The organism is Arthrobacter sp. C152 (genome assembly GCF_054890965.1).
The window spans coordinates 1-55640 of sequence record NZ_JBTZSU010000029.1; the positions used below are offsets into that span (position 1 = coordinate 1).

The following is a 55640-nucleotide window of genomic DNA, read 5'->3' on the forward strand; positions in this document are numbered from 1 at the left end:
CCGAGGAGAAGCCGAGCAGGTGCTGGGCGACGGCAAGGCAGAGCAGTTCGGCGTCGCTCAGCACTGGTTTCCGGCCCGGCCGGCGGTCCCTGGACACGCCAAGGTCCGGCAGGACATGGGCATCCAAGTAGACGTACAGTGTGGTCAGGAGAGTGTTTAGTTGAGAGTTCACAGACCCGGCTTAACACTCTCCGCCTTACTTTAAAAGCACCCGCGCCCGCGCAAGGCAATAGGACTTACTCATCTGTGAGTGGACACCGCGGATGCTCCCGCGATGTCCACCCCGGACGGCGAGCGTCGCTCGTGGAGGACCTCGGACCTGGGCTACATCATGGGGCGACCTGGAGCTGCGTGTTGCCCACGAACGGCGGGATGAATCCCGGAAGAGTCATATACGTCCCGACAGTGCCGGTGTAGTGCCCATAGGTGTCGGGTACTGTGATGGTCGTCTCGAAGCCTCCCAGTCCGTTCAGCGTAACCCCGGTAATGGTGAGGGTCCCCCCGCTGTCGGTCCAGGTCACGTCGCCGGAGTCGACCGCGGCGCCTTCTCCGGCGTGGCCGCAATCCGATCCTTTGTAATCACCTGTGCCGCCCTGGTCAAGCTCGATCCATAGCCACACTCCGCCGCCGTTATGACCGCTAACGTTGGCCGACAGTTCGACCTGGTACACCGCCGTGTGCCCGTAGGCGGAGGCGGGTGCGGCCAAACCAAGACCGCCTGCCACAAGACCCACCGATGCCGAGAGAGCCAAGGCCGCCTTGCGTCCTGCTGATACCGTTCCTGAAGTTTTCACATCCTGCTCCGATTGACAGTCTTCATACCGTCGGAAGGCCCAGAATCACTTCCGTTGTGCGAGGACTCCCACCATGGTCCCCAACAGCGTGTCACCCGATGATTGTAGGGATCCCGTTTGGCCCAGAAAGGGTCATAAGGCACTATTCGGCCGCGGATTCGTGCATGGCGCCCCCGGCGATGGCCTTGAATTAGGGGCTAACAAGGGTATCGACAACCCTTATGAGGGTTATTTTCGCGGGTGTACCTTGGGCCGCAAGGGTCAGGGACTATGAATTGAATCGAAGGCATCCATGTCCGCCAACCTGAGCACCAACGGCTTTAGCCGACGTTTCCGAAGGTGCCTTGTGGCCGCGCTCCTAGGCATCGGGTTGCTCGGCCTCCCTGCAGCTTCCGGACATGCGCTTCGCATCGACGGCGGGGTGGCCGTCCGCGTTTCGCGGAACGGTCCGGCAGCCCAGCCGAACAGTTGGGGCCAGTTACCCCTTGAATCCCGCGAACTCTGGAAGTTCCGCCTTATCAGGAACCGCTGAGAAACCAGTACACCTGGAGGCTGTGGCATCCAACCATCCAATAAGGGGCTTCCAGGCCTACACGAGTCCAACCACAAGTCCGCGACTAGCGGACGCACACAACAAAGGAGGAAATCATGGCAGTCGCGATAATCATGGAGTTCGACGGGACAACCCTTGAACAATATGACGAGATCAATAGGAAGATGGGGCTTTCCCCGGCCGGCCCAGGGCCCGCCGGTTCAATTTCCCATTGGGCGACGGCTACCGACAAGGGCCTACTGGTCACGGACGTCTGGGAAAGCCGCGAGCAGTTCGATGCCTTCGCCGAGGAGAAAATCGGACCGCTCAGCATGGAGTTGGGCTTCGCGGAACCACCGATTGTGACCTCCCACGACGTGCACAACTACTTCACAGCCAACCCTGTTGGCCGGACCCCTTAAGTCCTTCATGTCGGCTGGAAGACTACTTGGGAGCTGCCGCTCCTACGGCGAATTAGGGATTGCTGACAGGAAAGCGTGAGAGCAAAAGCGTGCTGAAGAAGCCCGGCTCGTCACCGGAGGGAGGCCGGCGGCCGGGAGGACCCTTCAGCATGATCCCTAATGCATCGACGCTGCGAAATACAGGCGCTGGCGGTCTTATGGTCTCACCGTCCCCACCACATCCCCGGCGGTACCGCCGGCAGACGATAGGAAAAACCATGAAAAAGACCATGCTCGCGCTCATCGCGGTCCTTATCCTGATATTCGGAACACCCGTTGAAGCCACTGCGGCGACCACCAGTAACTCAAGGGACTACAGCGCCCTCGCGGCCGAGTGGTGGACCTGGGCGCTGACGCAGCCCGTCCCGACCAACCCCCTCCTTGATACCACCGGAGCTCAATGCGGAAACCAGCAAAGCGGAAACATCTGGTTCCTTGGCGGGCTTTTCAATGCGGACGGAACCGTGACGCGCAGTTGCACTATCCCGTCGCACACCAGTGTCTTCTTCCCGCTAGCCAACTACGTCGATGTGGAATATGCCGTGGACAACGTGCCGGCTAAAACGGTCCGTTCCTTCTCCGACTTCGTGCAGTCCGGGGCCAGCAACCTGGCGGTAGTGCTCGACGGAAAGTCGATGGCCAGCACCATCCAGTTCGAGCACTCCAACCTTTTCAGCTTCGCCATGCCAGACAACAACGTCTTCGGCGCCCCGGCCGGTTTCATGAATCCCTGCGCCGACTCCGGATACTACGCCCTGCTGAACAACCTGCCCTCCGGCTCCCATACCCTGGTGTTCAGCGGGACGCTGACGCAGCCCGGCAGGACACCCTCCACCATCACAGCGACGTACCATTTGAGCGTCACCAGCTAGCGCAGACGACTCGGACTGGCTTCATGCATCCGGGGTAGCCAGCCGTCTGGCTACCCCGGACCTGGCGCCCGCACGCTCGCTTCCCCGAGCCCGTGTGAAGCCTAGGGGCAATGACTACGGGAATACCAATGAACACGAGTCCGGCTCTTTGCGCCCTTGGTGTCCTGTCTGCGGCGGTAGGCACCGCCAGTCGATGACCCAGACCAGGCGAATAGCCCCCAACGCGGAGTGGGTCCTGATGTACCGCAAGGGCATCACCGCACCGAAGATCGCCGCAGGTGCGGGTGTCGCAGAGTCGGTGGTCCGCTACCACCTGGCGATTGCAGCCAAGCGTGACCCCGGTCTGCGCACGGAGCATCAGGCCGCGCTGCCTGCACGGCGGACGCGGGTTACGGACGCCGGCCAGCGTTGGTGCCTGCAGCTTCGTCTCCGCCGGGTGCTTCTTCCGGCGGCGCCACTTCTCCTGCCGCGCCGTCCTGGGTGTTTCCGTTCGACCGGCCTGCTGCTCCGGCCGCTGACGGAAACCAGGCGCTGGCCGTCAACACCACCAACGGCTCGGTGGCGTACAGCGTGGCATTCGCGCTGGTGTGGGCCGATGACGGGGAGCCCGTGACAACCACCAACGAGGCCCACGCCTTCGCCAACTGCATGGGCTGCGCCGCGGTTGTCGTGGGGTTCCAGGTGGTCCTGGTGATGGGCCAGAACTGCCTCGCCTACGCCGTGGCGAGCCAGCTGGTCCTTACCCTCGACGGACCGCTGGAGGGGGACCGCAAGCAGCAGCTCGAGGCCCTGTGGGCGCGGATCGCGGAGTATGGGCGGAACATCCAGGACGTGCCGCTCTCAGACATCCAAGCGACGCTTACAGGGTACAAGGAGCAGATCACGGCCATAATCAAGGGCACATCGGTTTCGCCGGGTTCCAGTGCGACGGCTCCTGCCACGTCTTCCGCGACGGCCGGGCCTGGCACTGGTCCTTCCCCGGAGCCGACTTCGACATTCGTGGAACGCGGTCTGTCCGCACCGGCCGCCGCACCCGGCGAAACCTTCGCGCCTGCCCCGGCAGCGACTGAAGCAGCCACCGCACCGGCGGGCCAGTACGGGGAAGGCGGCCAGCCGACGTCGTCCGTTGACTATGCGACGCCTGCTCCCACATCCAGCGCCGGCTGAAACTGGCCTTCGTGCAGCACGCAGGACGCAGAACGCCCCTGGCAACCGTGCCAGGGGCGTTCTGCGCGGGTGACGCCTACTCTTGCTAATCGGCGAGTTCCGCTTCGGGGCCTCGACCGGCGCCTTAGCCAGATCATCGATGCCCGTGTCGAGGTATTCCTTGTCGAACTTCGCATTGATTCCAGCCATACTGTCCTCCTGGTGCTCGGGTGGGGGACTTTCACTGGGGACTTGACTCCTCCGCGGCGTGCGGGGCGAACGTCTGCGCCGCGGACGCAGGCAGCGTCCGGGCAGTGGGCTGGCATCCATGGGGTGGCGGCAACAGGCCGGAAGTCGTGGCCCGAACCGCCGATGAGTCAGTTCCGGAAGCTTCGCGCCGCCCTCGGACACTGCCGCCGTGTTTGGAATGAATAGGGGCGAGCGGCCACTTATGTTCGTTTAGGCTGGCGCTGTGCCCGAATCATTCGCCGACATGCTGTCGTACGCCCTGACTACGCTTTTTGGTGCAGCCGCAGGGATCCTTGCCGAGAAATTCCTAAACGTTTCCGGGCGGTTGATACTTCCGCTGTGGCACGGAACCGTTGGGAAGCTATATCGTCGCCGTAGAAACCAGCGGGAAGCCAAGCTGATTGGTTTCTCTGAAACTTTCTCTGTCGGCGCCGCCAAGCATCAGATCTACGTCCGGCAGTTCTCTCCCAGAGGGTTCGCGCCCGGTCATCTGAAGGCGAGCAGGGTTCCCGACCAGCCGGCTGCGTACCTCATGAGGAACCTTCGGGAGCCGCTCCGGCCCGCCCTGCCTGATGATCTCGAGACGGCGATCGAGGCCAAACGGTTGGAACTGCAAAGCGCGCCTGAGGCCTGGAATGCCGAGAAATTTGCCCTTCGACGGATACGGGTCTCCCGGACCGGCAACCATGAGGAACCGACGATCGACCTCGGATATGCGGTCACCGATTACGCAGCCTTTCAGGTGGTTGCAGGTGCATGGGAACGCCACTACAAGAATCTCGACGGCGTAATCCAGGACCTGCGCGCGGATGACCTGTGGGATGTCCTTCCGGGGTTGTCCAATTCATTCGGTGTAAACCTCACCCTTGAGACCGCGGACGATCACCTGCTCCTGGCACGCCGAAGCGACAAGGCCAACAGTGCAAGGAACCTGCGCCACGTGGCCGTCAATGAAGGAATGTCCCTGGAAGATATTGACCCAAGAACTGATCTGCCGGATCCGTATCTGACTGCCGTTCGTGGTATCGAGGAGGAATTGGGCATCGACTTGGCGGAAGAACCGGGAGCCAGGGGCAGGATTACCTTCCACAGCCTTGTTTGCGATGTCACGCGATATGAATGGGCATTGTTGGGGCACGTTGACCTTCGCCAGACGAAATGGACTAATGCGGCTATCCAGGGAGCAAGGAAGTTGGGCGCTGCACCTGATGATTGGGAATCGAACAAGTTAGCGTTCGTCCCTTTCGACGCAAAATCCATCGAGGCAGTCCTGGAGGACGACTCGGATTGGGTTGGGCACGGGTATATAAACGTCCTGCTGTCGGCAATTTTCCGGCTCAGGAGTAACAGGGCCGCATTCATTAACAGGGCGCGGGAGACCCTCATGCGAAGTTGACGGCACCCGCAGCGCATCGTACAGCAACGCTGGCGCCGAGCGCTAGGACCGTGCTTGTGCCGGCCTCATGTCCAAAAATCGTCCGCCTTGGCCGTGTCGTCGAAGTATTCCCGGCCCTCCACGACTTTGCCGTCGCGGATCACGAAGGCGATAGCGGTTTCGGCGTCCATGGTTTTGCCGTTGCTTTGGGCATGGCTTTGCTGGAGCCCGATGGTGTGGTTTTCGCCGCCGACGATATCCTGTACCGTCGCCCGGAATGAGCCTTGGGAGCGTGTGCCAAGCTCACCGAAATAGGCCAGGACAGCGTCCCGGCCCTGCTTCTTTCCGGACAATACGCCGCTGCCGGCCGCATACCAGACGGCGTCCTCGGCGAAGATGTCGGAAAGTGTCCCTACATCTCCTGCGTTGAAGGCCTCATACCCACGGCGCACCAGTTCCGCGTCTTCCTGAGCACCCATCTCACGTCCACCAACCTCTCCATTGATTCTTAGTGATGCGTGGCAAATTAAGGCTAGGCCGCCCGTGGGTCACTGTCGACGCAAAATTAAGCAAGGAACCCTTCCCGGCCGGCGGTTACCAGGGCCACCCCTACCCCTCGGCTCTGGCGGCTTCCAGGATGGCTGCCGCCTGGGCCGCCAGGCCCGCCGCCGCGGTGCTGAGTCCTTGGGCTTCAGCCCTGGCCAGTTCGAGGAGGCCTGCCGCGATCAGGGTTTGGATGGCCATGCATCTGGATTCCAGGTCCACTGCGCCGGTCATGGCAGAGGCGGTTTTCAGGCTGAGGAGGGCGTCCATTGCGGCTTCATCGTCCTCGTCCCTGAGCGCGGCCAGGAGGCGTTGCGCCCGGCCGGGGAGCATGTCGAAGTAGTCGGTGAGGAACCGGTAGGCGATCGCCGTGCTGGCCACGTGGAGGGCGAGGGTCCGGATCGGCTGCGGGTTGAACAACGCCTGCGGTTCAGGCATTGCCGGCCTTGGCGGCAGACGCCTTGGTGGGGGATTTACGCCAGATACTTCTGAGCATCCCGATGACCAGGATGGCCGGGGCTCCGTACATGAGGGTATTGAGCACCACGGGCTGCCGGAGGGCGCGGATGGCTTCTCCGGCGTAGGGGACGGTGAGGACGTGCCTGTCCACGGTGGGGGTGCTGATGGTTGCCAGCCAGGGGTCAACGCCGTTGTTGGCATCGCCCTTGGTCTGGACGACATAGGTCCCGTCCGGCTTTGCCGTCACCTCGGCCACGCGGTGCGTTTCGACGCGCTGGTCCTCGACGGGGATGTGGTACGTGATGATGTCTCCAACTTTGATGTCGGCCACCGGCACGGGCCGGGTCACGACGATATCGCCCGGGTTGATCAGCGGGGACATTGAACCGGTCAGCATCGTGGAGGTCTGGTAGCCGAGGACGCGGGGGCCGACGGCGAGGGCCAGGAACGCCGCGACCGCCAGGAGCAGCAAGGTGGTTGCCATGGCGGAAGCGGCGCGGCGCAGGACCCTGACGGTGGTGCCGGCGCCGGAACGGGGACCCGCACCGCCTGCCTCCGCTGCCGTTGCAGGGGGCAGGTGGGGGCTGTCGATGGCGGTGCTCATGGGTGGGTCCTCGTTCCGGCGCCAGGTCTTGAAGGTGCTACTTGGAGACAGCGGTGCGCTGGGTAGCGGTGAACGTGAATCCGACGGTGCTTGTCAGTCCCTGGAAGGTGTTGTCGGCCGAAGCGGGCAGGGCCGTGGTGACCTTGAGGTTGTCGGTCTTCGTGGAGGTCAGTGCGGTCAGGTTCGCCAGGGTCTTGGCGGTGCCGGTGATGATGGGTCCGCTGGCGAGCACGGTGGACTGGGTCCCTGTGCAGGCGTAGGCGCCGGCGGTTCCGGTCCACGGGACGCTGCAGTTTTCGATGGTCAGCTGCAGGCCGTTGGTGGCGTCGGTGGTCAGCAGGGACCCGGTGGCGCCGGCGTCCGTTGCGAGGGTGACGTTGTTCAGGTCGGAGTTGCCGGTGTTCGAGAGCTTGACGAGCTTTTCGGTCTTGTCCCCGGGCAGCATGCCGGTAATGGGGACGTTGAGGGTGTTGTCGACTCCGGCGGCGGGCAGTGCAATGGTGACGGTACCGTCGGTGACAGCCTGGCTGGCGGTGGTGGTGGAGGTGAAGGCACCGAAGGTGCCCAGGCCGGCGACGCCGGCGGCCGTTCCGACCAGTGCCACTGAAGCGACGATCTTGCCGGCGGTGGTGTTCAAGCTGATGCCCATGATGAGTCCTCTGCGTCGGGGCCTTCCCCCCATAGGGCCGGCCGCGGTTGTTCCAGACCCGATCGGCCTGTCTGGAACAACTCTGGCGTTGAAAAATCAAGGAATTTCCCTGCCGGCAATCAAGAGTCCGTCAATGTTTCTGCAGGTCAGGCACCGGTTGCTGCCACCGGTTTTTCCGGAGGCGAATTTCGGCCAACATGATGCTCCCTTGACCGCTTCTTGAGGTCGGAACGAAATTGTTGGAACGGGCACAGCAATCGGCGCGCGGAAAACCGCGCCCCGCTCTACCGAAGGGACCGGCGTTGCAATCATTCAGGCGCGGAGGGCGCCGGGGGCAGATCCTGCTCGCCGGGGCCCTGGCCGCATGCCTGCTCGCCGGAGCCCCTGCCGCGAACGCCGTGTTCACCAGGATCCTCAACGCCGGGACCACCACCATGGGGACCTACAAGCTTGCCAGCCCCACCGGAAACACCGTCAGCGTCACCTGCACGCCCAACGGCGGGGGCAGCGGCAAGTTCCGGCTGACGATCACTGTGACCAACCATGGCACGGTAGCCAAGGCCAACAACTACGTCCTGAACGTCAAGGATTCAGCCGGGCTCGCGGCCGCTCCCGTCACGCTTTCCCCGGGCGGGACGTACACGGCGCCCAGCCCCGGAGCCAAATGGACCTACAGCATCGACGCGCAATACATCGTGCCGGGGACCAGCTACGCCTGGAGCAGCACCCCCAACCCAGTTACCGTCTGCTGAAAGCGCTGCAGGAGACCATTCTGCGACACGCGGAACCCTCCTAACCGCTAGCTGCCCGTCCCTTGGCCAGGGTTTCCGCCCACCATGCCAGCCCTTCCGCGAGGGCCTGCAGCTTCGGCTCAATCGGCCCGAACACGCTGAAGTCGGCAGGATCCTTCGACTGCATGGCGGGGCGGATGATCTCCGGAAGAATGTGCACGGCCTGGCGAATTGGAGCCATCTCCAGTTCCACGGCCACCATTCGCAGCTGCTCTATCACCCGGGCCCCGCCCACGCCGCCCCAGCCGACGAAGGCCACCGGTTTGCGCCGCCACTCCACGAAAGTGTGGTCGATGGCGTTCTTCAGCACCGCCGGGTAGCCGTGGTTGTACTCGCCGGTCAGGATGACGAAGCCATCGGCTTCATCCAGCTTCCGGCCCAGCCGCGCCACGTCCTCATTCGGGTAGTTGCGTTTCGTCACGGACGGCGGCTTCTGGTCGAAGAACGGCAGCGGATAATCGCGCAGGTCCACCAGCTCCACCTCGAACCCGTGGTCCTGCAGCCGCGCGAGCACCCACGGGACCACACGTTCGTTGAACCGCCCGGTCCTGGTGGTTCCCATGATGACCTGGATCCTGGACATGGACTCCTCCTGCAGCTGAACCGCTAAATCCCTGATGGAAAAACGCACCCACCGCCGCCGTTATTTCACCCGCTCCGGCGGCCCGCCGCCGTCGTCCGCGCCGCCGGAACGCGGGACCGGCGGAGCCACGCTGTGCCATCATCAATACCCATAGGGCCAGCGGAGCCGTGGGATGCCCGATGGTCGAAGCACGGAGGAGGGGCGCCCCATGTGCCGGTTGTTCGGGCTCCATGCCGGGTCCCGGCCGGTCCGCGCCACGTTCTGGCTCCTGGACGCCCCGGACAGCCTGTCCGAGCAGAGCAGGAAGGAACCCGACGGCGCGGGGATCGGCACCTTCGATGCCGACGGCGGCGCCCGGGTGGGCAAGCGGCCGCTCGCCGCCTGGGAGGACCGCGCCTTCGCCCGCGAGGCGCGGCAGCTGGCCAGCACCACCTTTTTGGCCCACGTCCGCTACGCGAGCACCGGTGCCCGCACCATGGCGAACACCCACCCCTTCGAGCAGGACGGCCGGTTGTTCGCCCACAACGGCGCCTTCCACGGACTGGCCCGGCTCGAGGAACGCCTCCAGGACCTCGGCGTGGCACAGCTGGTGCACGGCCAGACCGACAGCGAACGCCTCTTCGCCCTCATCACGGCAGAGAGCCGCCGGGCCGGCGGTGACGTGACCGAAGGCATCGCACGGGCCGTCGGCTGGGCCGCCGCGGAGCTGCCCGTCCTGGCCCTGAACATCATCGTGACGACGGCCACCGACCTCTGGGCGCTCCGTTACCCGGCCGTCCACGAGCTGTACGTCCTGGAACGGGACCCCTCGGCCGAGCCCGCCCCGGCAGCGCCGCTGGACGCCAGAAGCCGCCGGATCCACTCCCGAAGCACCGAACTCTCCGACGTCCCATCGGTCCTGTTCGCCACCGAACGAATGAACCAGAACCCAGGATGGCGGCCCATGGCGCCGGGGGAACTGGTCCATGTCGGGCCGGATCTGGTGGTGACCTCCACCTTTCCCTTCCCGGACCAACCCGCCCATCAGCTCACGCTCGCCGACCTCGCACCGTCCGCTGCGGCGTCGCAAACGTCCTGACGGTCGGCGTTCATTTCAGGCGCCTGTATACGCGAGGAAGGCCCCCGCCCCGGCGTTCCGGGACAGGGGCCTGTGGATGGCTAGGGTCAGCCGGCTGCCGGTGCCGAGGCCCCCGGTTCCAGGGTGTACTGCTTGGGCAGCTTCAGCGACCGCTCCGCCATGACCTCACGCAGCAGGTTGGGGTAGTCGGTGATGAGCCCGTCAACGCCGTCGTCCATGAGCTTGCGCATGGTGGGCTTGTCGTCCACCGTCCAGGGGATGACCTGCATGCCCTTGGCGTGGGCGCGGGCCACCATGTCCGCGGTGACGTAGGGGACGTAGCCGGGGTCGGTGACCTTTCCGTTCTGGGGCGTGCCGTGGACGGGGGAGACAGCGTCGAAGCCCAGGGAGGCGGCGGCGTCCACCAGGTCTCCGCCGAAGTCGTCCGAGTCAATGCCGCCCAGCCACGGTGAGGCGCCGGGCATGCCAGCCTGCAGGAAGTCCTTGTTGGTCAGGGCCACCGTGCGGATGCCAGGCTGGCGCTCCTTGACCAGGCGCAGGGAACCCCAGTCGAAGCTCTCGATGGACACCCGCTCGGCCATGTGCGCGGCATTGATCTCGCGCAGCGCCACGTCCACGAACTGTTCGCGCGGGGCCGTCTGCTCGGGGGCCCCGGCCTCCACCTTGGTCTCGATGTTGAACTTCACCTGGCTGGCCCGGTACCGGTTGGCCAGGTCGAAGACCTCGGCGAGCGTGGGCATCTTGGCGCCCGGCGACGCCTGCTGGCCCGGGAACTGCGGCAGGGTCTGGGAACCGCAGTCCAGGCTGCGCACCTGCGCGAACGTCAGGTCCTTGATGTACTTGCCCACGTACGGGAACTGGGGGTCCCCCGGCGTCACGGGGGCGGTGTCCTGGCACTTCTGGCCGCTGATCTTGCGGTCATGGGTGATGACCTCGCGGCCGTCCCTGGTGATCTGCAGGTCCAGCTCCAGGGTGGAGACGCCTGTCTCGATGCCCTTGGCGAAGGAGGCCAGGGTGGATTCGACCGTCAGGCCGATGCCGCCGCGGTGGGCCTGCAGGTCAAAGTGGTTGTCGGTGCCGTTGGGGTTGGTGTCCGCCGCCTGGGCCGGGAGGGATGTTCCCAGGGCCAGGCCGGTGCACATGGCGGCTGCGGTCAGCAGCTTTGCGTACTTCATCAGAAAAACTCCAAGTTGGGGAGGGGATCGGCCCCGTTGGCGGGACCTGGCGTCACTGTTCCCACCCACGGGAAATGCCCGGCGACCCCCAGGCAAACAGGCCATGACCAACAGGCGAACGGAAATTCACGCGCTGACCAGCCCAAACACGTTGCGGGGGGAGTGGTCCCATGCAGGCACCGAGTGTTCACCACCGCGCCAACAGCGGTTAATTACCGCCAAGTAACTTCGGAACCTCCGGCCAAAACCCACCCCCCGAGAGGCTCCCCCCAATGAGCACGTCCCCCACCCGAGGCATCCTCACGGCCGCCGCCGCCCTCATCCTGGCGGCGTCGGCAATCGGCGGCACCGCCGTCGCCCAGGCAGCAGGCAACAACGGCAACGGCGCTGCCCCCGGCACCGGCGCCCACGCCACAACGGACACGGCCCTGGCGGACGCCTTCACCGCCGTCGACCGGAACACGGCCTGGAAGCAGACGTCCAAGCTGAAGCTGAACTTCCCCACCTACCACACCGAGGGCATCGCCTACAGCGAAGACCACATCTTCCTGTCCGCCGTCCAGATCATCGAACCGACCACCAAATTCCCCACCCCGCAGGACGGCTTCGACCGGACCCCCGGCAAGGGCATCGGCCACCTGTTCGTCATGGACAAGGCCGGCAACCTCCAGAAGGACATCACCCTGGGGGAGGGCGACATGTACCACCCCGGCGGCATCGACTTCGACGGCACCAGCGTCTGGGTCCCCGTGGCCCAGTACCGGCCAAACAGCAGCGCCATCATCTACCGCATCGACGCCGCCACCCTCGACGTGCACAAGCAGTTCGAGGTGCCGGACCACTTCGGCGGCATCGTCATGGACAAGCAGACCGGCCGCCTGGTGGGCAACACCTGGGGCTCCCGCCGCTTCGCCGAATGGGACCTCAAGGGCAAGCAGCTTGCCACCTGGGAGAACCCCAACTACTTCATCGACTACCAGGACTGCCAGTACGTGCCCGGCTCCAGGATGCTCTGCGGCGGCATCACCAACCTCCCGCAGACCCCGGCCGCCCGCGGCACCGGTGCCACCTACGAGCTCGGTGGCATGGCCATGATCGACCTGAAATCCCGCAGCGTGATCCGCGACGTGCCGTTCCAGCAGTGGTCCACCGCCGGCCACGTGGCCACCCGCAACCCCTTCAAAATGACTGCCGACGCCGGCCACCTCACCATGACGGTCGCCCCGGACAACGGCGAAGAAGGCAACGGCACCGAAATCCTCACCTACGAAGCCGACGTCACCCCGGCGCAGTAACTCCCCATCAGGAAACGGAAAGAACCATGACAGAAGCACGACGACGGCCCTCCCGTAAGCGGGTCGCTGCGGCCACCAGCGCCACGGCTTTGGCGGCCTCCGCCCTGACGGCCGGACTCTTCGGCCTGGGCACCGGGCCCGCCAGCGCCGGGGAAACCACCGGCAGCACCGCGACGCCGATCAAGCACGTGGTGGTGATTTTCCAGGAGAACGTCTCCTTCGACCACTACTTCGCCACCTACCCCCAGGCAGCCAACACCGCCGGCGAGACGCAGCAGGGCGCCGGCACCAAGGCCGCCTCCTTCACGCCGTCGGAAGACACCCCGAAGGACATCAACACCCTGGCCAGCGCGGGCCTGCTCGCCCCCAACAACCCCAACTCGGTCCAGCCGGCCCGGCTCTCACCCATGCAGGCCGTCACCTGCGACCAGGACCACGGGTACAACGCCGAACAGAAGGCCTACAACGGCGGGCTCATGGACAAGTTCGTCCAGTACACCAGCCGCGACGCGTGCGGCACCAACCAGTACGGCCGCCCGGGGCTGACCATGGACTACTACGACGGCAACACCGTCACCGGCATCTGGAACTACGCCCAGAACTACGCCATGAGCGACAACCACTTCAGCACCGTGTTCGGCCCCTCCACCCCGGGCGCGCTGAACCTGGTCTCGGGGCAAACCCACGGCGCCAAGGAGTACACCGCCGCCGGGGAGCCGGTGGCCACGCCCGCCACGGGAAGCAGCGCCGTCCGCCAGCCGGACGCCAAGGGCGTGGGCACCGTCATCAACGACCCCGACCCCGTCTACGACGACTGCTCCAACAACAGCCACGCCAAGACGAACAACCTTGCCGGCATGACCGGCAGCAACATCGGCGACCTGCTCAACGGCAAGGGCGTCTCCTGGGGCTGGTTCCAGGGCGGTTTCACGCCGACCACCCCGGCAACGGCGACCAGCCCGGCGTCGTGCCTTTCAACGCACACCAACGCCGCCGGCGCCAGCGTGACCGACTATTCCCCGCACCACCAGCCGTTCCAGTACTACGCCTCCACCGCCAACCCGCACCACCTGGCGCCGGCGTCCGACGCGGAGATCGGGCACAACGGGCAGGCCAACCACCAGTACGACCTCACCGATTTCAACAAGGTGGTGGACTCTGACAACATGCCGGCCGTGTCCTTCCTCAAGGCGGGCATGTACCAGGATGGCCACGCCGCCTACTCGGACCCCGTGGACGAGCAGAACTTCATCGCCAATACCGTCAACCGGATCCAGCAGTCCCGCAACTGGGACGACACCGCCGTCGTGCTCGCCTACGACGACTCCGACGGCTGGTACGACCACGTCGCGGCGAAGGTGAAGAACTCCTCCAACACCGCCGATGACGCCGCCTGGTGCCAGGACGCCGCAGCCAGCGGCATCCCGATGGCCGGCGGCTACGCCGACCGCTGCGGCCCCGGCCCCCGCCAGCCCCTGGTGGTCATTTCCCCCTACGCGAAGAAGAACTTTGTGGACCACACCGAAACGGACCAGGCCTCCATCCTTCGCTTCATTGAGGAGAACTGGCAGACCGGCCAGATCGGTGACGCCTCCGCGGATGCCACCGCCGGATCCATGAATGCCATGTTCAACTTCCACCACCAGCGCAACGACACTGTCCTGCTCGACGAGCAGACCGGAGCGATCGCCTCGATCGCGCATTCCAGGTAGTCAGCGGCCGTTGGCTCCGGCCGTCAAGGCGTCGCCTCCACCGTAAATAAAGCGTCAAGATTTCGGCGGAAAGATCAGATTCGGGACTGATCCGCTGTGCTTCTGCCGTATCTTGAGTGAAGTGCCGCCGCCTCATTTTCCCCCAAGATGAGGCGGCGGCACTTTCGTTCGGCGCACTTCACTGCTGGCAGAGGCGGTCCAAAGTCTCGTTGAGCGTGGATTCCAGCTGGCCGACGATCAGGTCCCGCGTGTTCGCAGCCGAGGGGTCTTCGCTCTCCGGCGGGATCACCGGCGGCACCACGGTCATGGAGGCCACGTAGGTGCCGTCCTCGGAGGCCACCGCCACGGTCATGTAGGTCCAGAACTGGCCGCGCCCCTCGAAGCGCATGCCGCCCCTGCAGCCACCGGTCCACGTCCAGAGCCCGAGCCCGTACGGGGCCAGGCTTGGCTTGGTCTTCATCTCCGCCATGCTTGCCGCCGAGAGGAGCCTGCCCTGGAACAGGGCGGCGAAGAACGTGTTCACGTCGGCCACGGTAGAGGTGACACCCGCATGCGCCGAGTCCGCCGTGTCCGAGTTGTCTGTCACGTCCAGCCGATCTCCCTGAAGGGCGATGTAGCCGTGCAGGAGGCGGGGCTCGTGGAGGTCCAGCCGGCCGGTGGTGGTGTCCTTGAGCCCCAGCGGGTCAATGATCTCCTCCTTCAGCACCTGGCGGAACGGCTTGTGGCGCAGCGCCTCGACCAGGAGGCCCAACGCGACATACCCCGTGTTCGAGTAGCTGAACGTGCCCACGGAGACGGGTTCCCACGGCTTGGTCCCCGCCATTCGAAGCGCAGTTTCCGGCGTGACCTGCAGATGTCCTACGGCGGCCCGGACGTCCACATCCTTGTACAGCACGTCCGTGAATTCGGGCGCGCCGGAAATGTGGCCCAGAAGCTGCCTGGCGGTGACCGGCCCGGGCGGGTGGAGCAGCGCCGTGAACCCGGGGATGAGGTTGTTCACGGGATCGTCGAGGCCGATGAGGCCGTCGTCGACCAGCTTCAGGACGGTGACCGCAGTCATTGTCTTGGTGACGCTCGCGACCTCCACGAGGTCGCTGGGCTGGGCCGGTGACTTGGTATCGAGGTCGCGGACGCCGTACGCCTTGGACCACGCGCCGCCCGGCCAGCGCACTTGCACGACGGCGGACACGGCACCCCGGTCCATGAACAGCTCCGCCTGGTGGTCCAGTGAGTCAAGCTCGGCCGGGGCGGTCGGCGACGGCGTCTCGTCCGGGCCGGTGTAGGTGCAGCCGGACAGGGCGAGGACCGCAGCAAGCACCGCAGCACGGGCCCGGGCGGCGTATGTGGAGCTCATGGGAAACCACCCCCATAAGATGCAGCTTTAGCGTTCCGCTTCCTGGATAGAGCGACGGAGCGGCGCTCTGAGGTTCATTAAGCTCCTCGCCCGAATGCGACCGCAACGGCGAATATTTTGGCTGCCGGAAGCTACGACTCCGGGGTTGCTGCAGCCTTCTTTTCGAGCCCTTCGGCCATCTTCTGGACCCGGGCGCCGTAGCCGCCGTTCAGGGCGGTGTCCTTGATCTTGTTCGCCTGGGCATCCAGGTCCGCCGGGGCGGCGTTCTTGAGTGCCGTCAGGTCCGCCTGGAGATTGGCGGGGAGCTTGGCGAACAGCTTCGGGTGGCCGATCAGCTGGTCGGCAACCTTCTGCAGCCCGGCCCCCGGGTTGTCCGAACTGAACGCTTTGCGCAGTTCCTGGCGCAGGCCGGCAAGACCGGTGGCGGTCTTCTCCGCAGCTTCCGCGCGCTTCTGGATCTCGGCGCCATAACCGCCGGACAGGGCGGTGGTCTTGATCTTGTAGGCGTCCTTCACCCGGTCGGCCGGGGCGGCATCCTTGAGGGTGGTCACGTCCGCCTGGAGGGCGGCGGGGAGCTTCGCGAACAGCTGCGGGTGGTTGACCAGGGCCGTGGCTGCTTCCGCGGCACGGTCTCCGGCAGCCTGCGGGCTGTCGGCATTCAGGCGAAGGAACGCCTGCAGGCCACCGAAGCGGTGCCCTGCCTTCGCGCCGTCCGTGGCAGCGGGGGAGGGGGCCATCGTGGAAGCGGGTGTTGAACCGGGTGATGCGGACGCCACATTGACGCCGACGACGGCCATGGCGCCGGCCGCAACGATAGCGGCCGCACCTACTCCGATGCGGGTCTTCATCGACGGGATTGTTGGCTTCACCACGGTGTGTCCTTCCAAATACGCGCATCCGTCCGGCCGTGCCCATGCGGGACGGCACGGGATGACTATAGGAGCGAAGGCTGGGGAAATGCTGAATGTCTTCGCGGCCGCGTAGACAGGTGCCGGACACCGCCTGATCCGGGTACGCTGTGCCTCTAAAGAGCCTGTCGGCCTGAAGGAGTCGTGGCGTGTTCGACGGTACAACCGCAGGAGCCAGCGTCGGGGCACTGGTGGCAGTCGGCGTCGCCCTCTACATCGTGCTGGTGGTGCGCCGCCGCAAGTGACGGCCCGCCCTGTCGGTCAGGCTGGCCTGGTCAGCCCGCTCCCTGTGTTTCGAGGCGCTGAAGGCCCTTGCGCAAGGAGCTGGCCACGGGCGCACCGCGAGTCACGACAATAACGAACGCTGCAATGCGGCCCCCCAGGCTGGTGGGGGTCCGGTTCCAGGTGATGTGGAGCCGCGACCCGTTGTCCCTCGGCGTGATCCGTGCGGCCACATAACTGCCCGGGGCGCAGAAGTTGCTCTCGCGCACCGTCCAGGTCACGGTGTCGGGGGCTGACCAGTCATAGTGTTCCTTCGCCCAGACGGTGCCGCCGGGAGCCTTGCTGCCCTCCCTGATGTCCGCATAGGTGCCTCCCACCTCGTACACCTCATACATGGGCGGGTAGATGCCGGGCCAGATCTCTGGCCGGCGCGGGCTGAAGTCCAGCAGCGCGTCCCGGATCTTGTCCGCGGGGACACGGGAATCCATGTCAAACTCCACCTTGGGCATGTCCGCTCCTTCCGTGATGCTTCCAGTGTGGCGGTTTCCCGGAACCGCGCAATGTCAGGCGCTGGAGTCCACCTGGTCGGCTTCGGGCCTGGGCTGCTTCTTGACCGTTTCCAGCAGGAAGACCCCCGCGACGGCGGTTGCCCCGGACAGGAGGAACAGCACGATGGCCAGCGGCGGCGCCGTGTCCGCCTCGCCAAGGATGGTGATGCCGATGGCGACGGCGACGAGCGGATCGATGACGGTCAGGCCTGCGACCACGAGTTCGGGTGTTCCCCGGGCATGGGCGTTCTGGACCAGGAAGCTTCCCCCGAGGGCGGCGATGAGCAGCCCCGCCAGGCACGTCAGGGACAGCCACTCGAAGTCGCCCTGGAACAGGCGGCCGATAACCGTCTTGGCCAGGGCGGCGACGAACCCGAACAGGATGCCCGCACCGGCGGTAAACACCACGGCGCCCGAGCGGTGCCGCCACAAGGCAAAAATCACGCCAATGCCGGCCAACACCACGGCAAGCACCACCAGGATGGTGACCAGGTGCCGGTCGCTGATCTCCACGTCCTGCGCTGACAGTGCTGCCACAGCCACGAACACGCCCACGCCGCCCACGCAGAGGGCGACGGCGGTCAGGGCCCGGCGCCCGGGGGACCGGCGGGTCATCCGGGCGGTGGCCAGGGTGGTTACCACCAGCGCCACCGCGCCGATAGGCTGCACCACGATCAGCGGCGAGAACCGCAGGCTGGTGAGCTGGAGCAGGATCGCGGCGCCCAGCATCGCCGTCCCGCCCAGCCACAGGGGTTTCCGGACCAGCGCCTGCAGGCGTCCGCCGCCCATGCTGCCCGCCGCACGCCCGGAGGCCGCCGGCTGGCCTTCCACCGCCCGGTGCTGGAACAGCGTGCCCAGGGCGAGCAGGACCGCGCCGCCGGCGGCGATGGGAATCCCCAGCCAGTGATAGGACGTCAGTGCGGACACGGCCGCCGCCTGGATCATGATCAGACCTTACCCATCCCGGCCGGTGGCCAAGCCGGTGCTACCGCCCTTGTCCAGGCGATGCGCCGCTACCGGTCGGATTCCGCCGGGCGGAGCCTGCGCCTGACCAACAGTGCCAGCACAACCAATGCCGCCACCAGCACCGCTGCCGCGGCGGCGGCGATGACCACGCCTGCCTCGATGCCCGCGCCGGTGCCTGCCGCCGTCGGGCGTTCCGCCGGTGCCGCCGCACCGGGGGTCGACGCCGCGTCCGCGGTGAAGGTGAAGGTTCCTTCGATGGGGTGGCCGTCGGAGGAAACAACGCGCCACACCACCGTGTACTTGCCGTCCGGCGCTTCCGCCTTGACGGCCTGGGTCACATGGTTGTCCACGATCACGACGGGACCGTCGGCCTGGTCCGTTCCCGTGGCGTCCTCGACGCGGACGACTGAACCGATGGCGATCGGGGTGTGGTCGAAGGTCAGGCCAATTTTGTCCGGAACGCTGTGGACCGTGGAGCCGCTGGCCGGTTCGCTGGCCTCCAGGACGTCGTGGGCCTGGGCCGCGGCGGCGGGAACCATCAGGAACGCCGCCGTGGCCAGGGTGAGCAGGAACCGCGGGAGCCAGGCCCCGCGGCCGTTGGGTTGTGTCTTCATGGACCGGTCCTCTCGGATGATGCTGGGGTCCGGGCCGCGGCGGGGTGAAGGCCCCGCCGCGGGCCCCGGATCGCGATGCTACTTGGCGGCCGTGCGGGTGCGGCGGCCGGCGAGGACAAGCCCCAGGGCGGTTCCGCCGAGGACCAGGCCGGCGGCGCCCAGGACGACGCCCCACACCGATGCACCATCGCTGCTGGTTTCCGACGTCTGGGCCACGGCCGCCGCAGCCGGTGCCGCCGATGCCGTGGCGGCGGCAGCTTCGTCGTCGGCCGTGGTGGTGAAGGACGGCGCCGGGTGCTTGGGCTCGGGCTGGCCCTCGGTGCTTTCCTCGTCCCAGTTCACCACGGTCCCGTCGGAGTACGATTGGGCCGCCTTCAACGTGACCTTGGTGCCTTCGGCGGGGAGCCGGCCGACGGACAGCGAGAACGACTGGTATTGGTTCTGGCCGAGCTGGTGGGCCTCGTCGGCTGTCCACACGACGCTGCTCGGCGCCTTGGTGACCGTCGCGCCGGACACGGTGACCGGCGCGGGCAGGTCACTGGTGATGACCTGGGCGCTCCAGCCCTCCACCGGCTTCACCGAAACCGATGTGAAGGGAGTGTCCGTGGGAAGTTTGACCTCGAGCTTGCTGGTCTTCGCGGTGGGCGATTCGTTGGGGACGTTGAACGTCAGGTGCGAGTAGCCGTTGGCGCCGGTGTCGTCCGGGTTTACGGTGACGTGCGCGGAGGCGGCTGCGGCGCCCACGACGGTCAGCGCCGAAGCGGCCGTGACGGCGGTGAGGGTTTTGAGGGTACGGCGAAGCGTGGTTTTCATGACAGGCCTTCCAAAAACGGGGTGCGCCAAGGGGCCGCTGGAGCGGCGGCGCGAAAAGGGGAAACGCAGCTGGGTAACCCGGTGATATTGATGTCGCCCCTGGCAGGGGGCCGGGCCGGATCAGCCGGTGGGTCAGGTGCCGCTCAGTGGGCGGCGCGGACCACCGGCGGCCCACGGCGGGCCGGCAGCCTGAGGTTTCGCCAGCGGGAAGGTACGACGACGGCGGCCGGCGCCGGAAGGAGCGGCCAGTCTGGAATCAGCACCGCAGTCAGGATCCGGACCAGGGGCCGCAGCCACGCAGCCAGGGCCCACACGGCTGCTTCGCCGCGGGCCAGGACCACCGCCGTGGCGACGGTGGCTGCCGCGTGCAGGATCAGCATCAGGGTTCCCGGGGTGGCGGCGTGCTCCGGCGCCAGGGATTCCACCGGGAGGTGCGCCAACCCGCTGCCGTGCAGGTGGCCGGCCGGGGCGGAACCGGGTCCCGTGGACAGCGAAAGGGCATTGAAGGCCTGGTGGAGGACCAGTTGGCTGGCCACCAGCAGCACGGCCGTGACCGGCGTTGTGAGCTTGAACTTGGCCAGGATCATCACCGGCGCCAGTACCAGTGCGGTGATGCCGGCGAGGACTGCCGGTTGCGGCAGCGAACCACCGGCGATGATGTGGGCGCCGGCGGCCAGGGCGATCATCGCGGTGGTGAAGGCGGCGGCGCGGGGGAAGCGGAACGGGGCAGTCATGCCATTCGCCGCCCTTTCATCCCGATGGTGCCGGTATCCACTGTAAGGAGTCCAGGGGCGGGGGCGGTAATCGCGCTACCGCGTATCGACATCCTCGAATACCAGGAACGTCTGCGTATCCAGCACCCCCGGCATGGTCTGCAGCTGGTCGAAGATGACCCGGCGAAGGTCGATGTTGTCCACGGCGCGGACCAGCAGGATCACGTCGAAGTCGCCGCCCACCAGCGCGATGTGGTGCACCTCCGGGATGGCGCCCAGCTGGTCACGCAGCTCGCGCCACGAGTCCTGCTTCAGCTTCAGCGTCACGTAGGCGGAGGACTTCAGGCCAGCCTTGATGGGATCCACCAGGGCCGTGAACCTGGTCAGCACGCCGTCGCCGGTGAGCCTGGCGATCCGGGTGTAGGCGTGCGCCCGGGAGATGTGCACGTTCTCCGCCACCTGCGTCACGGACATCCGGCCGTCCCGGGTGAGCTCGCGGATGATGGCCCGGTCGATCTCGTCCAGCGGAACTTCCGCCGCCGCATCCTTGCCCGCCATTTCCTCCACGGCTCCCGTCCGGTCATCCATGCCACAGTGACAATTCGTCTCCCATAGTAGGCCGATTCCGGCACCTTTCCACGGTTACTGCCGGGAGCCCATACAAAGGCGCACTCTGGCCGTCCTTTGGGAGAACTCCATGCAACGCCCGGGCAATCTCGCAAATTCAATGCGCAAATTCCCCCCGCGCTGTACGGTGGGGACCGGGGGGTGTGAATCACCGCGGGCGCTGGGTCCGCGGGATGCTGCTGATTCTATGGGGGGACCATGGATGCTTTGGGTGCGGCTGTAGTTGTCGAAGACGACCAGGACGTGCGGAACCTGCTGGAAGGCATGCTAAGCCGGATCGGATTCGATGTGCACACCGCCGTGGACGGCGCCTCAGGGCTTCGGGCAGTCAAGGCCATCCGGCCCGCCCTGGTGACCCTGGATGTGGGCCTGCCGGACATGGACGGCATCGAAGTCCTGCGCCGCATGCGCGATTGCAGTGATGCGTACATCGTGATGCTCACCGGGCGGACCGGCGGGCCTGACGTGCTCAACGCCCTGCATGCCGGAGCCGATGAATACATCACGAAGCCGTTCCGTCCCCGGGAAGTACGCGAGCGGATCGAGGCGATGATGGCCACGCCCCGGAGCCTCGGCACTGCAACCAGCTGAAATCCGGTCAGGGGCTCAGGCCTGTGCGCAGTAGCGCAGCCGCAGTTGCTCGACGGTCACTTGTCCGCACCGCCGGATCTCGCCCAGGAGTGCGCCGGCTCCGCGCAGCGATCCGTCCGTGATCTGTTTCTCCAACGCAGCGGTCAGGCCGGCCAGGCGCAGGCCCCCGAGCATCCGCGAGGTGACCCGCAGGCTGATGGCGGCATCAAGGGCCTCGGCGTTGCCCTCGTGGCAGGCCAGGGCCCTGACCAGGCGCTCGCAGCGGTAGTCCCACATTCCGATGTAGTCCCTGGCGAAACCCTGGACCAGCGGACCCTCCAGTTGGTCCTCCAGTTCGCGCAGGACTGCCAGGTCCAGCAAAGGCAGGTGAGGAACCTGGCTGTCGGGATCGGCAGGCGGTTCGCTGTAGGGAGGAGGCATGGTTCAACGGTAGGCCAGCTCCCGTCCCGAGTGGCCTGACTTGGGCGGATCCTGTCGCAATCCACGGCTTTCCCTGTGGTTCGTGTGGGATTCCAAGGGCTGTCCCGTCCGCCGACGGGGCCGCAGCATTTTGTCCACGGCCCCGCTCGGTAATGCACGTCACAGTGACGATTTGTCTTCCAGGGTAGCCAGATCGGAGCAGCTTCTCCACGATTCCCGCAGAAGCTGGATACGAAACCAGCCTCAGGACAATACTGGGAGGGAATAGTGGCTACCGAAGGACGGACCAATGACGATCTCCGCAGACCACACCGCGCCGGATACCGCCGGCCCCGCGGCGCCTGACAATGCGCTCACGGAGGCTGTGAAGAAGTTTGGCATCACGGTGGAGGACTACATGCTCCCCGCCCGGCACCAGATCCAGATGGTGGATCCGGACGGCCGGCTCATTCCGCACGGTGAGCAGGGCACCCAGCCCGGCCACGAATACCCTGTGCCCGGCGATGACGAACTGCTGGCGGCGTACGAACAGCTCGTCGTCGGCCGCCGCGTCAACGACCAGAACTCCGCCTTGGTCCGGCAGGGCCGCATGGCCGTCTATCCTTCCAGCCACGGCCAGGAAGCCTGCCAGGTGGCTGCCGCCCTGTGCCTGTCCGAGGGTGACTGGATGTTTCCCACCTACCGCGACGCCGTCGCCGTCATGACCCGCGGCGTGGACCCCGTGGAGGCTATGACCATTTTCCGCGGCGACTGGCACGGCGGCTACGACCCCCTCAAATACAGGGTGGGCATCCAGTGCACGCCGCTGACCACCCAGCTGCTGCACGCCGTCGGCGTCGCCCACGCCGCCAAGCTCCGCGGCGAGGACACCGTGGTGCTGGCCATGTGCGGCGACGGCGCCACCAGCGAAGGCGACTTCCACGAGGCCCTCAACTTCGCCGCCGTCTTCCACCTGCCCGTCATCTTCTTCGTCCAGAACAACAAGTACGCCATCTCGGTGCCGCTGGCGCACCAGTCCGTGGCGCCGTCGCTCGCGCACAAGGCCGTGGGGTACGGCATGGCGGGCGAACGCGTGGACGGCAACGACGTCGTCGCCCTCCTCGCCGTCCTGGACCGCGCCGTTGCGCTTTGCCGGGGCGGCTCGGGCCCGCTGCTGGTGGAAGCCAACACCTACCGCATGCAGGCCCACACCAACGCCGACGACGACACCCGCTACCGGGAAAGCGCCGAGGTTGCCAAGTGGCGGGCCAAGGACCCCGTCAACAGGATGCGGACGTACCTCACCGGGCGCGGGCTGTTGGACGACGACGGCGAGGCACGGATCCGTTCGAGGGCGGAGGCGGTTGCCACGCAGCTGCGTGACGGCCTGGGCGAGGACGTTCCGGTGGATCCGCAGGAGCTCTTCCGCCACGTCTTTGCGGCGCAGACGCCTCAGCTAAAGGAACAGTCCGCCATGCTCGCCGACGAGCTGGCCCGCGACGCCGCATCATCTGAATCCGCTGCACAGGAGGCCGGCAAGTGAGCCCCACCATCACCACCTCGTCCGAGGCCAACGGCAACGTCTCCGCCGCCACCGCCCGGGCCGCCGCCTCCGCGGCCGCGTCCGCCGAGGCGTCCGGGCCGCAGCCGGTCACCATGGCCAAGGCCCTGAACACCGCCCTGGCCGACGCCATGTCCGCCGATTCCTCCGTGCTGGTGTTCGGCGAGGACGTGGGCACCCTGGGCGGGGTTTTCCGCATCACCGACGGCCTCACCGCCACCTTCGGTGAGCAGCGCTGCTTCGACACCCCGCTGGCCGAGTCCGGCATCGTGGGCATGGCCGTGGGCATGGCCATCAACGGGATGCGCCCGGTCATCGAAATGCAGTTCGACGCGTTCGCCTACCCCGCGTTCGAACAGATCGTCAGCCACGTGGCCAAGATGCACAACCGCACCCGCGGGGCCGTGAAGCTGCCCCTGGTGATCCGCATCCCGTACGGCGGCGGCATCGGGGGAGTGGAGCACCACTGCGACTCCTCCGAGTCCTACTACGCCCACACCGCCGGCCTGAAGGTCTACACCCCGGCCACCGTGGCGGACGGCTACCGGATGCTCCGCGAGGCCATCGACTCGGACGACCCCGTGGTCTTCATGGAGCCCAAGAAGATGTACTGGACCAAGGACACCGTGGACCTTGCGGAGCTGCGGCGCCTTCACTCGGAAGGCACGACGGCGGGGCTTGGTTCTGAGGGGCGTGCCGCCGTCGCGCGTCCCGGCACCGACGCGACGCTGGTTGCGTACGGCCCGTCCGTGCCCACGGCGTTGGCTGCCGCCGAGGCGGCGGCGCTGGAGGGGCGCTCGCTGGAGGTCATCGACGTGCGGACTCTTGTCCCGTTCGACGATGAGACCGTTGCTGCTTCGGTGCGGAAGACCGGCCGGGCGGTGGTGATCGCCGAGGCGCACGGGTTCGCGTCCGTGTCCTCCGAGATCGTGGCCCGGGTGCAGGAGCGCTGCTTCCACTACCTGGCCGCCCCGATCCGCCGCGTCACCGGGTTCGACGTCCCGTACCCGGCCCCGAAACTCGAGAAGTATTACCTGCCCGGCGTGGACCGCATCCTCGACGCCGTCGACGACCTGCAGTGGGAGGACTGATTCCATGAGTGAACCGCGAGTGTTTTTGCTGCCCGACCTGGGCGAGGGGCTGACCGAGGCCGAGTTGGTGTCCTGGCATGTTGCCGTGGGTGACACGATTGCTGTTGACCAGCCGATCGCCGAGGTGGAGACCGCCAAGTCCTCCGTGGAGGTTCCGTCCCCGTACGCCGGAATCGTGGCTGAGCTGCACGGGAAGCCGGGGGAGACCATCGACGTGGGGAAGCCGCTGATCTCTGTCATGCCTGTTGGTGCTTCCGGTTCCGGTGTCGCCGCGGATGATGCCGCCCCCGCCCCTTCGCCGGACAGCATTCGTCCTGCGGACGATGCGGAAACCTACCGCGAGGAGGAGAAGGCCGGATCTGGAAATGTGTTGATCGGTTATGGCACTTCAGGCGGGCATGGCCAGGCGCGGCGTACCCGTGCTCCCAAAGCTTCGGTGTCGGTGCTGGAGCCGCAGGAAACCAAACTTGGTGAGACCAAGGAGGACGAGCTCGCGCTCCTCCGCACCCGCGTGCCGGGCAAGCTCGGCGCCGTGATCTCGCCCCTGGTCCGCCGGATGGCCAAGGAACACGGCGTGGACCTCGGCGGGCTCTCCGGTTCGGGCGAGAGCGGACTGATCATGCGGCGGGACGTGGAGGCTGCGATCCACGCGCCGGTCGCTGAGCCCGTCGAGACCAAGCCTGTCGTAACCAAACCTGTCGAAACCCCGGGATCTCGACAGGCTCCATCACCGGAAACCACGGACGCCCGCACGGGCCTCGGCATCGCAACCCGCACCCCGGTCCGCGGGGTCCGGAAGGCCGTGGCCGCGAACATGGCCCGCAGCCGGTCCGAGATCCCGGAGGCCACGGTGTGGGTGGACGTCGATGCCACCGCGCTGCTTGAACTCCGCGAGGGAATGAAGGCCAACGGCGCCGAGGTTCCGGGCTTGCTGGCGTTCATCGCGCGATTTGTCACAGCCGGGCTAAAAAAGTATCCGGAGCTGAACACCCGGATCGAGACGGCGGAGGACGGTTCCCAGGAGATCGTCGGGTTCGACGGCATCAACCTGGGGATCGCCGCGCAGACCGACCGGGGCCTGGTGGTGCCGTCGGTCCGCGGCGCTGACAAATTCAGCGCACGCGAGCTGGACGCCGAGATCCGCCGGCTCACCCAGGTGGCCCGGGACGGCAAGGCGACCCCGGCTGAGCTGGGCAGCGGGACGTTCACGCTGAACAACTATGGCGTGTTCGGCGTCGACGGTTCCGCGGCGATCATCAACCACCCGGAGGTGGGCATCCTTGGCGTGGGCCGGATCATCGACAAGCCCTGGGTGGTCAACGGCGAGCTGGCCGTCCGCAAGGTCACCGAGCTGACCCTGACGTTCGACCACCGGGTGTGCGACGGCGGCACAGCGGCCGGCTTCCTCCGCTTCGTGGCCGACGCGATCGAAAACCCCACGTCCCTCCTGGCGGACCTCTAGCCCCGCCGTTTTCGACGCGCTAAATCATTCATGAGGCGCATAAACGTTGGCGCACCCGATATACGGGCAGCGCCAGCGTTTATGCGTGTCGAAACATCTGCGGGTGTCCGCCGCAGCCTGCCTTCCCTGCTATTGCGGCGTTCCTGCGGACCGGCCCGCCGTTCCCGAATCCGTAGCCAGCCAGGCGTCCATCTGGGCTGACTGATGTGCTTCAAACGCCTTGTCCGCGTTTGCCTTGGTGCTGGCGAGTGCGGGTATGTCCAGGCTGGCGTGGCATCCCCGGCACCGAATCTCGTGCGTCCATACCCAGCTGTAGGCGGGGTGGCTTGCCTGTACTAGTTGCATCGCTGTGGTGATTGCTTCAGTGGTGGCTGCAAAGTGCGCTGCGTCCTCGTTGCTCAGGCCGCTGCCGATTTCGATGTCGATGCTCATCGTGCTTCTTCCGTTGTATCCCGGATGGTGCACCTGACAGTAGCCGGTGTGGTGCGGGGAAGGAATGAAGCCCGGGTTACGGTTGTGCAACCCTTCTCTCACCTCTCGACGGGGACCGGAGTATGGCGACCGGCAAGAAGTTGCCGGTCCAGCATTATGGAACGGGAAAATCGTTCTATTGTCGCTTTTTCGGCAATATCTTGCCGATTCTCGGCGAATACGGCATCCTTGGATACGAAGATGCCTGTTTCGGCAACATATTTCCGGTTCGGAGGGAACCATGGGTGACATCGCGGATGTTGGGTCCAGCATCCGGCGCGCCAGGAAAGATGCCGGCATCACCCAGGAGACCCTCGCCGAACTGATCGGCACGTCGGTGCGCACCGTCAGGGCCATCGAATCAGGCGCCGGCAACCCCTCCCTGCAGGCCGTCGCGGCTGCCGCCAACGCCCTCGGACTTCATCTGAGGGCAGTCGATGACTGAGGACCTGCCCAGCCTGAAACGGGTCCGCAGCGCCGACGTGTACAAGGCCGGCCGCCTCGCGGGGCACCTGAACCGGACGGGCGCGGGGACCGTGACCTTCTCCTACACGTCCGGCTACCTGGATGACCCGTCCGGTCCCGTCGCCACCACGCTGCCGCTCACGCCGGACGCGGTGGAAGCTCCCAGCGGGGCCCTGCCGGCGTTCTTTTCCGGCCTCCTGCCCGAAGGCCATCGGCTGAACGTTCTCAGGGATGCCGTGAAAACCTCCCTGGGCGATGAACTGAGCCTGCTGTTGGCGGTCGGCGCGGATGTGCCCGGCGACGTGCAGGTTGTCCCGGCGGGCCGGGTCCCCGAGGAGCCGGGGCCATTGGCCGACACCTCCAGGCCTGGTGAGCTGGATTTCGCCGCACTGGCCGATGCCGTGGACCCGCATGGCCTCCCGGGCGTCCAGGCCAAGGCCAGCGCGTCCATGCTGACAACGCCCGTGGCACTGGCCGGCCGGCGCTACATCCTCAAGCTCGACCCGCCCCGGAAACCCCACCTGGTGGTGAATGAAGCCGCCCACCTGACAGCCGCGCACATCCTGAAAATTCCGGTGGCCAAACACAACATCGTCAGTGACCGGAACGGACGGCAGGGCCTCCTGGTGGAACGCTTCGACCGCGGCCACGGCGCCGGACCGGCCAGGTACGCGCAGGAGGATGCAGCCCAGGTGATGAACCTCCCGCCGGCCTCCAAATACGCCGTATCTTCCGAGGACGCCGTGCTGGCCCTTGCCGGGCTCTGCAAGGCCAGGGCTGTCGCCGTGCGGAACCTCTACCTGCAGTTCGTTTTCGCCTGGCTGACGGGCAACGGCGATCTGCACGCCAAGAACGCCTCCATCCTTGAAAGCCGGCCCGGCACCTGGACCATCGCGCCCGTGTACGACATCCCGTGCACACTCCTGTACGGCGACGACACGATGGCCATGACTCTTGCCGGGAAGGACAAAAACCTCAAAGCACGGCACTGGCAGGATTTCGCGGACAGCGTCGGACTGCCGCAACGCGCTGCGGGCTCGGCCAACAAAACCGCGCTGGCGGCCGCGGCCCGGATCGATCTGGAGGCACTGCCATTTGCCGGGCCGCCCCTGAACAGGACATTGCGGGAGCTGCGGTTCCGCAGGACTGAACTGGACGGCTGAGCCTGCTTCACACCTTCCGGGCCTTTCGCAATCCAAGCCGCGTGCCGCCGTCGTACGCGCTTCTTCCCGGGCAGTAACGCCGCAGTAACGGCGCGTGTGAGCAAATGCGAAATGCCCACCAGGCATGAGGAGCAGCAGTGAATCCGGACGGGGTTCCTCGACGGCGGCCGGGCGCGCAGCGCAGCCGTGGGTCCTCCGCGGCGGCGGCCCGGTTCGGCGCCGTGCGGCGGAAGGGCCCAGCGGCAGGCGCCACGGGTGCAGACCTCAGCCACACGATCGTGCAGTGGTTCGCCATCATCGCGCCCCTGAGCACGGTCGCCACCGCGCTCGCGTTCTGGTTCGGCTGGACCATGACGGCGACCCGCACCGCCTATTTCGGGATTGACCAAAGCATCCTCGAATACTCCACCGTCGACTATCTGCTGCGCAGCGCCGACGCGATAATCGTGCCTGCCATCTCCATCCTGCTCATCAGCCTTGTCTGCATTGGCATCCACGCGCTTACCGCCAGCATCATCGGCCGGCCCGGCTTCAACCCGTACCTCCGCTTCGGTGCGGCAACCATCCTCTGCGCGGGCATCCTCATCACCGCCCTCGGCGTGTGGGTCATGTTCGAGGAACCGCCCTTCGCCACCCCGTTCCTCTTCGAACCGGCGGCCCTGGGCACCGGCGTTGCGGTCAGCGCCTACGCCTTCTGGGTGCTCCGCAGGCTGGCCACGTCCGGCGGTGACAGGTTCAGGCGCCCGCCCATGTGGGAAAAGCTCGGCTACGTGTGCGCGGTGCTGCTGGTGGTCCTGGCACTGTTCTGGGCCTGTTCCCTGTACGCGGGGGCGTTGGGTACCGGCAGGTCCCGGGAATATGCCCGCGAGCTGGCGAAACGCCCCTCCGTGGTGGTGTACAGCGTCCAGTCACTGGCCCTCGCCAGCCCGGTCCGCGAGGACAGGATTACCGATCCGGACGCGAAATACCACTTCAAATACACGGGGCTGAAATTCGTCACCCGGAGTGCCGACAAGTTCTTTCTCCTGCCCGAAGGCTGGCGGCGCGATACCGGCGTGGCGATCATTCTGGACGACAATCCGGAATTCAGGGTCGAATTCCTTCCGGGAGGCTGAAAATGGGAAATTCAGCAACAGAAAAATGCATTGCCTGCCTGCTTGGACTGGCTCTCCTGTCATCCTGCGCAGGGACCCCCGGCGGCACCGGAGGCAGTGCCCGGACCAAGGACGCCGAACCGGTGGTCGAGAACCGGGTGCGGATCGGCGAGGAGAACTGGATCGTCCAGCCCGGACAGGCAGGGCCCCTCGCGGAAGCCGGCACGGTCGAGTCGATCGAAATCACCAACGGCACCGATTCCGAGGTGACGGTGCCCGACGCCGGCCTCAACAACACCGCCTTCCGCGTCATCTTCAACGGCTGCACCGGCATCCTGAAACCCGGCGAAACCTGCGTTGTCCGCGGGGAATGGGCCACCACCAAGGTGCGGGACGCAACCCTGGAAGTGTCCGTCGCCGCCCCGGACGCTACAAAGTCATCAGCAAAAAGGGGCATTTCAGTCCCGCTGGGGATGGCTGCCGGCGTCGCCCCCGCAGCGACCCTGCCACCCACCACACGTTCGACGACGGAGCCCCCGTCGTCGAGGCCACCCTCGCCCACGCCGTCGGGGACTTCAGGGACGGCAACACGGCCCCGTCCGACGTCGTCCGCGCCCAAACTCCCGACCGGACCTTCCGTTGGCGCACCCCTAAAGTCCCTGATCCCGACGCTGAAGTAAACCCCAACCCCCTATGACACTTTTTTACTGCTATAGGAGAGCGTGCTCTCTCCTATGAAAAAGGGGAAATAGATTATTGACAGCGCCGTTCGTACTGTGGATCCTCATTCATACCTCCTCCATCTTTTTGACAAACCGGAAATCAGGTTTCGATGGGCACGGTCGATAATGGGGATCTGAAACTGGAGTTACTTCGGTCCTGGCGGCTCCGCCGGGACGATGTGACCCTCCACGTTGCGACACGGCAGCAGCGGCTCATTGCATCCCTGGCCCTCCGTGGACCAAGCCTGCGTGCCCATCTCAGCGGCCTGTTGTGGCCGGAGTACCCGGACGCCAGGGCCCTGGAAAGCCTGCGGGTCAGCGTCCACCTCATTTCCCGCGAGGTGCCCGGGCTGATCGTCAACGGCGGGGCAACGCTGTCGCTTGACGAGCGGGTTGAGGTGGACGTGCAGCGGATCCGGTCCCAGATCCAGGCCTTGCGGGATGGCCGGCATACCGGAAGCGCCGCCTCCCTGCTGCGCGAGCTGCGGGACGCGGAACTCCTCCCGGGCTGGTACGAGGACTGGGTGGTTTTCGCCCAGAACCGCCTGACGCAGGACCGCCTCCAGGCCCTCGCCCTGGTGGCACGGAAGTCCCTTGCCGCCGGTGACCCCGAAACAGCAACGGAGGCTGCACGCGCCACCCTGGAAATCGAGCCTTTGTTCGAGGGCGCCGTTTCGTTCCTCATCGAAGGCGAACTCCAGCGGGGAAATCCGGGGGCGGCGCTTCGAGCCTACGAGCGGTACCGGGAGCAGCTGGAGACGGACATGGGCCTGCAGCCCTCCGCCTCCCTCACGGGCCTCGTGGCCGACCTGCGGGACCGGCAGGCGGCGGCAGAACACCCCGTGGCAGACCGCCTCGCGAGCGCCTTCCTGGGCGTCCGCCCGGCATTCGGCCCCCTGTAGGCAGTAACGCGGCCGTAACGGCACCCGTGCTGCACTCTCCCCATGGGAAATGCCCTTCACGACGGCCGCCTGCCGGTAATCTACGTCCGCGGGTTCGCGGGCACCGGCTCCGCCGTCAACAGCGCCGTTGACGATCCCTTCTACGGCTTCAGCCAGGGCTCAGTCCATGTCCGTGCCGACGGCAGCGGGCGGGCACGATTCCACCAGTTCGAGTCCCCGATGCTGCGCCTGGTGGCAGACCACCAGTACGAGGTGCCGGTCCACGGGGACCAGCTGGCATTCCTCAACAGCGTGGATGCCAACTCCGTGAATCCGGCATCGATCTGGATCCACCGCTTCTACGACGAGGCGGCGGACACCTTCGACGCGGACCCCGAAAACTTCTCGTTCGAGGAAGCGGCACGGGACCTGTTCAGCATGATCAAACTCGTGCTGGAAAAGACCGGGGCACCTAAGGTCTTCCTGGTGGCCCACTCCATGGGCGGGCTCATCTGCCGCTCGCTGCTGCAGCGGGTCATCCCGGAAAGCCTGGCCGGCGACGGCGGAATCGACCCCGCAGCGGGGGCCAGATACGTTGCCCGGGTCTTCACGTATGCCACCCCCCACGGCGGCATCAAATTCGCCGTCGGCTTCGGCCTGCTCGAGAGGCTCCGGGACGCCACCCGGATCCAGGGGGCCGACATCTTCGGACCCGACCGGATGTACGAATACCTCACGCCGCCGGCGCTCAGGCAGACCCTGACCCGCGAAAACTTCCGGGCCACCGAGATGCCCGATGACGGGTTCCCCCTGGAGGACCTGTTCTGCCTTGTGGGCTCCAACCCCGAGGACTACGACGTCGCCCTGGGCCTTTCCTCCAAGGCGGTGGGTGCCCGCAGCGACGGACTGGTCCAGATCGAAAACGCCGCGGTCAAAGGCACCGTGGTGGCGGTGGTGCATCGCAGCCACAGCGGACGCTACGGCATAGTCAACTCCGAAGAGGGCTACCAGAACCTCCAGCGGTTCCTGTTCGGCGACCTCAAGGTCGAGGTGGAACTGGTGGGTTTCATGGTGGGCAAGTCCTTTCCCCCGGAGGTGGAGTTCCAGCTGGACGTGGGCCTGGCCATCCGGGGGCTGCCGGTCCTGGTCCACGAACAATCCGCCGCCCACTACTGCCCGGTCCAGATCGAGCACTGGAAGGATGGGGACCCCATCGACTCGCCGGTCCCGCTGTTGACCACGTTCCTTTCCTCCAAGGCACCGCGGCCGCTGCTGAACGGGAAGGTGGTTCCGCGGCTGCGCCAGGCCCTCAAGCTCAGGCTGATGTCCATCACGGAGAAGGACGGACACTTCTTCTTCGCGGACCACCTCGAACAGACCGAGGACTGGCAGGACACCCTGCTGGTGGAAATTGAACCGCCGTCAGCGGACCGGCCCCTGCCCAAGGCCTGGGCCGCGTGGAACAGCACGATCCCGGACGCCCTGCGCGACTGGAGCGCCGGCGACGGGGACCTGCTGAAGGACTCCGACCCGACGCCGAACCGCTGGCAGGGATTCATACCCGTTCCCGAGGTGTCCAGGCACCTTCTCGGCACCAGCGCAGGCCTGCGCCTCACTGTCACGCCCAGGCCGCTGGCCCTCTGAAACCACGAACCACTCTTCACCCCGCAAAGGAGACCTGAAATGATCGACCCGAATTCCTTCCCCACATCCGAGAGTTCGTCCGGGACCGTTCCGGCGGCGGACTATTCGGGGGCCGAGACCACCGGCCGTTTCATCGTGGTCTTTGCCCGTGACGCGGCCAACCCGTCCTCGGTGCTGGAATCGGCAGGCCTGTCCAACGTGGCGGACTCGCGGGACTTCCGGGACCGAGCAGTGGATGTCTCGGAAAGCAGCGGTGCGGGCGCCACGTACTTCAGCTCGCTGGGCATCGCCGTGGTTTCGGCGGCGCCGGAGCAGATCGGCGCGCTGCAGACCACCGAAGGTGTGGAGAATGCGGTGCTGTCCGTATCGCCGGAATTGATCCACCACGTCCTTGCGGCGGGTCCCACCGAGTACGTCAGGGGCTACCGCGATGCGGTCCTGGACCTGGACACCCGCCTGAACGGCAACGGCCAGGGCGCGGGGGCAGCGGCACCGCCAACCGTGCCGATCTTCCAGGACACCGCCCAGTTCACGTGGGGCCTCCAGGCTGTCCAGGCACAGTCGTCCCAATACTCCGGGCTCGGGGTGAAGGTGGCAGTCCTGGATACCGGTTTCGACGCAACCCACCCGGACTTCGCCGGGCGCACCATCACCACCCGCTCCTTCGTCCAGGGGGAGGGCCCCGAGGACGGGCACGGGCACGGCACGCACTGCATCGGCACCTCCTGCGGCTCCAAGTCCCCGTCCACCGGGCCCCGCTACGGCGTGGCGTACGAGGCCGAGATCTTCGCCGGAAAGGTGCTGGGGAACTCCGGTTCCGGCAGCGACGCCGGCATCCTGGCCGGCATTGACTGGGCGCTGACCAGCGGCTGCCACATCATCTCCATGTCCCTCGGCGCCGACGTGCCGCAGATCCACCCGCCGTACGTGGCGGCAGGCAAGCGGGCACTGGACGCCGGCACGCTGATCATCGCCGCCGCCGGAAACAACGCGCGCCGCCTCCAGGGGAACTTCGGATTCGTGGGCACACCCGCCAACAGCCCGTTCATCATGGCGGTGGGCGCCCTGGACCACCAGCTGGACGTTGCCTTCTTCTCGGCGCGCAGCCTGCCGGTCCGCGGCGGGCAGGTGGACATTGCCGGCCCCGGCTGGCAGGTCTACTCGTCCTGGCCCATGCCCACCCGGTACCGGAGCATCAGCGGCACCAGCATGGCCACCCCGCACGCCGCCGGCGTTGCCGCCCTTTGGGCGCAGGCCACGGGCTTCCGCGGACGGGAACTCTGGTCATCGCTGGTCCAGGAATGCGACCGGCTCATTGCGCCGTCGCTGGATGTTGGCTCCGGCCTGGTCATCTCCCCGGTGTAGGACCGGGCCCCGGTGTGGGACCGGTCCTGCCAGGAACCGCCTGCTACGCGATGAGGGATACCCTGAGGAATGGTCAACATCAATGTAACGGTGCACCAGGAGTACCTGTCTGCCATCGCCGACGTCGCGGACGCCCTGCGCGCCCGCGGCATGCAGGTGGAACAGGTCCTGGAGATGGGCTTCATCACCGGCTCCGCCCCGGATGACAGCGTGCAGGCCCTGAAGTCCGTGAGCGGAGTGCAGTCCGTGGACGAGGAACTGGGCTACCAGCTCCCGCCCCCGGACGAAGACATCCAGTAGGCACTCACCACTGGATGTCCGACGTATCGTCCAGCGGCCGCCGGTCGCCAACCGCTTCGGGGACGGCGAAGGTGTCCGCCTGCCGCAGCGCATCAGCGAACTGCAGGATGGTCCGTTGCTCGATTTCGCTCACGGCAACCTGGAACACGCGGAATTCGTCGAGCTCAAGCGCTTCGAGCTGGTCCAGGTTCTGGGTCAGCAGGAAGCCCCTGGCCTTGAGCTGCCCGTGCTCCACGAACGCGATGATTTTCCAGTACTCGCGCGGCAGGGCGGTGTTCCGGTAGACGTGGTCATCGTCCTGCAGCACCGGGCCGCCGAACACGCTGACTTTCAGGTCGTCCACGTCCACGTCCTCGAACACCGCATCCTCAAGCCGGCCCCAGACCCCGTTCTTGCTGCTCTGGTTGAAGTCCTCCAACTGCGGGGTGATGTTGGTGAAGCAGAACGAGTCCTTGTTCGCCCGGCCGGCCTCGTCGGCCGCTCCCCACACCAGGTCGGCCCGGCGTGCCAGGTGGCCGCGGTCCACCCGGTTGCCCCGGTAGAGCTCGTCCCCGACCTGGACGCCGACGGGGAGCCGGGGGTCCTTGATGAAGCTAATTCCGGTCCGGCTGAGTTTCTGGAGGCTGCCGCCGTCGATATTCCACGCCACCCAGCGGGCAAACCGCCGCGACGTGCTGAGGCAGAGCGAGAAATGGGTGTACGGGATGATGTCCGAGCCGGCGAAGCGCACCCCGTCGGTGTTCACGGCGGCGCCGAGCGTGGGCAGGGCGACGGGCTGGCCGAGGAAGTCAGTCAGGAACCCCTCGGCAACAACCTCGGCCTCAGGAGCCGCCGGCGGCCGCAAAGTGATTTCCAGCTTTTCGAACACGGACTGCGGCAGGCAGGCCAGGGCGTGCTCGTCCGCGCTATCCCCTGACTCCCCGCCGAAGTGCAGCCCCGCCAGGACGGTGGTGAGCTCGCCCGAGGGGGTCTTGAAAATCCAGGCCGACCCCGAGTCCCCGCCGCGGCTGATTTCCCCGTCCGCCGACGGGTTGGCCGGGTCCGGGCCGATTTCGAAGCCGCCGATGGTGTGCATCCCCGCCGAACCGTAAAAGAGCTTGGCGATCACGTCCACCCGCCGCACTATCCCGTGGGTCACGCCCGTGGTGCGGCCGCTCTTGACCACCTTGTCGCCGATCTCAGGTTCACCGATCTGGTCCGGTGTCACGTCCAGGGACTGGATGGCCGTGGTGAAGCCACGGTCGGTGATGCTCGCCACGGCGCAGTCTCCCGCGACGCCCAGGTGGGAGCGGACCAGCCGGCCCAGGCCGTTGGCGTTGACCCGGTTGTCGTCGTGCGGGCCCGGCTGGACCACCACGTCACCGAGGGCGCCGGTATCGCCGTGCAGCACGTGCCAGTTGCTGAGGACCAGTGGTGTTCCGTCATGCCGGTCGTACACGATGCAAGCGATGGTGCCGGCGCTGGAGTGGATGTTGCCCACGCTGACCCCCGGCCTGATGGGGTCGAGCCGGACCTTGGTGGGTGGCGGTTCCACCTCTGCCACGGACCGGAATGAAGGGCGGTAATCCCGTTCGATCACGTCGGTGGGCACCGGAATCCCGTCCACCATGATGGCGTCCGGGATGGGTTTGGTGTTGAGGGATTCCAGGGCTTCCGGAGCCACCTTCTCGCCCACGGTGAACTGGAGCGAGATCTCGCCGGTCGGCTTCCCGTCCACCACCTTGTGGCCCACACCGATCGAGGTGATGTTCGGGTCCTCGAGGTAGTCGGCGCCCTTGGTCCTGATGAACTGCCGCAGCGAGGCCAGCATCTGTTCGTTGTCCGACGTTGCTTCGGGGATGGGGCTGTCGGTGGTGTTCATGCCAAGTCCATTTCCTGGGTGTGGTGCTTATACTGCCTGGCCGCCGCGGGCGGTCCCTGGTGCTTCGAAGGTGGCGTACGACGGCGGCCCAGCCCCGCCGTCGTACGCGTCAGTTCCCTGCCACGCGCCTCAGGCGCCGGCAGGCATGCCCCGGACCGGCATCGCTTCCGATGCGCGTTCCTTGCCCGGGCCGCCGGAATCTCCCGCCGACTCCCTCGCCGGAGGTTCCTCCATCGACCCGGCAGGCATTTCCGCTCCTGCGGGCTGCTGGTGGCCGTTGGTTGTCAGGCTCTCGGCCATGGTGCCGGCGGGCATCTCCACTGTCTGCGGGACGACGGCTGCGGCGGCCGCCTCCCCGCCCGCCTCTTCGACGGTCTCTGCTGCGGCGGCGGCAGCCTCGGTAGCCTCTCCTGTCAGGAAGGGACTGTTTTGCCACCGGTGCCAGAGGGCGTTGTCCGTGCCGCGGACGAAGGCCTCCAGGCGGCCGTCCGCGTTGCTCCCCACCGTGATGTTCGACGTGAGGATGCCGCCCAGGGAGGCCCAGCCGGCCCAGCCGCTGTTCGGGGCGGTCTGCCAGATGTGCCACAGCGCGTTGTCGGTGCCGCGGACGAAGGCCTCCAGCCGGCCGCCCGCGTTCCTGGCGACGGCGGTGTCGGAGGTGAGGATGCCGCCCCGGGACGCCCAGGCCGACCAGCCGCTGTTCGGGGCCGTCTGCCATTTGTGCCAGAGCGCGTTGTCGGTGCCGCGGACGAAGACTTCGAGGCGGCCGTCGGCGTTGGTGCCGGTGGTGATGTTGGACGTCAGGATGCCGCCCAGGGAGGCCCAGCCGGACCAGCCGCTGTTGGGGGCCGTCTGCCATTTGTGCCAGAGGGCGTTGTCGGTGCCGCGGGCGAAGATCTCGAGCCGGCCGTCCTTGTTCCTGCCCACGGCGATCCCGGACGTGATCACCCCGCCCAGGGACGCCCAGCCGGACCAGTTGCCGTTCGGGGCCGTTTGCCACTTGTGCCATACCGCGCCGTCCGTGCCCCGGGCGAAGACTTCGAGCCGGCCGTCGGCGTTGCGCCCGGCGGCGGCGGGCCCGGTGATGCTGCCGCCCAGGGAGGCCCAGCCGGCCCAGTTGCCGTTGGGCGTGCTCTGCCACCGGTGCCAGAGGGCGTTGTCAGTGCCGCGGGCGAAGATCTCCAGCCGTCCGTCCTGGTTGTTGGCCACCGCGATCTCGGAGGTGATGACCCCGCCCAGGGAGGCCCAGCCGGCCCAGTTGCCGTTCGGTGCGGTCTGCCACCGGTGCCACACGGCGCCGTCGGTGCCCTTGGCGAACGCCTCCAGGCGGCCGTCCTTGTTGTTGCCCACCGCGATGTCCGAGGTGATGACGCCGCCCAGGGAGTTCCACCCGGACCATGGCTGCGGCGCGGCGGGGTACAGGGTCCGGAACCCGTCGAGGTCGTCCTGGGTGAGGACGCGTTTGGTGAAGTTGGAGGACACCGTGGGTGCCATCACCGAGCCGGCAACGCTGGAGTGCGCCAGCCCCACGATGTGGCCGAATTCGTGCAGGGCGACCGTTTCGATGTCGAAGGCGTTCGCCACGGCGCCGACGCTCCAGACGTGTTCGCTGTCGTCGAAGTGGACCGGCTTGGGGAGGGTGTTGGTGATGACACTGCAGCCGGGCGGGAAATCGGCGTGCGCAAGGATGCCGCCCACCATCGAATGGTCGGGGTCCGCGGCGGGCCGCCAGCCGATGCGGACGTCGGAGCTGGAACCGACGGCGACTTCGGTGAACGTCAGTCCGCCCACGGCCTGCCAGGTCTGGATGGCGCGCCTGATGGCGTCGAATTCGGCGGTCCCGGCGACATCGTCGGTTCCGGTGTCGAAGGCGAACGTCAGGGTCCGGTCCACCCAGGCGCACGCGGTGGCGAAGTCGAGGTCGCCGCCGCGCTTGTCCGGGAGCCCGCACCGGGGCCGCATCATCGCTTCCCGGGTGGCGTCGTCGAACACCCCGGTGACGGGGAGGTTGAAGAACTCCTGGAAGCTTCGCAGGGCCCCGGCCGTGGGATCGTCCAGGACGCCGACGTCCCTGGCGGCGGATGGCGCCAGGTAGCCAAAGCGCTCGAGGTAGCTTTGCACCTTGCTGAAGCCCGGGTTGCTCTCGCCCGGGCCGGTGTTTTGGACGGCGGCGAGGAAGGGGGCCGCGGGGTACAGCTCTTCAGTCATTGGACTCTCCTTGGTCTGTCCGGACTTGATCTGTCCGGATGCTTCGCAGGATCTGCAGGGCGACGTCCCTTGGGGCGCCGGCAGGTTGATGGACGACGGCGGTGGCGCGCCCGGGGATGGTGACGGCAACGGTGCGGGTGCCCGCCTCTTCGAACAGGACGAAGTCGGCGGTGCTGCTGCCCACCGCCTCCTGCCAGTGCTCAAAGCCGGGCTTGGAGCCGTAGCGGGTGAGGGGATCGGCGAAGAGGCTGGCGTCAACGGTCAGGCGAAGCCCGGCACCTTCAAGCACGGCAGCGCCGCCCTCGATGCCGTGCTCATCCGCGTGGGCAAGCTGGGCCGGGACGTCCAGGGACAGGCCTGCCACCCGGACCGATTTCCAGGGTTGACTCATGACACGGGCCTCACAACCGGGCTCACATGCGGGGGAACCACAGCTACCAGTCGACCAGATGCGCGTTACTGCGCCGTTACCAGGAACCTCCCAGCACAGCCGGGCCGTTCCTCAACGTCGCGTCCGGGGGCCTGTCTACATCCGGCGTTTCGACGCGGATATTCTCCACCGACGCGCATAAACGCTGTCGCACCCCAAATTCGGGCGCGCCAGCTTCCACCATGACCTTGAAGCCTCCCGCCACGGCGGAGAGACGTTTGCGGGGTACCGCGCCTACTGGAAGGCGGACGAGAACTTCCACCGGCGTATCGTTGAAGCGACCGACAATGAATTCCTTCTCAGGGCCTATAGCTCGATCGAGGGAAGCATTCAGCGGTTCAGGCTCATGGTGCACAACGACATGAGCGGGGACCATACGGTGCAGGAGCACCAGGCCATCATTGACGCGGTCAAGGCCGGCGATCCCGCAGCCGCCACCGCCGCCATGGACAAGCACATTGACGGGATCAGGGCCCGATCCCTGAGCCTGGCCAAGTTCGGGCGGTAGAACTGCCGGATCGGCGGCCGCGCGCCGCCGTCGTACGCCTTCTCCTTCAGCTTGCGCCGGGCCGCCCTGCAGGAACCTCCCAGCCCCGTCCGCCTAGGATGGTCCCCATGAAGGCTGCCCGGGACGCTGACTCCGCCGCCGTGATCATCAACGCCGGCGCCCGCCGGGCGGCGGCCGGGCCGGAGCTGGCGGTGGGCAAGCTGCAGCAGGCCGGCCTGCCGATCGCCGCCGTGCACCACCTGGACTCGGGCGCGGACCTGCCCGGGGTCCTGGAGCAGGTGGTTGCCGACGGACATGACCTGGTGGTGGTGGGCGGTGGCGACGGCACGGTGTCCTTCGCCGCCGGCCGGCTCGCCGGAACCGGGACGGTGCTCGGGGTCCTCCCGCTGGGGACCGCCAACGACCTTGCCCGGACCCTCGAAATCCCGAACAACCTGGACGCCGCGTGCGCTGCGCTCGCGGATGGGAAAGTGGTGGACATCGACCTGGGCCGGGCCAATGGCGAGCCGTTCCTCAACGTCGCGTCCGTGGGCCTGTCGGTCGGCGTGACCGAAAGCCTCAGCCCCCGCCTCAAGCGCTCCCTCGGGCCGCTGGCCTACGGCGTGGCCGCAGTGCGCGCCTATGCCCGGCACAAGCCCTTCCGCGCCCGCCTCGAATTTCCCGAGGGGGACCACGAAACGCTGGAGCTCGAGAATGTGCTGCAGGTCGCCGTCGGCAACGGCCGGCACTACGGCGGCGGCAATGCGGTCTCGCCGACCGCGGGGATCGACGACCACATCCTCGACGTCTACGCCATCCCCGGGGCGCCGCTGCGGGAACACGTGCGGATCGCCCGGCTGCTCAAGGACGGCAGCTTCGTGGAGCGGGACGGGGTGTACCACCTGACCAGCCGCCGCGTCCGGCTGGTCACCGAGCCGCCAATGCCGGTGAACCTCGACGGCGAAATCGCCACTGCGACGCCCGCCGACTTCACCATCGACCGCAACGCCGTCCACGTGGTGGTGCCGAAACACAGCACGGCCGCGACGCTCGACGGATAGCGCGGTACCCAAACGCTGGGCGAAGAAAAGCCCCGCGGGGGATATCTGCTTCCGCGGGGCTCCTCTGCGCCTTCCGTACCCACCTGACCTCCGCCTAAACACGGCTTCTCCTCCGCGCACTGAAAAGCCCATCGAATTGACATTTCCCCACGTCAATGATGGGTTAGTAAGCGTAATGATGTTTGGGGGAGCGTCATTACCAGCACCCCCGCATCTGCATCTTGGTCAAATCGACCGCAGCAACATCTATTTGGGGGAAATCATGCTTGCAGTAGAAGAAGTGCGTCCGGAATCAGGAAAACCTGCACGGAAGGCACCGAAAATCCGCGCCATCCTGGCCGGCGGCCTTGTCCTTGGAATTGGCGCAACGGTCACGCTGGCCGCGTGGAATGACTCGGAATTCGCCAAGGGAACATTCGCCGCGGGTGTCCTGAACCTGGAGAGCAGCACCGACGGGGCAAACTTTGCGACGGCGACCACGGCAGCCAACCCGGCAACGCTGGCCTTCACCAGCAGCACGACCAACCTGACGCCGGGTGATGTCGTCGAATCACCCTTCGCCATCAGGCTGAGCGATCTCACCACCTACGATGCGGACGTCCGGCTTTCCACCGCCGGCTCCACTGGCAGCCTGGCCGGACTGACCTACCAGCTGGACCGCACCAGCACTTTCGGGTGCGGGGGTCAAGTTCTCGGCACAGCGGTGACTTCAACGACACCCCTGGGCACGACTCCCGATGGTGTTACCTTCTCGCTGTCGCAGGGAGGCGGAACGGACCCGGGCGCGCCCGTGTTCCTCTGCTTCCGGGTCACCGCCGGCAGTGGCCTTACGCAAGGGCAGACGGGGACCACCACCTGGGAATTCGCTGCGCAGTCGAAGTAGCCGGTGGACCGCGGACAAGCAAAGCCCGGACGCGCAGCCGCCCTGCGCGTCCGGGCGCTCCGCGCCGGCGCACCCCGGCCCATGAACAGGCGGTCAATTACCCGGGGTGTCCGGGAAATCCTGCTGAATGTGGCGGCCGCCGGCGGTGCCGTTTGCATCCTGGCGGTCATCGGTGCGCTGCTGTTCGACATCACCCTGGTCCTGTTCAAGACAGGGTCCATGTCGCCGGGCATCCCGGCCGGATCGCTGGCCGTGGTCCGCGGGATTCCCGCCGACGAGATCCATGTCGGGGACGTGGTCACCGTGGACAGGCCGGGCAAACTGCCGATCACCCACAGGGTCCAGACGGTGGACCCGGCGGACGGGACGGCGCGGACGATCACGATGAAGGGCGATGCCAACACCGAACCTGATCCGGCCCCTTACGTGGTGGAGCACGTACGGCTGGTCCTCTGGTCGGTTCCCGGGCTGGCACCGCCGGTTGCGGCGGCGGCCAATCCAATGGTTTTGGGCGGTACCACGGTGGCCGTGTCGGCGCTGGTGACATGGGTGCTCTGGCCGCAACGGAGGAGTGAACATGCGCGTACTTAAAGGGGCCGCGGTACTCGGGCTGGCGCTGGCGTGCGGCCCGCTGTGCATCGGCAGCCCGGCACACGCGGCGTCCGACGGACCGGCCGGCTGGCTGGAACTCAACGCCGGCGCGGACGGTGCTGCCTACCGCCTCACGCCCGGCGGCAGTGTGCACTGGCCCGTCGACGTCCTTGTCCGGGGCGGGCGGGCCACGTCTCTGGAAGTTGCCCTGGAGGAGGGACCGGCCTCCACGGAACTATTGCGCTCCTTCCTGGCCGTGGAACTGCGGGCCTGTTCCGAACCGTGGGTCCAGGATGTGTGCGGGGCGGGGGAGCGGGTGCTGCTGGATCGGACGGCGCTGGACAGCTCGGGAGGCGTGCGGGCCGACCTCATGGAGCCGGGGACAGCGGTGTCCGACGGCGGATACGTGCTCCTGACTGCCTCCCTGGCGGGGGACGCTCCACGGGAGATCCAGGGGACGTCGACGCAGATCGTGCTCGGATTCCATGGTGCGGGGGACGACCCCGGCAGCGGGGTGTCCGACGACGCCGGAACGGAACCCCCGGCACACTCGTCAGGGCCGGCGTCGGACAGGCTCGCCTCAACCGGGGCAAGGCTGGGCGCCTTCACCCTCCTGGGCCTGCTGGCGGTGGCGGCAGGGTTTGGCCTGGCACGCCTGCGGGCGGCGGGGACATAATGCGGACAAGACGCCTCGTGCTGGCCGCCGCCTCCTTCGCTGTCCTGCTGTGCGCTTCCGGTTCTCCTGCGGCGACCGAGGCCTCCTGGCGCGACGACGACGCGGCGACAGGCACCTTTGCAGCCGCCACCCTTCCCGCCCCCACCCTGAACGGGCAGTGCACCTACAACCCCGCGCTGGCGGGGCTGGGCGCCTATGTGCGGATCTACTGGAAGCTGCCCGCGGGCTATGCCCTGGCCGACGCCGAGATGCTGGCTTCCACCAGCGGGCTGGGGTCCGTCCTGGCCCCGCTGACCGGATTCTCCTTCACGGGAACCACCACAGGCTCGGCTGCCGATGGCTACGTGACCGATGTCCCCACCAATTTGCTGGGCGGCCTGCTGGGGCTCGGTTCGGAGCTTGAGCTGGCAATCGTGGTGGAGCGCTACGGGTGGACGTCCAGGGAAGCTGCGGTGGCCACCAACGCGGGGTTCATCCTGGGTATCGGTGGTACCTGCAGGAACCTGACGCCGGGAGGATGAATGACCGGCCTGCGGGGGCCGATGACTCTTTTCGGATCGACGCTGATCCGTGGCCTCCGCCATCGGCCCCGGCCTGGAGTGTCTGAAAGGAATTGGGGTGCTTGGCGGCGCCATTTCCTGGCGCCGCCAAGCGCTTGAGACCATCGGTCTTCATCCGACGTGGCCGGGTTGACTGGGACCCAGATTCCCAGCTGCACTTGGTGCGTTCCCTGCCTTCATGGATCACTGTGGAGGCACTCGCTCAACAATGCCGCTGGATACGGTCAAGAATTCCTCAAGAATGGCGAAACCCTGTGCGCTGGTGGCGCTGTGAGGCGGCCGGTGCGTGCCGCCGTCGTTATTTTCTGTCCGGTGGCGGACGTGCCGTAACCTTGTAGCGATAACTGCTGACGCGCCGGCGGACACCTGGGAGGGCCCTGTCCGGCGTTCGGGCAGGAACGCGCCCTCCACCGGTCTCACAAGGGGTCAGAACTTTGGCAACAACTGCTTCGCAGGCGCCCGCGCTCGGCACGCTCGAAAACCTCGGCTGGACCAGCCTGTCCATCGGCATCGCCGCCGTGCTGCTTCCCGCCATCGGCCTGAAGGCCCTGTCCAAGGCGGTCTTCCCCAAGGCGTTCAAGCCGGCCCCCGCCGAGGAACGCCACTACCTCATCCAGTAACGGCACCTCATCCAGTAACGGCACGACGGCGGACGCGTGCCGCCGTCGTACTCTACTTGGCCCTGATGTTGTAGTAGAGGATGACGCCGTTCCAGCCCGTTTCGGCAGACAGCACGTTGTTGCTCCACACGACGGGCTGGTTGTTGTACCAGAGCGGCAATGCGGGCAACTCCCTGAAGAGGACTTCCTGTGCTTGATTGAACTTTGCGTTGGCCTGCGCGGAGTCCGTCGCCTGCAGGCCTTCCTGGAGCAGCGCGTCGAACTCAGGGTACGAAAACCTCTCAAGGTTGGCCGATGCCCAGGTGCTCCACTCGAGGCCTAGGAAGTTGTAAAGCGAGGGGTAGTCACCCTGCCATGCCGTGCTGGTGAGGCCGGGCAACGACTGCGACTGGCGCATGTTCAGAAGGTCCGCGAACCTCGGCAAGGCGCGGACGTCGGTCTTGATGCCCAGGCTGTTCTCCCACCCCTTGGCGACGGCATCGACCCACTCCTTGTTGCCCCCGTCAGTGTTCGTGGAGATCACAAGCGGACGGGATGCATCGTAGGGATTCATCGCCTCGGCGCGTGCCCAGAGGTCCTTGGCCTTGCCGACGTCGAACGAAAGGACGTCGTTGCCGGGGATGGCATCGGAGTAGCCTTCCAGCATTGGCGAGGTGAATTCCCGGGCCGGAGTGCGGGCGCCGTTGAAAACTACTTTCGTTATTTCTTCCCGGTTAACCGCGTGGGACAAGGCCTGGCGGCGCAGCTTCCCTGCTTCGCCCTGGAAGTTTGTGTTGTAGGGCGGAATGACCAGGGCGGCGTTCACGGCGACAGGTTTGGCGGCATTCCGGCCTTGAAAGTCGCTGTTGTAGGTCTTGAGGGCGTTGGCCGGCAGGATGTCGCTGACGTCAAGGTTGTCGGCCTGGAGATCGGTATAGGCCGGGCCGGGGTCGGTGTAGAACTTGAAGGTCACGCCGCCGTTTTGTGCGGCACGGGGTCCGCTGTATCCGGTGTTCCTGACGAGGGAGATGGACTGGTCGTGGTTCCAGGCGCCCTCTTTCTCCATTTTGTACGGGCCGTTGCCGATCGGATTCTCCCCGAACTTCTTCGGGTCCTTCAGTGCCTGGGAAGGAAGCGGGTAGAAGGCGGCGTAGCCCAGACGCAGGGACCAGTCCGCTTCTGGCCTGGTCAGCCTCACTGTGAGCGTCTGGTCATCCGGTGCCGACAGTCCGGACATGGTCTGTGCCCTGGGGGACGGTGAGGACAGCGGTGCTCCGTCCGCGGTGGTGGTTTCCGTGACGGCGCTGACATCGCCATAGCCTTCTATGGATTCGAAGAAGAAGCCATTAATTTGGAGGTTGGAGCTCAGCGCTGTGAAGTTCCAGGAGTCGACAAATGTTTTGGCTGTAATGGCCTCATCATTACTGAACTTCGCTCCTCGCTTGACCTTGATGGTCCAGTTTTGTGAGTCTGCGGTTTCGATGGACTCTGCCAGGGCATTAATTGGTTTTCCATTTGCGTCGTAGGCGCGCAGGCCCTCGAACAATAGCTCGATCACGCGCAAGCCACCCGATTCGTTGGTACTGCCAGGCGTCAGCGGATTCTTCGGCTCGCTTCCATACGCCATGATGACCTTGTCCGGGTTGCTTCCGGTTTGGTGGCCACCGCCCTGCAGGTCCGAATTCCCAACGCATCCGGTCAGAAACACAATGGCAGTGGCGATGATGGCCGGGACTTTGGCAATGCGCCAGAAACGCATTCCGCCTCCTACCAGTTCGTCGGGAATCCGTTCCGGTATTCGTGTAACTGGTGACCATCCGTTGAGGACTCAACAAGGTGGGCCGAACTGTTTGGAAACGAGCATAGCGGCATCAACATCGCATGGAGCCGGGGCGGGTGAAAGGAGGGTAGCCCCCTTTTAAATTGCCATCTACCTAACCCTCCTGGATGTCCCCGATGGAATGCGCGGTTCCCTGCGCGAGGGGTAATTCGCGCAGGGAGCCTCGTTCCGACGCTAGTAGGTCTGGTAGGCGTTCCCCGAGGCAAACCGGTTGGCTGCGATTCGCGAGTTGGCGCCGAGGACGTCACCGGACTGCAGCAGGCTCTGGATCTCCTCGTCGCTGAACGGCGCCGCGAGCGGGGCAGATTCAGACTCACTCCATCCTTCGGCGGCAGTGGCCTGGGCGGGGGCGGCGAGTAGGGCGGCCGAAAGAGATGCCGCGGCAGCAAAGGCGATCGACAGGGCCCTCTCTCCCGTCCGTGCTCGATCTGGCCGCACGTCTTCTGCAGCTACTGGCTCGGTGTGCCTGGTGGTGCGATAGTGTGCCTTGAATGTGAACAACGTACTGCTCCTTTCGTGCGGTGCCATCCCGGGATGGCATATTTTGCTCCTGACCGTTTTTCCGTTCAGGCTTGCGCCGGATTCGGCGAAGAATTAATACCGGTGAGTCCCCGCTCGACGGATCTCTTTGCATTGGCGGTTAATTGCGGCAGTCGGGCCAGATGTCCTCATTCCAATTGCTGCTGCATGAGGGGCTCGACGCGAATTGCCAGTACACCAACCGGCGCTCTGCTGCAGGCGTTAGTTCGTTCCGCGCCGATTGTGCCTGCTGGCTTCTGCGATTCGGGGCTGTTATCCGCTTCATTATCAAGCTCTCTTGGCGTTGCGGTTGGGAATCTATTCCTCGACTGAGGGGGTGCCTTTCCTAGTGATTCCAGAGTCGCCCCGGCGGCTTAACTGAGCCTTAATCGGCCGGGCACGACGCTGAGGTCTGGACTCGGGGCGCAGGCAGGACCGAAACTCTTAAGAACTGGGCGCACTGGCTGTCCCGGATCCGGGACGGCATGGTTCGCTCGGATGGCTCTGCGCGCGGCGAGGGGTGCTTGGGATGGGTGCACTTTGGATTCGAGCATTAGGACCGCTGGAAGTTACGGCCAACGGCACCCAGATAGCGCTTGGCGCCCGCCAGCAACGGAAAGTCCTCGCGTGCCTTGCCCTCCGGGCCAATTCAGTCGTGTCACCTGACACCTTGATTGAGTCCATCTGGCCCGGCAATACGCCGAGCAAGCCGGGTCCGCAGCTGCAGGTCTACGTCGCCAACCTGCGCCGTGTCCTGGACCCCGGGCGCCCCAAGGGCGAGCCCTCCCAACGGCTGGCCAGCCGGTCGACGGGCTATGTTCTCGCTGTAAGCGACGAAGAGCTGGATCTCCTGCGGTTCCGGGCCCAGAGGGCGGCGGGCGAAATTGCAGTGGAAGACGGCGATTTACAGCGGGGTGCCGAGTGTCTGCGGGATGCGGTAGGGCTGTTCCGGGGGCCCGCATTTCCCGACCTTGCAGATGTGGCACTGTTCCGTCCAGAGCTTGAAGCCCTTGAGGAAACCCGGCTGAATGTCTACCAGGACCTTTTCGACGTTGAGCTTGCCTTGGGCCGGCATGAGCTGATCGTAAGCGAGGTGCAGGCACTGCTTGCCCAGCAAAAATACCGGGAGAGGTTATGGGCCTGCCTCATCCTTTCTCTCTATCGGTCTGACCGGCAGGCCGACGCCCTCACCGCATGTCGCGAAGCCCGCAGGGTCTTCACGCGGGAACTGGGCATTGACCCCGGTCCGCTGCTTCGCGAATTGGAGACTTCCGTTTTGAAACAGGACGCATCCCTTGCTGCGCCCTCTGATAACGGCCATCATGCGGTCCACAGCCGTCTGGACAACTTGCCCGCTGAGATAACGGATTTCATCGGCAGGGAGGCGGAGCTGGGCGAACTATGCGGATTCTGTAGCAGCCGCGGCTCCAGGCTGGTCACCGTCACCGGACCGGGCGGTACGGGAAAGACACGGCTCGCACTGGCCGCCGCCCGAAAGCTGCTGCCGCGTGAGGCCGACGGCGCCTGTTGGGTGGATCTTGCACCGCTTACCCAGCCGCACCAGGTGCCAACGGCCCTGGCAAAGTCGCTCGGCCTGGAGGAGCCGGGCGGGGCAGCAGAGCCGCTGGAGGTAGTGACCCGTTTCCTGCGCCAACGGCATCTGTTGCTGGTCCTTGATAACTTCGAGCATTTGGAGGATGCGTGGCCGACGGTGGCGGAACTGCTTACCGCAGCCCCTGATGTTCGCATACTCGTGACGAGCCGCAGCCCGATCGGCCTGCGGGCTGAGCAGGAATATCAGCTCCCCCCGCTGGCGCTGCCGCCCGCAGACTTCTTGCTTCCTCCAGAGTCATTGCAGGAAGTGCCTTCCGTAAAGCTCTTCCTGGCTCGGGCCCGTGCCGCCCGTGCCGACATCACTCTCACAGATCGGAATGCCGGCACCATTGCCCGCATATGTCAGCGCTTGGACGGCCTTCCGCTTGCGATCGAGCTGGCCGCTGCGCAGCTGCGCCAGAGCGGCGAGGACCAACTGCTTGCAGATCTCGAAGTCAGCCTCGCAGCGATCCCTGCAGCCTTCCGTGACCTCCCTGACCGCCAAAAGACTCTCACCGCGACAATTGCTTGGAGCCATCAGTTGCTTGGGGAGGAAGAACGCGATCTTTTTGTCCAGCTTGGTGTCTTCGTGGGCGATCCCGCTGTGGCAGCCGTCAGCGGCGTATACGCCTCGCCTTCCTCTCGTAACCACGGCACGGCTGAACGGTTGCTTGCCGCACTCGCCCGTCACAGCATGCTGCGTCTTTACGCCGATCCCGTGGGGTCGATGCGGGTGTCCATGCTCCAGCCCATCAAAGAGTTCGCACGCAATGCCCTGGCGTTGCGTGACGACGCGGCTGTGGTCCGCCGCCGGCATGCTGAATATTATCTCCGCCTCGCCGAAGAAGTAGGCCCTGACCTGTGGGGCAACCAACAGGCAGCCGCGTTCCGGTTGCTGCACGCCGATGCCCCGGATCTGCGCGAGGCGTTGCTGTGGTCCGCCGGCCCGGAAGGATCCGTTGAGCTGGCCCTGAAGCTTGTCGGGCAACTGTGGCACTACTGGGAGCTGACGGAGATGCTCGCGGAGCCGTGCCAAATTGCCGAACAGCTGCTCGCCATTGCCGAGGACGTCCCACCTGCCGTCACAGCTCCGGCACTGAGCGGAACTGCGACCCTGTGCTGGCGGCTTGGGCGCAACGGCAGGGCTACTCAGCTTCACCAGCGGGCCTTCCACGCCTTCAATGCGGCAGGCAACCAACAAGGGGCGGCCTGGGCAATGATGTGCCTGGCGGTGCAGGCAGCAGAAACTGGCGACGTCGAGACGGCGAAGGAGCTTGCTGCGGAAGCTGCGGCGCAGCCGCAGGCTGGTTCCAGGACTCAGTTTGGCGCGCACGTAATCCTGGAACGTCTGGCCTTCTACTCCGGCGACTATTCACGCGCACATGAGTTGGCTCGCGTAAGCGTGCGGCTCGCGCGCAGGCTTGGTGATCCTTGGACGCTGGTGATAGCGCTCGTGAACCAGGCCGACGGCGCTCAACAGGCAGGCGATTATGAAGCCGCGGAAAGCCTTTTGCTTGAGGCGCTGCGCTCGGCACTTGAGCTGGGCGCGCAGGGCAATTTGGAGGGGCTCCTGGAGTCGCTTGCCGGCGTGTACATCGAGCAGGGCCAGGCCGAGTTGGCGGTGCGGTTGCTTGCTGCCTGCGCTACTTACCGCGTTGACCGCGGACACCCGCTGAACGCATCCGAGCACGAACGGGTCGAGGCGATGACCGCCAAGGCCCGGAAGAATGTTGGTCCGATCAGCTTTGCCCTCAGCTGGGCGAGAGGAAAGGCCCTGACACTCCGCCAAGCCGTCCACGAGGCGCTGCCGGATGCTGACACGGCAAGTCTTCCGGAGGCGGGCAGCCCTCAGCTTCTTCCTCCCGGGGCAGAGGTATCCAAGCGGACGGACGCCGCGAGTGCAGCGCCATGGTAAGCGATCGATGACGGTCCCTGGGAGCGGCCCCCGGAACCCGGGCCAACGCCGGCCCGGGGTAGGGGTAGGGGCGCTGCCTCGCAGGGCCTACCTTGTAGGAGCTGCTGATGGCGATGCGGGTGAAGTCAGCAGATTCGTAACAGGCGTTTGTTGGCATGGGAATGACGAGCTCGATATATCCGCGCACTGCTTGCCTCAGGCTTGGGAAGCGTTCCCAAGAAACCCTTTACTACTCCGGGACACGTTATTAAAGTGGGTTGCGTCATAGTCCGGATGGGCGCCGGGGGGCGTCTGGAAAGGGGGAGTGCATCACCACTGACCATTACCAGAAGACCAATGACCACTACGTTGAAAGCCCCTCCTAGGAGGGGCTTCCCTTTTGCGCGAAGTATCGCAGCCCCCGGGTAATCCCCCTATATTTCCAAGGTACCCCGCAATGGGGGCCTTGCGGCAAGGCCCCCACGGCCCCGCATACTGGGCGTCGAACCCGGGCGTCGAACACTGGCGTCCGGGCCGGGGCAGGCGGGGGAGCGGAATGCGCGACGTGGTGATTGTAGGAGGCGGGCCCACCGGGTTGATGCTGGCCGGTGAGCTGAGGCTGGCGGGTGCGGACGCCGTCGTCCTTGAACGCAGGGAAACCCAGGAACTGGCGGGCTCGCGCGGAGGAGGAATCCACTCGCGAAGCATTGAACTGCTGGACCAGCGCGGCATTGCGGACAGGTTCCTGGCCGCGGGCAAGACGGTGCAGACTGCCACGTTCGGCGGCACCCAGCTCAGCCTCGCCGGGCTGCCAACCCGCCACCCCTACACGCTGGCGCTCTTCCAGAACCACATCGAGCGGCTGCTGCTGGAGTGGGTGGAGGAGCTGGGCGTGGAGATCCGGCGCGGTGCCGAGGTCACCGGGGTTTCAGCGGACGACGACGGCGTGGACGTCCGGCTCGCATCCGGCGCCGGGGTGCGGGGCCGCTATGTGGTGGGTGCCGACGGCGGGCGCAGCATGGTCCGGCGTTCCGCCGGCATCGCCTTTCCGGGCCCGGACGCCACCCGCAGCAGCCTGATCGCCGAAGTCAAAGTGGCCGGGGAACCCGCCCAGCAGGGAAAAGTGGATGCCCGCGGCATCCACGGCCTCTACCCGATGGGCGGCGGGACCGTGCGCGTAGTGGTGACCGAAGCCCTGCTCGGCACGGCCACCCAACCCACCCTTGAGGACCTGCGCCGGGAGCTGCTGGCAGTCTTCGGCACGGACTTCGGCGTGCACAGCCCTATCTGGCTGTCGCGGTTCACCGACGCCACCCGGCAGGCCGAAACCTACCGGAAGGGCCGGATCCTCGTGGCCGGGGACGCGGCGCATGTCCATTCGCCCACCGGCGGCCTCGGCATCGGGCTGGGACTGCAGGACGCCGTCAACCTCGGCTGGAAACTCGGGCAGGTTGCCAGCGGCGCGTCCGGTGATGAACTCCTGGACACCTACCATTCCGAACGGCACCCCGCCGGGGCACGGGCCCTGAAGTACACCATGGCACAGTCGCTCTTCCAGAAGGCCGACCCCCGGCAGGAAGCGCTGCGCGACCTGCTGGACGAGGTGCTCCGCGTCGACAACGCCGGCACTCCCGTCGCGGCGCTCATCACCGGGCTGGACGTGGCTTACGGGACCGGCGCCGGACACCCCCTCGCCGGGCGGCGGATGCCGGACCTCGATCTCAGCACCGCCGACGGGCCCGCGACGGTGTTCCAGTTGCTGCACCAGGCCCGGCCCGTGCTGCTGGAGTTCGGCGGACCGGTACTGGACGCGGGAGCGTGGGCGGACCGGGTCCGGCATCTTCGGGCCACGTACGACGGCGAGTGGCAGCTTCCGGTGCTCGGCGCCGTGGCTGCCCCGACGGCGGTCCTGGTCCGGCCGGACGGCTACGTCGCCTGGGCGGGCGAGGGCACGGGTGACGGCCTCGCCGGGGCCCTGCGCATATGGTGTGGCAAAGCTAGGGACTTAAGGCCCTAGATCAATATGCTGAACCCTTGTTAGGCTTGCGGCGGTCAGGCAGGCGGCCAATCAGCGCCGCCAAGGGATTGCCCATGACTTCCACTTCCACCCCAAAGCTTCTGCCTGGCGCTGCCCCGCCCTCCTAGCTTCACAAGCTAGCGGGATGTGGCCCATGGACAGTCCATTTTTCGGGGGTGGGCCACCTTCCGCGCCCCTTCTCCGGGGGTCACCAGCGTCGCTGGCTCCCGGAGTTCTATCGAGGCCCGACCGCCGTCGTACGTTTACTCCTCGAAGTACTATCACTCCTCAAAGTGGGCCGTAGCGTCTCCAGGCCCGGCAAAGCGGTCCACCAGCGACTGGGCCAGGGTGTGGAGCTTTTCGTTGCGCGTGCTGGAAGCGCTCCGCAGGACCTCGAACGCCGTGTCCTTGCTGCACTGGTTTTGCGCCATGATGATCCCGCAGGCAAGATCGATCACGGTTCTGGTGTCCATCGCAGCTTTCAGGTCCCGGGCAAGCTGCTCCGCGGAGGATATCCGGACAGCGAGGCGCAAGGCCTTGCCGGCCCTGTCCGCGAACCTCTCCGCCTCCGCCACTGCGTCATCGCTGAAAAGCCCGCTGGCAGGAGCGAAAAAATCCAGGACCGCGCCGGAATCGCCGTCCAGGTTCATGGGTACGCCCAGGGCACTGCTAATGCCTGCCGCCGAGAGGGCGCTGCGGTACTCGGGCCACCGTGGATCTTTTGAGATGTCGCCAAGCAGGACCGGCTGGCCGGTTTCCAGCGCATCAACGCACGGCCCGTCGCCCAGGTTCTGCTCAATCCTGTCCAGCACCACGGCCTTGCCGCTGCTGCCGCCGATGGTCGCGGTCCGCTTGCGCCGGTGCAGTGTTATTGCGCATTCGATCGGCACCCCGGTGGTGCCGCTCATGGTGGTGGCTGCGAACATGGCGATGCCGTCGAGGACGGACTTCATGTCCTCATTTTGCGAGATCAGGTCGACAAGCCGTTCAAAGTCCTCTGCCACTTCTTGGTCCACCATGACTTCAATCTAGGAGTGCCGGGCGGCGCCCACAAGGCGCGATTAATTACCTTCCTGTCAGCGTTGTCACAGCCTCCGTCCAGCGCAGTTATGGAAACGTTATATATGCTTACTGAGTGGTTTCTAGGTCAAGCAGTGGAATTTTGTCAGTTTCGGAACGCCCGGCAGCACGCCAAAACACCCTCATCTCCGGGCGGAAGCATGCCCTGGACGGGCTCCGCACGATCGCCGTCGCCGGCGTCTTCCTCTTCCATACCGCCACCGGGCTGGTCCCCGGCGGATCCATCGGCGTGGACGTGTTCTTCACCCTCAGCGGCTTCGTGATCACCCTGCTGATCATGAAGGAGCGGCTCGCCACCGGACGACTGAACCTCTCGGTCTTCTACGCCAAGCGGCTGGCCCGGCTGTGGCCGGCGCTGCTGGTCCTCTGCGCGGTGATCCTCGCCGTCGGCCTCGTCTTCCCCGCCTCCGGCTGGGGCGGCCAGGCGGGCTTCATCCTTCCTGCCGCCGCGTATGTGATGAACCTGGCGCACGTCGGCGCATTCGGCGGGTCCATCCAGGGGGAGACCCTGGGCCCCACCTGGACCCTCGCCGTCGAAGAGCAGTTCTACCTGGTGTGGCCGCTGCTCCTGCTGGCCATGCTCCGCTTCTGGAAAATCCGCACCGTTGCGGCGGCCACCGTTGCCCTGGCCGGGGCGTTCCTGCTCGAGCGGTTCATGCTGGTCATGTCCGGGGCGCCGCTGAACCGCCTGTACAACGGGCCGGACACCCGGGCGGACGAACTCCTGATCGGCTGCGCGCTCGCGCTCCTGTTCACGGCCCTCCGCGAAGGCTCCCGGCTGCACCGCGCCCTGCAGTGGATCGCCGGCTGGGCCGCCCCGCTGGCGGCAATCACCCTGGGGGCCGCGGTGTTCCTGTTCAGGGAACCGGAGGCTGCCAACGCCTGGTTCAACACGTTCTGGACCGTAGGGCCCACCGCCCTTGCGCTGCTGGCAGCCCTGCTGATCGGCTCGCTGGTCCTCCAGCCGGCCGGGTTCATGGCACGGATCTTCAGCCACCCGTGGCTCGCCCGCCCCGGCCGCGACCTCTCCTACGGCATGTACCTCTGGCACCTGCCCGTGTACCTGCTGCTGATGAGGCTGGTCCCGGACCTGCCCCTCCGCATCGCCCTCTCCGCCGCCCTGACTGTGGTGCTGGCCTACGCGTCCTTCCGCCTGGTGGAGCTGCCGCTGCGGCGCTGGGCCAACGAAAGGCTCGAGCCCGCCGTCGCGCCGCCCGTCCCCGGGCAACACAAAGCGTCGGTGGCCGTCTCCAGCTAAGCCGTGCGCTGGGTCAGCGCACGGCGTCGTCGAGCAGCCGCCGGAATTGTGCTTCGGTGTGTGTCACCGGTGGGGGATTTTCCCAATGGCCGGCAGGCTGACAGGCTGCGGTTTGGCAGTGCCTGCGGCGCTGGAATCGGCGCCGTCCGGACAACAGCCCGGCTCCCCGGCGTTGTCTGCTGGCTGTGCCATGCCTTCATTCCGGGCGTTGTCTGCTGGCTGGGCCTCGCCGTCCCGTCGGACCTGGCCTGTGGGCTCGGCCTTTCCCGCTCCCAGCGGAACCGGCGCTGCACAGCAGCCGTCGCCGTCGTCCGCTTTCGCCGCGGAGGCCTCGCAGCAGCCGTCGTCCTCTGCCTGGCCGGGAACGGCGCAGCACGCATCACCGCGCCACGCGTTGATGCCCTCGCGCACCGCAATACCCGCAATGGCCAGGGCCGCGCCGGCGTCTGCCCACCACCAGCCGAGAGTGCTGTTCAGGACCAGGCCGACAAGCAGCACCGCGGACAGGTACGAGCACAGCAGGGTTTGCTTGGAGTCCGCCACCGCCGTCCTGGAACCGAGTTCGCGCCCTGCCCGCCGCTGTGCCCAGGACAGGACGGGCATGATGGCAAGGCTCAACGCCGCGATGATGATTCCCGGCAGCGAATGTTGCGCTTCTCCTGCCCCGGCCAGGGACCGCACGGCGTCAACAGCGACGAAGGCGGCCAGGGCGAAGAACGAGATGGCGATGATGCGCAGCGTCACGTGCTCCCGACGCCCGGGGTCCTTGGCGGAGAACTGCCACGACAAGGCAAGGGCTGACGTGACCTCGATGACGGAGTCCAGGCCGAAACCAACCAATGCCGAAGAGTCAGCCACGCCGCCTGCCCACAACGACACTACGGCTTCGACGAGGTTGTATGTAATGGTGGCTCCCGCCAGGAGCCTGATGCGCGTGCGCAGCACCTGCCGGCGTTCGGCGGTGGGCGCCTGGAGTGTTGCGCTCATGCGAGGCACTCCCCATCGGGTGCGCAGCAGGCCGGGTCCACGGCGAGGACAACACTGATCAGGTCCTTGATGGCGTGGCCAATCCGGGCGTCCGCGAGCTCATAGCGGCTCCGCCGTCCGTCCGGGACGGCAACCACCAGGCCGCAGCCGCGCAGGCATGTCAGGTGATTGGACATGCTCTGCCGGGATACCCCAAGGCTGTCGGCCAGCTCGGAGGGGTACGACGGCGCCTCGGACAATGCCAGGAGGATGCGGGCACGGGTGGGGTCGGACACCGCATAACCGAAGCGGGCCAGCACGGGTGCCTGGGTCAGGGTCTGCATGCTCCCAAAGTACAGTTGTGGCTGTATTCAGGCAAACCTGAACTAACGCTGGCGGAGCGTTCCCGGGTGTTACTGCCTGCCGTGTCACTCGTCTTCCTATAAATGTCACACCCTCCCTCCATGATGGGTTTATGGGAATGGCGGCGGTTTCGAGGGCGTTTGAGGATATCCGTGCTGCCCTTGCCGTGCTCCACGCCGAGGTGGACAGCGGAGGCTTGGAGCCGTTTTTGGTGGCTGATCCGTTGGCGGGGTTGGCGGATGGGTGCCTGGAGATTCTTGCCGGTGTGCGGGAGGTGGAGGCCGGGTTCGCGGGGTTGAAGGCGAAGGCTGCGGTGACGTACGCGGACAGCGCCCATGCTGTGGCGGGGCCTGATGTGCCGGTGCGGGTGCAGGAGATGGCGGTCGCGGCGGAGATCGGGTGCGTCATGGCTTTGGGGCCGCGGGCGGCGGGGTCGTTCCTGGCAACGTCCCACGCCGTGGT

55 protein-coding genes and 3 pseudogenes are annotated in these 55640 nt (G+C 66.4%); 32 read left to right on the forward strand and 26 right to left on the reverse strand.

The features are described 5' to 3' along the window. Positions 1-172: pseudogene (locus ACYSM9_RS16670) on the reverse strand (IS982 family transposase); the annotation flags it as partial. A 157-nt stretch (positions 173-329) separates the two neighbouring features. Beyond that, positions 330-794 (reverse strand): hypothetical protein, encoded by a 465-nt coding sequence (locus ACYSM9_RS16675; RefSeq protein ID WP_461858072.1) that lies wholly within the window; start codon positions 792-794, stop codon positions 330-332. Between the two features lie 648 nt (positions 795-1442). On the opposite strand from ACYSM9_RS16675, the gene ACYSM9_RS16680 reads away from it, so the two are divergent. The 4 genes from ACYSM9_RS16680 to ACYSM9_RS16695 all read left to right on the forward strand — a co-directional run bounded on the left by ACYSM9_RS16680 (position 1443) and on the right by ACYSM9_RS16695 (position 5450). After that, complete coding sequence (locus ACYSM9_RS16680) at positions 1443-1748, forward strand: hypothetical protein (protein ID WP_461858073.1); 306 nt, start codon at positions 1443-1445, stop codon at positions 1746-1748. A gap of 257 nt (positions 1749-2005) precedes the next feature. Further along, entirely contained in the window at positions 2006-2659 is a 654-nt protein-coding gene (locus tag ACYSM9_RS16685) for a hypothetical protein (protein WP_461858074.1), read from the forward strand. A gap of 411 nt (positions 2660-3070) precedes the next feature. Then, complete coding sequence (locus ACYSM9_RS16690) at positions 3071-3826, forward strand: hypothetical protein (RefSeq protein ID WP_461858075.1); 756 nt, start codon at positions 3071-3073, stop codon at positions 3824-3826. A gap of 451 nt (positions 3827-4277) precedes the next feature. Further along, the gene (locus ACYSM9_RS16695; RefSeq protein ID WP_461858076.1) at positions 4278-5450 is read left to right on the forward strand and encodes a hypothetical protein; all 1173 of its coding nucleotides are present in this window, start codon (positions 4278-4280) and stop codon (positions 5448-5450) included. A gap of 65 nt (positions 5451-5515) precedes the next feature. Here ACYSM9_RS16695 and ACYSM9_RS16700 read toward each other — a convergent pair whose 3' ends face one another. The 4 genes from ACYSM9_RS16700 to ACYSM9_RS16715 all read right to left on the reverse strand — a co-directional run bounded on the left by ACYSM9_RS16700 (position 5516) and on the right by ACYSM9_RS16715 (position 7684). Next, positions 5516-5908, reverse strand: a complete 393-nt coding sequence (locus ACYSM9_RS16700; RefSeq protein ID WP_461858077.1) for a nuclear transport factor 2 family protein — start codon at positions 5906-5908, stop codon at positions 5516-5518. A 130-nt stretch (positions 5909-6038) separates the two neighbouring features. After that, entirely contained in the window at positions 6039-6410 is a 372-nt protein-coding gene (locus tag ACYSM9_RS16705; RefSeq protein ID WP_461858078.1) for an Hpt domain-containing protein, read from the reverse strand. Further along, positions 6403-7035, reverse strand: a complete 633-nt coding sequence (locus ACYSM9_RS16710) for a signal peptidase I (protein WP_461858079.1) — start codon at positions 7033-7035, stop codon at positions 6403-6405. Before ACYSM9_RS16710 ends, ACYSM9_RS16705 begins: the two co-directional genes overlap by 8 nt. Before the next feature lie 37 nt (positions 7036-7072). After that, positions 7073-7684 carry a TasA family protein gene (locus tag ACYSM9_RS16715; RefSeq protein WP_461858080.1) on the reverse strand — a complete coding sequence of 204 codons (612 nt, stop codon included), beginning with the start codon at positions 7682-7684 and terminating at the stop codon, positions 7073-7075. 302 nt (positions 7685-7986) lie between these two features. Here ACYSM9_RS16715 and ACYSM9_RS16720 point away from each other — a divergent pair, with 302 nt between their 5' ends. Further along, a complete protein-coding gene (locus ACYSM9_RS16720; RefSeq protein ID WP_461858081.1) occupies positions 7987-8436 on the forward strand; it encodes a hypothetical protein in 450 nt (149 codons plus the stop codon). 40 nt (positions 8437-8476) lie between these two features. Here the strand turns inward: ACYSM9_RS16720 and ACYSM9_RS16725 are convergent, their stop codons facing one another. Next, positions 8477-9058, reverse strand: coding sequence for an NADPH-dependent FMN reductase (locus ACYSM9_RS16725; protein ID WP_461858082.1), 582 nt, complete (start codon positions 9056-9058; stop codon positions 8477-8479). 208 nt (positions 9059-9266) lie between these two features. On the opposite strand from ACYSM9_RS16725, the gene ACYSM9_RS16730 reads away from it, so the two are divergent. Further along, the gene (locus tag ACYSM9_RS16730) at positions 9267-10136 is read left to right on the forward strand and encodes a class II glutamine amidotransferase (protein ID WP_461858083.1); all 870 of its coding nucleotides are present in this window, start codon (positions 9267-9269) and stop codon (positions 10134-10136) included. 86 nt (positions 10137-10222) lie between these two features. Here the strand turns inward: ACYSM9_RS16730 and ACYSM9_RS16735 are convergent, their stop codons facing one another. Next, on the reverse strand, positions 10223-11311 hold the full coding sequence (locus ACYSM9_RS16735) for a glycerophosphodiester phosphodiesterase (protein WP_461858084.1): 1089 nt from the start codon (positions 11309-11311) through the stop codon (positions 10223-10225). Between the two features lie 272 nt (positions 11312-11583). Here ACYSM9_RS16735 and ACYSM9_RS16740 point away from each other — a divergent pair, with 272 nt between their 5' ends. Both ACYSM9_RS16740 and ACYSM9_RS16745 read left to right on the forward strand, forming a co-directional pair. Continuing rightward, positions 11584-12606, forward strand: a complete 1023-nt coding sequence (locus ACYSM9_RS16740; RefSeq protein ID WP_461858085.1) for a DUF6454 family protein — start codon at positions 11584-11586, stop codon at positions 12604-12606. Positions 12607-12632: 26 nt separating this feature from the next. Next, positions 12633-14318, forward strand: a complete 1686-nt coding sequence (locus tag ACYSM9_RS16745; RefSeq protein WP_461858086.1) for a phospholipase C — start codon at positions 12633-12635, stop codon at positions 14316-14318. A gap of 178 nt (positions 14319-14496) precedes the next feature. Here the strand turns inward: ACYSM9_RS16745 and ACYSM9_RS16750 are convergent, their stop codons facing one another. Further along, complete coding sequence (locus ACYSM9_RS16750; RefSeq protein WP_461858087.1) at positions 14497-15672, reverse strand: serine hydrolase domain-containing protein; 1176 nt, start codon at positions 15670-15672, stop codon at positions 14497-14499. A 131-nt stretch (positions 15673-15803) separates the two neighbouring features. Continuing rightward, positions 15804-16544 carry a hypothetical protein gene (locus ACYSM9_RS16755; RefSeq protein ID WP_461858088.1) on the reverse strand — a complete coding sequence of 247 codons (741 nt, stop codon included), beginning with the start codon at positions 16542-16544 and terminating at the stop codon, positions 15804-15806. Positions 16545-16729: 185 nt separating this feature from the next. On the opposite strand from ACYSM9_RS16755, the gene ACYSM9_RS16760 reads away from it, so the two are divergent. Then, positions 16730-16825, forward strand: a complete 96-nt coding sequence (locus ACYSM9_RS16760; RefSeq protein ID WP_461858089.1) for an MYXO-CTERM sorting domain-containing protein — start codon at positions 16730-16732, stop codon at positions 16823-16825. 30 nt (positions 16826-16855) lie between these two features. On the opposite strand, the gene ACYSM9_RS16765 is transcribed toward ACYSM9_RS16760, so the two are convergent. From ACYSM9_RS16765 to ACYSM9_RS16790, 6 genes are all read right to left on the reverse strand, one after another. After that, positions 16856-17311: a hypothetical protein gene (locus tag ACYSM9_RS16765; protein WP_461858090.1), complete on the reverse strand. Its 456-nt coding sequence runs from the start codon at positions 17309-17311 to the stop codon at positions 16856-16858. Positions 17312-17365: 54 nt separating this feature from the next. Next, the gene (locus tag ACYSM9_RS16770) at positions 17366-18295 is read right to left on the reverse strand and encodes a DMT family protein (protein WP_461858091.1); all 930 of its coding nucleotides are present in this window, start codon (positions 18293-18295) and stop codon (positions 17366-17368) included. A gap of 68 nt (positions 18296-18363) precedes the next feature. Beyond that, a complete protein-coding gene (locus tag ACYSM9_RS16775; protein ID WP_461858092.1) occupies positions 18364-18930 on the reverse strand; it encodes a copper resistance CopC family protein in 567 nt (188 codons plus the stop codon). 78 nt (positions 18931-19008) lie between these two features. After that, positions 19009-19743: a YcnI family copper-binding membrane protein gene (locus tag ACYSM9_RS16780; RefSeq protein ID WP_461858093.1), complete on the reverse strand. Its 735-nt coding sequence runs from the start codon at positions 19741-19743 to the stop codon at positions 19009-19011. A 143-nt stretch (positions 19744-19886) separates the two neighbouring features. Continuing rightward, positions 19887-20477 (reverse strand): hypothetical protein, encoded by a 591-nt coding sequence (locus tag ACYSM9_RS16785; RefSeq protein WP_461858094.1) that lies wholly within the window; start codon positions 20475-20477, stop codon positions 19887-19889. A gap of 75 nt (positions 20478-20552) precedes the next feature. Next, positions 20553-21014 carry an Lrp/AsnC family transcriptional regulator gene (locus ACYSM9_RS16790; RefSeq protein WP_461858125.1) on the reverse strand — a complete coding sequence of 154 codons (462 nt, stop codon included), beginning with the start codon at positions 21012-21014 and terminating at the stop codon, positions 20553-20555. A gap of 267 nt (positions 21015-21281) precedes the next feature. Between ACYSM9_RS16790 and ACYSM9_RS16795 the strand changes: the two genes are divergently transcribed. Continuing rightward, the gene (locus ACYSM9_RS16795) at positions 21282-21674 is read left to right on the forward strand and encodes a response regulator transcription factor (RefSeq protein WP_461858095.1); all 393 of its coding nucleotides are present in this window, start codon (positions 21282-21284) and stop codon (positions 21672-21674) included. A 15-nt stretch (positions 21675-21689) separates the two neighbouring features. Here the strand turns inward: ACYSM9_RS16795 and ACYSM9_RS16800 are convergent, their stop codons facing one another. Next, positions 21690-22094 carry an Hpt domain-containing protein gene (locus ACYSM9_RS16800; protein WP_461858096.1) on the reverse strand — a complete coding sequence of 135 codons (405 nt, stop codon included), beginning with the start codon at positions 22092-22094 and terminating at the stop codon, positions 21690-21692. A gap of 289 nt (positions 22095-22383) precedes the next feature. Here ACYSM9_RS16800 and ACYSM9_RS16805 point away from each other — a divergent pair, with 289 nt between their 5' ends. From ACYSM9_RS16805 to ACYSM9_RS16815, 3 genes are read left to right on the forward strand one after another with little or no spacing between them, the layout of a single operon-like run. Then, positions 22384-23616 carry a thiamine pyrophosphate-dependent dehydrogenase E1 component subunit alpha gene (locus ACYSM9_RS16805; protein ID WP_461858097.1) on the forward strand — a complete coding sequence of 411 codons (1233 nt, stop codon included), beginning with the start codon at positions 22384-22386 and terminating at the stop codon, positions 23614-23616. Continuing rightward, positions 23613-24725, forward strand: a complete 1113-nt coding sequence (locus ACYSM9_RS16810) for an alpha-ketoacid dehydrogenase subunit beta (RefSeq protein WP_461858098.1) — start codon at positions 23613-23615, stop codon at positions 24723-24725. The genes ACYSM9_RS16805 and ACYSM9_RS16810 overlap by 4 nt, the downstream gene beginning before the upstream one ends. Before the next feature lie 4 nt (positions 24726-24729). Beyond that, a complete protein-coding gene (locus tag ACYSM9_RS16815; protein WP_461858099.1) occupies positions 24730-26187 on the forward strand; it encodes a dihydrolipoamide acetyltransferase family protein in 1458 nt (485 codons plus the stop codon). A 129-nt stretch (positions 26188-26316) separates the two neighbouring features. Here ACYSM9_RS16815 and ACYSM9_RS16820 read toward each other — a convergent pair whose 3' ends face one another. Next, positions 26317-26619 carry a hypothetical protein gene (locus ACYSM9_RS16820; RefSeq protein WP_461858100.1) on the reverse strand — a complete coding sequence of 101 codons (303 nt, stop codon included), beginning with the start codon at positions 26617-26619 and terminating at the stop codon, positions 26317-26319. A gap of 280 nt (positions 26620-26899) precedes the next feature. Here ACYSM9_RS16820 and ACYSM9_RS16825 point away from each other — a divergent pair, with 280 nt between their 5' ends. The 8 genes from ACYSM9_RS16825 to ACYSM9_RS16860 all read left to right on the forward strand — a co-directional run bounded on the left by ACYSM9_RS16825 (position 26900) and on the right by ACYSM9_RS16860 (position 34292). After that, complete coding sequence (locus ACYSM9_RS16825) at positions 26900-27103, forward strand: helix-turn-helix transcriptional regulator (RefSeq protein ID WP_461858101.1); 204 nt, start codon at positions 26900-26902, stop codon at positions 27101-27103. Next, positions 27096-28286: a type II toxin-antitoxin system HipA family toxin gene (locus tag ACYSM9_RS16830; RefSeq protein ID WP_461858102.1), complete on the forward strand. Its 1191-nt coding sequence runs from the start codon at positions 27096-27098 to the stop codon at positions 28284-28286. The genes ACYSM9_RS16825 and ACYSM9_RS16830 overlap by 8 nt, the downstream gene beginning before the upstream one ends. A 137-nt stretch (positions 28287-28423) precedes the next feature. Further along, complete coding sequence (locus tag ACYSM9_RS16835) at positions 28424-29401, forward strand: hypothetical protein (protein ID WP_461858103.1); 978 nt, start codon at positions 28424-28426, stop codon at positions 29399-29401. A 2-nt stretch (positions 29402-29403) separates the two neighbouring features. Further along, the gene (locus tag ACYSM9_RS16840; protein WP_461858104.1) at positions 29404-30060 is read left to right on the forward strand and encodes a hypothetical protein; all 657 of its coding nucleotides are present in this window, start codon (positions 29404-29406) and stop codon (positions 30058-30060) included. 221 nt (positions 30061-30281) lie between these two features. Continuing rightward, positions 30282-31004 carry an AfsR/SARP family transcriptional regulator gene (locus ACYSM9_RS16845; protein WP_461858105.1) on the forward strand — a complete coding sequence of 241 codons (723 nt, stop codon included), beginning with the start codon at positions 30282-30284 and terminating at the stop codon, positions 31002-31004. Between the two features lie 42 nt (positions 31005-31046). Next, complete coding sequence (locus tag ACYSM9_RS16850) at positions 31047-32627, forward strand: esterase/lipase family protein (protein WP_461858106.1); 1581 nt, start codon at positions 31047-31049, stop codon at positions 32625-32627. Between the two features lie 39 nt (positions 32628-32666). Then, entirely contained in the window at positions 32667-33992 is a 1326-nt protein-coding gene (locus ACYSM9_RS16855; RefSeq protein WP_461858107.1) for a S8 family serine peptidase, read from the forward strand. A 69-nt stretch (positions 33993-34061) separates the two neighbouring features. Further along, complete coding sequence (locus tag ACYSM9_RS16860; RefSeq protein ID WP_461858108.1) at positions 34062-34292, forward strand: hypothetical protein; 231 nt, start codon at positions 34062-34064, stop codon at positions 34290-34292. 4 nt (positions 34293-34296) lie between these two features. Here ACYSM9_RS16860 and ACYSM9_RS16865 read toward each other — a convergent pair whose 3' ends face one another. From ACYSM9_RS16865 to ACYSM9_RS16875, 3 genes are all read right to left on the reverse strand, one after another. Then, the gene (locus ACYSM9_RS16865) at positions 34297-36153 is read right to left on the reverse strand and encodes a DNA/RNA non-specific endonuclease (RefSeq protein WP_461858109.1); all 1857 of its coding nucleotides are present in this window, start codon (positions 36151-36153) and stop codon (positions 34297-34299) included. Positions 36154-36282: 129 nt separating this feature from the next. Then, positions 36283-38361: a matrixin family metalloprotease gene (locus tag ACYSM9_RS16870; protein ID WP_461858110.1), complete on the reverse strand. Its 2079-nt coding sequence runs from the start codon at positions 38359-38361 to the stop codon at positions 36283-36285. Further along, complete coding sequence (locus tag ACYSM9_RS16875) at positions 38354-38752, reverse strand: hypothetical protein (RefSeq protein WP_461858111.1); 399 nt, start codon at positions 38750-38752, stop codon at positions 38354-38356. The genes ACYSM9_RS16870 and ACYSM9_RS16875 overlap by 8 nt, the downstream gene beginning before the upstream one ends. Before the next feature lie 184 nt (positions 38753-38936). Between ACYSM9_RS16875 and ACYSM9_RS16880 the strand changes: the two genes are divergently transcribed. The 7 genes from ACYSM9_RS16880 to ACYSM9_RS16910 all read left to right on the forward strand — a co-directional run bounded on the left by ACYSM9_RS16880 (position 38937) and on the right by ACYSM9_RS16910 (position 43669). After that, positions 38937-39299, forward strand: a complete 363-nt coding sequence (locus ACYSM9_RS16880; RefSeq protein ID WP_461858126.1) for an FCD domain-containing protein — start codon at positions 38937-38939, stop codon at positions 39297-39299. A gap of 107 nt (positions 39300-39406) precedes the next feature. Continuing rightward, positions 39407-40339 (forward strand): lipid kinase, encoded by a 933-nt coding sequence (locus ACYSM9_RS16885; RefSeq protein WP_461858112.1) that lies wholly within the window; start codon positions 39407-39409, stop codon positions 40337-40339. Between the two features lie 262 nt (positions 40340-40601). Continuing rightward, positions 40602-41222, forward strand: a complete 621-nt coding sequence (locus tag ACYSM9_RS16890; RefSeq protein WP_461858113.1) for a SipW-dependent-type signal peptide-containing protein — start codon at positions 40602-40604, stop codon at positions 41220-41222. A gap of 3 nt (positions 41223-41225) precedes the next feature. Then, on the forward strand, positions 41226-41813 hold the full coding sequence (locus tag ACYSM9_RS16895) for a signal peptidase I (protein ID WP_461858114.1): 588 nt from the start codon (positions 41226-41228) through the stop codon (positions 41811-41813). Continuing rightward, a complete protein-coding gene (locus tag ACYSM9_RS16900; protein ID WP_461858115.1) occupies positions 41800-42489 on the forward strand; it encodes a hypothetical protein in 690 nt (229 codons plus the stop codon). Before ACYSM9_RS16895 ends, ACYSM9_RS16900 begins: the two co-directional genes overlap by 14 nt. Continuing rightward, positions 42489-43010: a hypothetical protein gene (locus tag ACYSM9_RS16905; protein WP_461858116.1), complete on the forward strand. Its 522-nt coding sequence runs from the start codon at positions 42489-42491 to the stop codon at positions 43008-43010. Before ACYSM9_RS16900 ends, ACYSM9_RS16905 begins: the two co-directional genes overlap by 1 nt. Before the next feature lie 473 nt (positions 43011-43483). After that, positions 43484-43669, forward strand: a complete 186-nt coding sequence (locus ACYSM9_RS16910; RefSeq protein WP_461858117.1) for a hypothetical protein — start codon at positions 43484-43486, stop codon at positions 43667-43669. A gap of 52 nt (positions 43670-43721) precedes the next feature. On the opposite strand, the gene ACYSM9_RS16915 is transcribed toward ACYSM9_RS16910, so the two are convergent. Beyond that, positions 43722-45407: a peptide ABC transporter substrate-binding protein gene (locus ACYSM9_RS16915; RefSeq protein WP_461858118.1), complete on the reverse strand. Its 1686-nt coding sequence runs from the start codon at positions 45405-45407 to the stop codon at positions 43722-43724. A 255-nt stretch (positions 45408-45662) separates the two neighbouring features. Further along, a complete protein-coding gene (locus tag ACYSM9_RS16920) occupies positions 45663-45926 on the reverse strand; it encodes a hypothetical protein (RefSeq protein WP_461858119.1) in 264 nt (87 codons plus the stop codon). A 610-nt stretch (positions 45927-46536) separates the two neighbouring features. On the opposite strand from ACYSM9_RS16920, the gene ACYSM9_RS16925 reads away from it, so the two are divergent. After that, a complete protein-coding gene (locus tag ACYSM9_RS16925; RefSeq protein WP_461858120.1) occupies positions 46537-49515 on the forward strand; it encodes a BTAD domain-containing putative transcriptional regulator in 2979 nt (992 codons plus the stop codon). 535 nt (positions 49516-50050) lie between these two features. Then, positions 50051-51511, forward strand: coding sequence for an FAD-dependent monooxygenase (locus ACYSM9_RS16930; RefSeq protein ID WP_461858121.1), 1461 nt, complete (start codon positions 50051-50053; stop codon positions 51509-51511). Positions 51512-51792: 281 nt separating this feature from the next. Here the strand turns inward: ACYSM9_RS16930 and ACYSM9_RS16935 are convergent, their stop codons facing one another. Then, complete coding sequence (locus ACYSM9_RS16935) at positions 51793-52530, reverse strand: ANTAR domain-containing protein (RefSeq protein WP_461858122.1); 738 nt, start codon at positions 52528-52530, stop codon at positions 51793-51795. 143 nt (positions 52531-52673) lie between these two features. Between ACYSM9_RS16935 and ACYSM9_RS16940 the strand changes: the two genes are divergently transcribed. Then, complete coding sequence (locus ACYSM9_RS16940; RefSeq protein WP_461858123.1) at positions 52674-53849, forward strand: acyltransferase family protein; 1176 nt, start codon at positions 52674-52676, stop codon at positions 53847-53849. Positions 53850-54161: 312 nt separating this feature from the next. Here the strand turns inward: ACYSM9_RS16940 and ACYSM9_RS16945 are convergent. Next, positions 54162-54836: pseudogene (locus tag ACYSM9_RS16945) on the reverse strand (cation transporter); the annotation flags it as partial. Continuing rightward, positions 54833-55159, reverse strand: a complete 327-nt coding sequence (locus ACYSM9_RS16950; RefSeq protein WP_461858124.1) for an ArsR/SmtB family transcription factor — start codon at positions 55157-55159, stop codon at positions 54833-54835. The gene ACYSM9_RS16950 and the pseudogene ACYSM9_RS16945, both read right to left, overlap by 4 nt. Before the next feature lie 131 nt (positions 55160-55290). Between ACYSM9_RS16950 and ACYSM9_RS16955 the strand changes: the two are divergent. Beyond that, positions 55291-55640: pseudogene (locus ACYSM9_RS16955) on the forward strand (HNH endonuclease signature motif containing protein); the annotation flags it as partial.

Coding starts and splice junctions, on each gene's coding strand:
- ACYSM9_RS16885 (WP_461858112.1), top strand. CDS start 39,407: ATGAAGGCTGCCCGGGACGCTGACTCCGCCGCCGTGATCATCAACGCC.
- ACYSM9_RS16740 (WP_461858085.1), top strand. CDS start 11,584: ATGAGCACGTCCCCCACCCGAGGCATCCTCACGGCCGCCGCCGCCCTC.
- ACYSM9_RS16925 (WP_461858120.1), top strand. CDS start 46,537: ATGGGTGCACTTTGGATTCGAGCATTAGGACCGCTGGAAGTTACGGCC.
- ACYSM9_RS16935 (WP_461858122.1), bottom strand. CDS start 52,530: ATGGTGGACCAAGAAGTGGCAGAGGACTTTGAACGGCTTGTCGACCTG.
- ACYSM9_RS16730 (WP_461858083.1), top strand. CDS start 9,267: ATGTGCCGGTTGTTCGGGCTCCATGCCGGGTCCCGGCCGGTCCGCGCC.
- ACYSM9_RS16765 (WP_461858090.1), bottom strand. CDS start 17,311: ATGCCCAAGGTGGAGTTTGACATGGATTCCCGTGTCCCCGCGGACAAG.
- ACYSM9_RS16710 (WP_461858079.1), bottom strand. CDS start 7,035: ATGAGCACCGCCATCGACAGCCCCCACCTGCCCCCTGCAACGGCAGCG.
- ACYSM9_RS16785 (WP_461858094.1), bottom strand. CDS start 20,477: ATGACTGCCCCGTTCCGCTTCCCCCGCGCCGCCGCCTTCACCACCGCG.
- ACYSM9_RS16890 (WP_461858113.1), top strand. CDS start 40,602: ATGCTTGCAGTAGAAGAAGTGCGTCCGGAATCAGGAAAACCTGCACGG.
- ACYSM9_RS16715 (WP_461858080.1), bottom strand. CDS start 7,684: ATGGGCATCAGCTTGAACACCACCGCCGGCAAGATCGTCGCTTCAGTG.
- ACYSM9_RS16855 (WP_461858107.1), top strand. CDS start 32,667: ATGATCGACCCGAATTCCTTCCCCACATCCGAGAGTTCGTCCGGGACC.
- ACYSM9_RS16950 (WP_461858124.1), bottom strand. CDS start 55,159: ATGCAGACCCTGACCCAGGCACCCGTGCTGGCCCGCTTCGGTTATGCG.
- ACYSM9_RS16700 (WP_461858077.1), bottom strand. CDS start 5,908: ATGGGTGCTCAGGAAGACGCGGAACTGGTGCGCCGTGGGTATGAGGCC.
- ACYSM9_RS16860 (WP_461858108.1), top strand. CDS start 34,062: ATGGTCAACATCAATGTAACGGTGCACCAGGAGTACCTGTCTGCCATC.
- ACYSM9_RS16770 (WP_461858091.1), bottom strand. CDS start 18,295: ATGATCCAGGCGGCGGCCGTGTCCGCACTGACGTCCTATCACTGGCTG.
- ACYSM9_RS16790 (WP_461858125.1), bottom strand. CDS start 21,014: ATGGCGGGCAAGGATGCGGCGGCGGAAGTTCCGCTGGACGAGATCGAC.
- ACYSM9_RS16870 (WP_461858110.1), bottom strand. CDS start 38,361: ATGACTGAAGAGCTGTACCCCGCGGCCCCCTTCCTCGCCGCCGTCCAA.
- ACYSM9_RS16830 (WP_461858102.1), top strand. CDS start 27,096: ATGACTGAGGACCTGCCCAGCCTGAAACGGGTCCGCAGCGCCGACGTG.
- ACYSM9_RS16800 (WP_461858096.1), bottom strand. CDS start 22,094: ATGCCTCCTCCCTACAGCGAACCGCCTGCCGATCCCGACAGCCAGGTT.
- ACYSM9_RS16735 (WP_461858084.1), bottom strand. CDS start 11,311: ATGAAGTACGCAAAGCTGCTGACCGCAGCCGCCATGTGCACCGGCCTG.
- ACYSM9_RS16905 (WP_461858116.1), top strand. CDS start 42,489: ATGCGGACAAGACGCCTCGTGCTGGCCGCCGCCTCCTTCGCTGTCCTG.
- ACYSM9_RS16875 (WP_461858111.1), bottom strand. CDS start 38,752: ATGAGTCAACCCTGGAAATCGGTCCGGGTGGCAGGCCTGTCCCTGGAC.
- ACYSM9_RS16900 (WP_461858115.1), top strand. CDS start 41,800: ATGCGCGTACTTAAAGGGGCCGCGGTACTCGGGCTGGCGCTGGCGTGC.
- ACYSM9_RS16750 (WP_461858087.1), bottom strand. CDS start 15,672: ATGAGCTCCACATACGCCGCCCGGGCCCGTGCTGCGGTGCTTGCTGCG.
- ACYSM9_RS16725 (WP_461858082.1), bottom strand. CDS start 9,058: ATGTCCAGGATCCAGGTCATCATGGGAACCACCAGGACCGGGCGGTTC.
- ACYSM9_RS16815 (WP_461858099.1), top strand. CDS start 24,730: ATGAGTGAACCGCGAGTGTTTTTGCTGCCCGACCTGGGCGAGGGGCTG.
- ACYSM9_RS16705 (WP_461858078.1), bottom strand. CDS start 6,410: ATGCCTGAACCGCAGGCGTTGTTCAACCCGCAGCCGATCCGGACCCTC.
- ACYSM9_RS16850 (WP_461858106.1), top strand. CDS start 31,047: ATGGGAAATGCCCTTCACGACGGCCGCCTGCCGGTAATCTACGTCCGC.
- ACYSM9_RS16745 (WP_461858086.1), top strand. CDS start 12,633: ATGACAGAAGCACGACGACGGCCCTCCCGTAAGCGGGTCGCTGCGGCC.
- ACYSM9_RS16775 (WP_461858092.1), bottom strand. CDS start 18,930: ATGAAGACACAACCCAACGGCCGCGGGGCCTGGCTCCCGCGGTTCCTG.
- ACYSM9_RS16840 (WP_461858104.1), top strand. CDS start 29,404: ATGGGAAATTCAGCAACAGAAAAATGCATTGCCTGCCTGCTTGGACTG.
- ACYSM9_RS16865 (WP_461858109.1), bottom strand. CDS start 36,153: ATGAACACCACCGACAGCCCCATCCCCGAAGCAACGTCGGACAACGAA.
- ACYSM9_RS16680 (WP_461858073.1), top strand. CDS start 1,443: ATGGCAGTCGCGATAATCATGGAGTTCGACGGGACAACCCTTGAACAA.
- ACYSM9_RS16685 (WP_461858074.1), top strand. CDS start 2,006: ATGAAAAAGACCATGCTCGCGCTCATCGCGGTCCTTATCCTGATATTC.
- ACYSM9_RS16795 (WP_461858095.1), top strand. CDS start 21,282: ATGGATGCTTTGGGTGCGGCTGTAGTTGTCGAAGACGACCAGGACGTG.
- ACYSM9_RS16805 (WP_461858097.1), top strand. CDS start 22,384: ATGACGATCTCCGCAGACCACACCGCGCCGGATACCGCCGGCCCCGCG.
- ACYSM9_RS16820 (WP_461858100.1), bottom strand. CDS start 26,619: ATGAGCATCGACATCGAAATCGGCAGCGGCCTGAGCAACGAGGACGCA.
- ACYSM9_RS16780 (WP_461858093.1), bottom strand. CDS start 19,743: ATGAAAACCACGCTTCGCCGTACCCTCAAAACCCTCACCGCCGTCACG.
- ACYSM9_RS16825 (WP_461858101.1), top strand. CDS start 26,900: ATGGGTGACATCGCGGATGTTGGGTCCAGCATCCGGCGCGCCAGGAAA.
- ACYSM9_RS16915 (WP_461858118.1), bottom strand. CDS start 45,407: ATGCGTTTCTGGCGCATTGCCAAAGTCCCGGCCATCATCGCCACTGCC.
- ACYSM9_RS16930 (WP_461858121.1), top strand. CDS start 50,051: ATGCGCGACGTGGTGATTGTAGGAGGCGGGCCCACCGGGTTGATGCTG.